Source organism: Pseudomonas sivasensis (assembly GCF_052938085.1).
Window position 1 is genome coordinate 1,247,092 of sequence record NZ_CP176442.1, and the last position, 54,718, is coordinate 1,301,809.

A 54,718-nucleotide genomic window follows, 5' to 3' on the forward strand; every position below is an offset into this window, starting at 1 on the left:
CCAGCCGGTGGTGCGCGAACGCTTGCATTGGACCCACGCCGAAGCCTGCGCCGCAGCCCAAGCCTTGCTTAAACGCACTGGCGAACTGCATTACGAAACCTGGTATCGGCGCTTCTGGGAGTTCTGCGAAACCCACTTTATCGACCGCATCCACGGCAGTTGGCACCACGAACTCAACCCGCATAACCAGCCCAGCAGCACTATCTGGGGTGGCAAGCCGGACCTGTACCATGCCTGGCAAGCGGTGGTGCTGCCTGCACTGCCCTTGGCACCGAGCATGACCAGCGCATTAAGCGCTGGGCGCTATGTCACCAACTGGTGACATTTGTGCGTCCCTTTGTTACCCGCGCTCGAAAAAACCATGTTTAAACTCCGTGCAGCGCAAGCTCTAGACTTGCATGCATAACAACAAGAAAAGGTATTCAGATGAACGCGATTAATCGCCTCGCCGTAGCTATTTCCGTTGCCTCGTTGTTTCCCCTCAGTGCATTTGCCGCCGACTCCAAAGGTACGGTTGAAGTTGTGCATTGGTGGACCTCGGGTGGCGAAAAAGCGGCTGTAGATGTCCTGAAGGCCCAAGTCGAGAAAGACGGCTTCACCTGGAAAGACGGTGCCGTTGCAGGCGGCGGTGGCGCCACTGCCATGACCGTGCTCAAAAGCCGCGCGGTCGCCGGTAACCCTCCCGGCGTTGCCCAGATCAAAGGCCCCGATATCCAGGAATGGGCGTCCACTGGCCTGCTCGACACTGACGTGCTCAAAGACGTCGCCAAAGAAGAAAAATGGGACTCCCTGCTCGACAAGAAAGTCTCCGACACTGTGAAGTACGACGGTGACTACGTCGCCGTGCCGGTCAACATTCACCGTGTGAACTGGCTGTGGATCAACCCGGAAGTCTTCAAGAAAGCCGGTATCACCAAGAACCCAACCACCCTCGAAGAATTCTACGCAGCCGGCGACAAGCTCAAGGCTGCGGGCTTTATTCCGCTCGCCCACGGTGGCCAGCCTTGGCAGGACAGCACCGTGTTCGAAGCGGTCGTGCTCTCGGTGATGGGTGCCGATGGCTACAAGAAAGCCCTGGTTGACCTGGATAACGCCGCGCTGACCGGCCCGGAAATGGTCAAGTCCCTCACCGAGCTTAAGAAAGTCGCGACCTACATGGACGTCGATGGCAAAGGCCAGGACTGGAACCTCGAAGCCGGCAAAGTCATCAACGGCAAGGCCGGTATGCAGATCATGGGTGACTGGGCCAAGTCCGAATGGACTGCCGCCAAGAAAGTCGCCGGTAAAGACTACGAGTGCGTAGCCTTCCCGGGCACCGACAAAGCCTTCACTTACAACATCGACTCCCTGGCGGTGTTCAAGCAGAAAGACAAAGGCACCGCTGCCGGTCAGCAGGACATCGCCAAAGTCGTGCTGGGTGAAAACTTCCAGAAAGTGTTCAGCATCAACAAGGGTTCGATCCCTGTTCGTACTGACATGCTCAATGAAATGGACAAACTCGGCTTCGACTCCTGCGCCCAGACCGCTGCCAAAGACTTCCTGGCAGACGCCAAGTCTGGCGGCCTGCAGCCAAGCATGGCGCACAACATGGCCACCACACTGGCCGTGCAAGGCGCGTTCTTTGATGTCGTGACCAACTTCATCAACGACCCGAAAGCAGACCCGGCCGACACCGCCAAGAAACTCGGCGCTGCGATCAAGTCAGCCAAGTAAAAGCTGACCTTGTGAGGGGGACCCCTAACCCCTCACAAGGCCTGTTCCTGTAGTCCTTTTTCCCTGTATTGGATTTCCCCATGAGTTCTGTTGCTGTGTTCAGCAAAGCCTCGCCGTTCGATGCACTGCAGCGCTGGCTACCCAAACTGGTGCTGGCGCCCAGCATGTTCATCGTCTTGGTGGGCTTCTACGGCTACATCCTGTGGACGTTTGTGCTGTCGTTCACCACATCCACGTTCCTGCCAAGCTACAAATGGGCGGGTCTGGCGCAGTACGAGCGTTTATTCGACAACGATCGCTGGTGGGTGGCGAGCAAGAACCTGGCGCTGTTTGGCGGCATGTTTATCGGCATCACCTTGGTGATCGGCGTGACGCTGGCGATTTTCCTTGACCAGAAAATCCGCCGCGAAGGCTTCATTCGCACCATTTACCTGTACCCGATGGCGCTCTCGATGATCGTCACCGGTACCGCCTGGAAATGGCTGCTCAACCCGGGCATGGGCCTGGACAAACTCCTGCGTGACTGGGGCTGGGAAGGCTTCCGTCTCGATTGGCTGATCGACCCGGATCGTGTGGTCTATTGCCTGGTAATCGCTGCTGTGTGGCAAGCCTCCGGATTCATCATGGCGATGTTCCTCGCCGGTTTGCGTGGCGTTGATCAATCGATCATCCGCGCCGCGCAGATCGACGGCGCGAGCCTGCCGCGCATCTACTGGAGCGTGGTGCTGCCGAGCCTGCGTCCAGTGTTCTTCAGTGCAGTGATGATCCTGGCGCACATTGCCATCAAGAGCTTCGACCTGGTGGCGGCGATGACCGCGGGAGGTCCGGGCTACTCGTCCGACCTGCCGGCGATGTTCATGTATTCGTTCACCTTCAGCCGTGGCCAGATGGGCATGGGGTCGGCGAGTGCAATCCTGATGCTCGGTGCGATCCTCGCGATCATCGTGCCTTACCTCTACTCCGAGCTGAGGACCAAACGTAATGACTAGTCTCGCCTCTAAACCGCCCATCAGCCTGAGCCGCATCGCGATTTACGCAGTGCTGATCCTCGCCGTGCTGCTGTACTTGGTGCCGCTGGTGGTGATGCTGCTCACCAGCTTCAAGACCCCGGAAGACATCACCAACGGCAACCTGCTGAGCTGGCCCACCGTGGTCACCGGCATCGGCTGGGTCAAGGCCTGGGACACCGTCGATGGTTACTTCTGGAACTCGATCAAGATCACCGTTCCGGCTGTACTCATTTCCACCGCCATCGGCGCATTGAACGGTTATGTGCTGTCGTTCTGGCGCTTCCGTGGCTCGCAGCTGTTCTTCGGTCTGCTGTTGTTCGGCTGCTTCCTGCCGTTCCAGACCGTGCTGCTGCCCGCGTCGTTCACCCTCGGCAAGATGGGCCTGGCCAGCACCACCACAGGCTTGGTGTTCATCCATGTGGTCTACGGCCTGGCGTTCACCACGCTGTTCTTCCGTAACTACTACGTGAGCATTCCGGATGCGCTGATCAAGGCTGCGCGCCTGGACGGTGCAGGATTCTTCACCATCTTCCGTCAGATCATTCTGCCGATGTCGACGCCGATCATCATGGTCTGCCTGATCTGGCAGTTCACTCAGATCTGGAACGACTTCCTGTTCGGCGTGGTGTTCTCCAGTGGCGACTCCCAGCCCATCACGGTGGCGCTGAACAACCTGGTCAACACGAGCACCGGGGCCAAGGAATATAACGTGGATATGGCGGCGGCGATGATCGCCGGGCTGCCGACCCTGCTGGTCTATGTGATCGCAGGCAAGTATTTCGTGCGCGGCCTGACGGCCGGCGCGGTCAAGGGGTAATCATGGCTACGCTTGAACTTCGCAATGTAAACAAGACCTATGGCGCCGGCCTGCCCGACACCTTGAAGAACATCGAACTGTCGATCAAGGAAGGTGAATTCCTGATCCTGGTCGGCCCTTCGGGTTGCGGTAAATCCACGCTGATGAACTGCATCGCCGGTCTTGAGACCATCACCGGCGGCGCGATCATGATCGGTGACCAGGATGTGAGCGGCATGAGCCCCAAGGATCGCGACATCGCCATGGTGTTCCAGTCCTACGCGCTGTACCCGACCATGAGCGTGCGCGAGAACATCGAGTTTGGCCTGAAGATCCGCAAGATGCCGCAAGCCGACATCGACGCCGAAGTGGCGCGCGTGGCCAAGCTGCTGCAAATCGAACACCTGCTTAACCGCAAGCCGGGCCAACTCTCCGGCGGCCAGCAACAGCGCGTGGCCATGGGCCGTGCCCTGGCGCGTCGGCCGAAGATTTACCTGTTCGACGAACCGCTGTCCAACCTCGACGCCAAGCTGCGCGTCGAGATGCGCACCGAAATGAAACTGATGCACCAGCGTCTGAAAACCACCACCGTCTACGTGACCCACGACCAGATCGAAGCCATGACCCTGGGCGACAAAGTGGCGGTGATGAAGGACGGCATCATCCAGCAGTTCGGCACGCCGAAAGAGATCTACAACAACCCGGCCAACCAGTTCGTGGCGAGCTTCATTGGTTCGCCACCGATGAACTTCGTACCTCTGCGCCTGCAACGCAAGGACGGTCGCTTGGTGGCACTGCTCGACAGTGGCCAGGCCCGTTGTGAGCTGGCGCTGAACGTGACGGATGCGGGTCTTGAAGACCGCGACGTGATCCTGGGCCTGCGCCCGGAGCAGATCATGTTGGCGACGGGCGAGGGCGACAGCGCATCGAGCATTCGTGCCGAAGTTCAGGTCACCGAGCCAACCGGACCGGACACCCTGGTGTTCGTGCAACTCAATGACACCAAGGTCTGCTGCCGCCTGGCGCCCGACGTGGCACCCCAGGTGGGCGAGACCCTGACCCTGCAATTCGATCCGGCCAAGGTGTTGCTGTTCGACGCCAAGACGGGGGAGCGTCTGGGCACTGCTGCCTCAGTGCCGACACAGGGACATGCCGATAACGTGGCTCAGTTCAAGGGTCGCTGAACGATATAAGTCGTTGTTTTAGTTAAAAAATGTAACCCGCGTTAGATAAAAACAGTTTAATAACAATAAAGACGAGGATGTAGGGATGAAAAAGCAACACAACAACACTCGGCTGATCTGCCAACTGTCAGCAGCAGCAGCCCTGGTATTGTCCGCCAATGCGATGGCGGCCGATGCATTCAGCGCCGATTCCAAGTGGATGACCGGCGATTGGGGCGGCGAGCGTACCAAGCTGATCGAGCAAGGTATCGATATCAAGGCCGACTACGTTGGGGAGATGGGCGCCAACCTGCATGGTGGCTACAACGACGACAAGACTGGTCGTTACTCCGACCAGTTTGGTTTGGGCGTAGCACTGGATCTGCAAAAGCTGTGGGGCTGGGATAACACTCAGGCCAAGATCCAGTTGACCAACCGTAATGGCCAGAACATCTCCAACGACCGCATTGGCGATCCGCGTGCCGGCACGCTGAGCTCGTCGATGGAAGTCTACGGTCGTGGCCACATGGTGCGTCTGACCCAGTTCTGGATTCAACACCAGATGTTCGACAACAAGCTGGATGTGAAGCTCGGCTACTTCGGTGAGGGCGAAGACTTCAACACCTTCCCGTGCGACTTCCAGAACCTGTCGTTCTGCGGCTCGCAAGTCGGTAACTACGTGAACACTTGGTACAACTGGCCTGTCAGCCAGGCGGCCATTCGCGTGAAGTACAACATCACGCCTGAGTTGTACGCGCAGATCGGTGCCTACAACCAGAACCCATCGCAGCTTGAGCACGGCAATGGCTTCAAGCTCAGCGGCAGTGGCACCAAGGGCACCGTGATTCCGGTGGAATTGGTCTGGTCGCCGAAAGTTAACAACCTGCCGGGCGAATACCGTGTGGGTTACTACAAGAGCGCGGCTGATGCACCGGACGTGCGTGAAGACGTCAACGGTGGCAATGCGGTCCTCACTGGCGCAGACTTCCGTACCCGCAGCAGCAAGAAAGGCTACTGGTTCGTTGCACAACAGCAGCTCACCACGCACAACGGCGATGCTTCGCGCGGCCTGAACATCGCAGCGAACGCCACCTTCCACGACAAGGAAACCAACCTGGTCGACAACTACCAGTCCTTGATGCTGGTGTACAAAGGTCCATTCGACGCGCGTCCAAAAGATGACGTCGGCATTGGTGCTGCTCGTCTGCACGTCAACAATGATGTGAAGAAGAACGCTGAGCTGCTGAACGCCGATAATGGCGTAAGTGACTATGACAGTGCGCTGTACACGCCGATTCGCGAGACCGAGTACAACTTCGAAATCAACTACGGCTTCCACGTCACCAACTGGCTGACCGTGCGTCCCAACCTGCAATACGTTGTCCAACCGGGCGGCGTGGATAAAGTCGACAACGCGTTGGTGGCTGGCCTGAAAATTCAGTCTACGTTCTAACGTTGTTGCGATAAGCTCCTTCTCTCTGTGCGCATTTGCGGGTAGCCATGGCTATCCGCTTTTTTTTGGGTGGCACTGTGATATTCGGGACCGTGGCACATGCATGAGCATCCGCTGCAACGCTTTTTCAAATCCTTGCGCCAGCGTCCAGTGTTCGCCTGGGAGCGCTTTCAGATGCGCGATGTGTTGGTGATTGACCATCCGCTGTGTCAGGCGGTGTTCAGCCGGCAGGGCGCGCAACTGTTGCATTTCCAACCCCGTGGCCAGAAACCCTGGCTGTGGTGCGCGGCCAAGTGGCCGCAAGTCGGCGCCATCCGTGGTGGCGTGCCGGTGTGCTGGCCGTGGTACGGCCGTCACCCGAGCGAGAACGCGTGGCCATCCCATGGCTGGGCGCGATTGATCGACTGGAAACTGCTCGACAGCAGCACCGACGACGACGGCGTACGCCTGCACTGGCAATTGCAGTTGTGCGACTGGCAGGTCGACCTGCACGCGCACCTGGGCGAAACCCTGGAACTGCGCCTGAGCACCGAGCATCAAGACGAACTCCCATGCCAGTTGAGCCATGCTTTGCACGCTTACTGGCGTATTGGTCACGTCGACGAGATAGCGCTGTCTGGGCTCGACGGCGCCCAAGGTTATGACCAGCTCAATCGTCAGGCTTGCCAGCAGGAAGGCGAGTTGCGGGTGGACGGTGGGTGCCAGCGGGTGTTCCAGCACGAGGGTGAACTGCAGCTCAAGGATCACGCCTGGCAGCGTGAACTGTGTATCGACACTGGCGACAGTGCGGACACCGTGGTGTGGCATCCAGGCAGCCGGCCGTTGCTGGGGGTCAGTTTTAACGAGGCGTCGGGGTTTGTGTGCGTGGAGTCGGCGATGGCTGGCGCAAGTCTGGCGCCGGGGGAGCGGGCGCATCTCAGCTTGCAGGCGCGGGCTGGGGTTTAGCGGTGTGGCTGATGGCCCTATCGGGGTAAAGCCCCCTCCCACAGTTTGATTTGTGAATACATTTCAAACGTGGGAGGGGGCTTGCCCCCGATGAGGCCAGTGAAACCAATACTCAGCCTGGCTTAGTTGAACTCATCCCCAACCGGATAGCGGCTGTCATTCAAACTCTCTTTGATCTTGCGCAGATGCGGCTGGAAATCCACGCCGCGGCGCAAAGTCATGCCGGTGGCCAGCACATCCAGCACCGTCAGCTGAATGATCCGCGAGGTCATCGGCATATAGATGTCGGTGTCTTCCGGCAGCGGAATGTTCAGGCTCACGGTACTGGCCTTTGCCAGCGGTGAATTCTCGGCAGTCACGCCCAGCACCGACGCGCCGTTTTCCCGTGCGATACGCGCTACTTCCACCAACTCGCGGGTACGCCCGGTGTAGGAAATAATCACGAACAGCTCGCCGGTGTGCGCCACTGAGGCGATCATGCGTTGCATCAGCACGTCGGCGTGGGCGGTCACCGACAGGTTGAAGCGGAAAAACTTGTGCAGCGCATCCATGGCCACCGGCGCAGACGCGCCCAGGCCGAAGAAGTGGATCTGCCGCGCCTGGATCAACAAGTCCACGGCCTTGCTGATCAGGTTCGGGTCCAAGGCCTGGCAGGCGCTGTCCAGGGACGCAATGGCGCTGCCAAAGATCTTCTGGGTGTAGGCCTCGGGGTTATCATCGGCCTCCACGGCACGGCTGACATAAGCTGCGCCACTGGCCAGGCTTTGCGCCAACTGCAATTTGAGTTCAGGGTAACCGCTGACGCCGAACGAACGGCAGAAACGGTTGACCGTCGGTTCACTGACCGAAGCGGCCTGGGCAAGGGCGGCAATAGAGAAGCGGGTCGCCTGCTGCGGGTTGAGCAGGATGACCTCGGCGACTTTTTTCTCAGCCTTGTTCAATTCTTCGAGGCGGTTCCGGATCTGTTCCAGAAGATTTCGCACGCGGTCCATTCAGTCTTTCCTTCGGGCGACGATGCAAATAAAGGGCGGCAGCCAATCGACGAGTGGCTTTTCGCGGTGGCCTATCCTACTGAGGGTAGCTGAACACCACCACTCGGAATGCGTATTTCGGGAAAATGTTGTGGTTATTACTACATTTTTCCTTGAGTGATGCCTTGAAAAAAGGTATTTGTAGCTTAACTTGATAAAAGAACAAACATCATGCCTTCGATAACCGTAGAACCCTGCACCTTTGCCCTGTTTGGCGCCTTGGGTGATCTGGCGCTGCGCAAGTTATTTCCTGCCCTCTATCAACTTGATGGCGCTGGGCTGCTGCACGACGACACGCGCATCCTGGCCCTGGCCCGTGAAGCCGGTTCCGAGCAGCAGCACCTGGCTCATATCGAAAAAGAACTGCGTAAATATGTCGGCAACGAACTGGACGAAAGCATCGCCCAGCGTTTCCTGGCGCGCCTGACTTATGTCCACGTCGACTTCATGAAGGCCGACGACTACGTGGCCCTGGCTGAACTGGCGGGTACCGAGCAACGCCTGATCGCTTATTTCGCCACCCCGGCCGCGGTGTACGGCGCGATCTGCGAGAACCTGTCCAAGGTCGGCCTGGCGGAAAACACCCGCGTGGTGTTGGAAAAACCCATCGGTTCGGACCTGGAGTCCTCGCGCAAGGTCAACGATGCCGTGGCGCAGTTTTTCCCGGAAAACCGCACCTACCGTATCGACCACTACCTGGGCAAAGAGACCGTCCAGAACCTGATCGCCCTGCGTTTCGCCAACAGCCTGTTCGAAACCCAGTGGAACCAGAACTACATCTCCCACGTGGAAATCACCGTGGCCGAGCAAGTCGGTATCGAAGGCCGTTGGGGCTACTTCGATAAGGCAGGCCAGTTGCGGGACATGATTCAGAACCACCTGTTGCAACTGCTTTGCCTGATCGCCATGGACCCGCCGGCCGACCTGTCCGCCGACAGCATCCGTGACGAGAAGGTCAAGGTGCTCAAGGCCCTGGCGCCGATCAGCCCGGATGGCCTGACCACTCAGGTCGTACGTGGCCAGTACATCGCCGGCTACAGCGCCGGTAAAGCGGTGCCGGGTTACCTGGAAGAAGAGAATTCCAACACCCAGAGCGACACCGAAACGTTCGTCGCACTGCGGGCCGATATTCGTAACTGGCGTTGGGCCGGGGTGCCGTTCTATCTGCGCACCGGCAAGCGCATGCCGCAGAAGCTGTCGCAGATCGTCATCCATTTCAAGGAACCGTCTCACTACATCTTCGCCCCCGAGCAGCGCTTGCAGATCAGCAACAAACTGATCATTCGCTTGCAGCCGGACGAAGGGATTTCCCTGCGTGTGATGACCAAGGAGCAGGGCCTGGACAAGGGCATGCAACTGCGTAGCGGGCCTCTACAACTGAATTTTTCCGACACCTATCGCAGCGCGCGCATCCCCGATGCCTACGAGCGTTTGCTGTTGGAAGTGATGCGCGGCAATCAGAACCTGTTTGTCCGTAAAGATGAAATCGAAGCCGCGTGGAAGTGGTGTGACCAGTTGATCGCCGGGTGGAAAAAATCCGGTGATGCGCCGAAGCCGTATGCGGCGGGTTCCTGGGGGCCGATGAGCTCCATTGCACTGATCACGCGGGATGGGAGGTCTTGGTATGGCGATATCTGAATTGAAACTGCCTCGTGGCGTAACTGCCCATGAGTACCGCACGCCAGTGCAACTGGCGGACGGCCTGGCCAATGACGTGGCAGAGCAACTGCGCACGGCCATCAGTGCCCGTGGCGAAGCGACCCTGGTTGTATCCGGTGGCCGCAGCCCTGTGGCGTTTTTCCAGAACTTGGCCAAGCAAGGCCTGGACTGGTCCAAGGTCACGATTACCCTGGCCGACGAGCGCTGGGTGCCGGTGGAACATGCCGACAGCAATGCTGGCTTGTTGAAACAGCATCTGTTGCAAGGCCCGGCCGCCAAGGCCAAGTTTTTGAGTCTGTACAGCGCCGCCGCCAATCTAGAAGACGCTGCCGAGCAGGCCGATCGCCTGCTGGCCGAGTTGCCAGCCATTGATGTGCTGGTACTGGGCATGGGCGATGACGGTCACACCGCATCGCTGTTTCCCAACAGTCCGAATCTCGCCGAAGCGTTGCAGGCCGACGGTACCCGCCGTTGCTGGCCGATGCTGGCGCCGACCGTGCCGCACCAGCGCCTGACCATGAGTCGCGCGTTGCTGGCCACGGCCAACTACACCGTGCTGTCGATTTCCGGCAGTTCGAAATTGACCACCTTGAGCGCCGCCCTGGCCAGTGACGACGTTGCTGCCATGCCGATTCGCGCGTTTTTGCAACCTACTTTAGAGATTTACTGGTGCCCATGAGCCAAGGATCAGCCGCTATGAAAAGCCCCCAACCGACCGTGTCCATGGCGGATAAAGTTGCTTTGATCGACAGCCTCTGCGCCAAGGCGCGGATCCTGCCGGTGATTACCATCGCCCGCGAACAGGACATCCTGCCGCTGGCCGATGCCCTGGCAGCCGGTGGTTTGACCGCATTGGAAGTGACCCTGCGTTCCGAGTTCGGTCTCAAGGCCATTCAGGTACTGCGCGAGCAGCGTCCGGAACTGTGCACTGGTGCCGGCACCGTGCTCGACCGTCACATGCTCGAAGCGGCCGAAGTGGCTGGCTCGCAATTTATTGTCACCCCCGGGATTACCCGCGACCTGCTGGAAGCCTCGGTGCACAGCCCGATTCCTTTGCTGCCAGGCATCAGCAACGCCTCCGGCATCATGGAAGGCTATGGCCTGGGCTACCGCCGCTTCAAGCTGTTCCCGGCCGAAGTCAGCGGCGGCGTGGCGGCGATCAAGGCTCTAGGTGGCCCGTTCGGCGAAGTGAAATTCTGCCCGACCGGCGGCGTTGGCCCGGCCAACATCAAGAGCTACATGGCGTTGAAAAATGTGATGTGCGTAGGTGGTAGCTGGATGCTTGACCCTGAGTGGATCAAGAACGGCGACTGGGCCCGTATTCAGGAAGTCACCGCCGAGGCGCTGGCGCTGCTGGATTGATCTGATTTACCGAATCGTTGTTGCTGTGCTTAACGGCATTTTTGCGGTGCACTTGGTCGGTGTACCGCTTTTTTTTGCCTGTAGAAAAGCGCTTATTCGGCGCTCAACTCGGTAATAGCGTTGATCAGCGCATGAATGTCCTGCGCGGAGGTCACCAGCCCTGGCGTCACTCGAATACACGTGCCAAACGCTGCTCCGGTTCGCGTGGTGGCAAACAGGTCGTACTCTTTGAGTAGCCGATCGACCATGCCTTGCTGATCGCGGCCGACGAATTTGAACGCGGTAATCCCGCAATACAGCCGTGGATCATCCGAGGTCAGGACCTCAATGCCTTTCAGTGATCGCACCTGACTTACCCATAAATCGCGCAGGTAATTCACCCGAGCACCTTTGGCTGCTGCGCCACCCAATGCCCGATGTTCTTCAAATACCAATGGCAGTGTCATCAGCGCTGGAAAGTTCGGCGTGCTGTAAGACGTGCGTGCGCGAACATCCGTGATGGGGTAGTGGAATTCGCCCATGTCCGGATCGATGTCTGCCAGGCGTTCCGGAGCGATATACAGAAAGCCCAGGGTCAGCGGTGCACCGATCCATTTATGCAGGTTGAAGCCGGCGAACTGGATACCCAGCTCGGCGAGGTTGAAGTCGATCTGGCCCAGGGCATGGGCGCCATCGAGGATCACGTCGACGTCATGTTCACGCGCCGCCTTGGCGATGGCTGCGACGGGCATCACCAGGCCGGTGCGGTGGGTGACGTGAGTCAGCGCCATCAGCTTTAAACGCGGGTACTCAGCGAAGGCACTGCGATAGGTCTGCAACAGACTGTCGAAACTGGCCGGGTGCGTGTGGGAAAGCTTGATCACCTCTACACCGCGAACCCCGGCCAGCCAACGCATGGCGCCCTTGACGGTGTCGTACTCCAAATCACTGATCAACACTTGGTCGCCCGGTTGCAGACGGTTGTAGTTGCGGATCAGCGACTGCAACGCTTCGGTGGCATTGCGGGTAAAGGCCACCGACTCAGGATCTACATCGATTAGTTCGGCCAATTGGCGGCGGATCTCGACGTTCTCGCCCTGTTCAAAGCGCTGGCGCACGTGCAGCGAATTGCTGCGGTTGATAAACGCCACATGGTCCAGATACTGCGCCTGTACTGCGCGGCTCATACGCCCGAAGTAGCCGTTTTCCAGATTGATCGGACCCGGTTCCAGGTCATACCGCTGGGCGATGGCGTGCCAGTGACGTTCGTTGTTTGCATTCCCTTGCATGGCGCAGTTCCTGATTAATGGCGCGGGGCGGGCTTGCCGTGTTTAGTGCGCAAGGGTTCGAGCAGTTCCGACAAACCGTTGTGGTCGATTTCCTGCATCAAGGCCAGCAAACCGCCCAGCTCGCCGTGGGGAAAGCCTTCGCGGGCAAACCAGTTCAGGTAAGGACCCGGCAGGTCGGCGATGATCCGGCCCTTGTATTTGCCGAAGGGCATTTCGCGGGTGATCAGCAGTTCGAGTTTTTCGGGGTTCATGGGGGATTCAATGGCGTGAGTCGAGACGTTCGAAAATACAGGCATTCTGCATGAAGGCCAAATGACAGATCATGCAAATAACGTACATACAGATCGTTCAAATATTTTTAAGTTGTTGAAATTAAACATAAAAGTTGTTTTTCAAAACCTGGCACGAGCGCTGCAATCATTAAGACAACCCTTCGTAACCTGCCTAAGGAATTGAAAAATGACTGACATCAATAAAGAATCGATCTCCGTACTCAATGACCTGATCGAGACCAGCATCGACGGCCAGAAAGGTTTCAAAGAATGCGCCGAAGACATCAAACACCCAGAACTCAAGGCGCTGTTTGCCAAGCGTTCCGCTGACTGTGCAACCGCCGCCGCCGAGCTGAAAACCGCCGTGCGTGCCCTGGGTGGTGATCCGGAAGATTCGGGTAGTGTGGCCGGCGCCCTGCACCGTGGCTGGGTCGACGTAAAGTCGATGGTTACCGGTAAAGATGAAGAGGCTGTTCTGAACGAAGCCGAGCGCGGCGAAGACCACGCACTCAAGGCTTATAAAGAAGCGATCGAGAAGATCAACAAGCACAACCTGCTGGGCATTCGTGACTTGGTTGAGCGTCAGTACCACGGCGTACAGCGCAACCACGACCAGGTGAAAGCCCTGCGTAACCAGGCTCGCGCTCAGTCGTAAGCCCTGCTGTGTAACAACTGTGGGAGGGGGCTTGCCCCCGATAGCGGTGGATCAGTCGATATTTCAATGACTGACACACCGCAATCGGGAGCAAGCCCCCTCCCACATTTGTATGGCGTTGGCCTTGAAACCAGACTCAGCCGATGCTGATCGGCGGCAGCTCGGTCAAGGTCACGACCTGCTGTTTGCGTGGCGCGAGGATTTCCGCCTCGCCATCCACTACCAACTCATCGCGCTGATTGAACACGCGAGTGGCGATACGTACGCGAAACTTCGGCAGCTTCTCGAGGATTTCCAGACGCACGGTCAGGGTATCGCCGATTTTGACCGGCTTCTGGAAGGTCATCTGCTGGCCGATATAGATAGTGCCCGGCCCAGGAAGCTCGCAGGCAACGGCCGCGCTGATCAAGGCGCCGCTGAACATACCGTGGGCGATACGCTCCTTGAACATGGTCGCCTTGGCGTATTCGGCATCCAGGTGCACCGGGTTGTGGTCGCCGGACATGGCGGCGAACAACTGGATGTCGCGCTCTTCGACCGTCTTGCTATAGCTGGCGGTCTGGCCGACTTCGAGGGCTTCGTACGGGGTGTTGGTTACCTGAGTCATCTAAAGGTGCATCCTGTGGCTAAACGGTAATTATCGGCCGATTTTAAACGGCTGATTTTAAAAGAAAAGTTATTCGCAGCGTGCTGGTCTGCGCAACGTCAGGGCCTGGTCGAGCCACGTCAGCACATCGGCGGTGACTTCATCGCGGTTGGTTTCGTTGAACACTTCGTGACGCGCCTGCGGGTACACATTCAATTGCAGATGCTGGCAGCCGGCCTCGCGCAGGGCGTGGGCCAGGTTTTTGAGACGCTTGCCCTCACTCACCGGATCACATTCGCCGCCCATCACGAGGATCGGCAGGCCCGGATCAATCTGGGCGAGATTGGACGCTTTGCTGATTTGCTGCAAGCCGCCAAGCAGGTCGATCCACAGCTGGTTGGTACACCGGAAGCCGCAGAGTGGATCGCTGATGTATTTGTCCACTTCATCCGGGTCACGGCTGAGCCAGTCGAACGCCGTGCGGTTGGGCTTGAAGGCCTTGTTGAACGAGCCGAACGACAGGAACTCGATCAGCGCACTTCGCCCCCGTACACCCTGGCGCAGACGTTCGGCCCGAGCGATCACCCGCGCTGCGCGGTACAGCGCTACCGGTTGGAAATTCGAGCCACTGAGAATTGCCCCGTGCAGGCTGGCGCTGTGGTGCAGCAGGTAGGCCTGGGCGATGTAGCTGCCCATGCTGTGGCCCAGCAGGATGATCGGCAGCCCTGGTTGCTGCTGGCCGATGTGTTGATTGAGGCTTGCCAGGTCGCCTACCACTTTATTCCAGCCATCCTTCTCGGCGTACAACCCCAGCGTACCTTCGTCGGCGGTACGTCCATGGCCACGCTGGTCCGGTGCATACACGCCATAGCCTGCGCTGCATAACGCTTCGGCCAAGCGTCCATAACGCCCGCTGTGCTCGGCCATGCCGTGGGACAGCATGACTACGGCGTGAACCGGGCCGTCGGGCATCCATTGATTGACGTACAGGCGGCTGCGGTCATTCGCGGTCAGCCAGAAGGTGCTGTGGTTCATGGCGCTTCCTTTGCTATGGGTCGTTGCAGTGTATAGCTGATCTGCCGAGGGGCGGGGTATCTGCCTACGCATCAGCGGCAAGATTCATACAATCAATGACACGATTTAGCGTATTTGCCTGTTTGGTCATAGCTGCTAACGTCCCCAAAGCTCCGCTTGTTATAAGCGGCCGGACATACTCAGGTAAGGGGACAAGAATAATGCAACCTGGTTTCTGGAATGACAAACGCGCGGCGGGCGTTCCCAACGATATCGACCTCACGGCCTACAAGTCGGTGATCGAAGTCTTCGAGCGCTCGTGCAAGGCCTTTGCCGACCGTCCGGCATTCAGCAACATGGGCATCACCCTGACTTACGCCGAGCTTGAGCGCCAGAGTGCGGCGTTCGCCGGTTACCTGCAACAGCACACCGACCTCAAGCCCGGCGAGCGCATCGCAGTGCAGATGCCCAACGTGCTGCATTATCCGATTGCCGTGTTCGGCGCCTTGCGCGCGGGGCTGATCGTGGTCAACACCAACCCGCTGTACACCCCGCGCGAGATGCGCCACCAGTTCAAGGACGCCGGCGTGCGTGCGCTGGTCTACCTGAACCTGTTTGGTTCGCGGGTACAGGAAGTGTGCAACGACACCGAGATCGACTACCTGATCGAAGCCAAGATGGGCGACTTTCTGCCCGCCGCCAAAGGCTGGCTGGTCAACACCGTGGTCGACAAGGTCAAGAAGATGGTCCCGGCCTATAGCCTGCCGCGCGCGGTGTCATTCAAGCGTGCCCTGCGCATGGGCTCGGGCCTGGCGGTGACCCGTCACCCCGTGACCCTGGATGACATCGCCGTGCTGCAATACACCGGCGGCACGACCGGCCTGGCCAAGGGCGCGATGCTCACCCATGGCAACCTGGTGGCAAACATGCAGCAGGCGCGTGCGTGCATGTCTCAGGTCGGCGACGACGGCCATCCTTTGATCAAGGAAGGGCAGGAGGTGATGATCGCGCCGCTGCCGCTTTACCACATCTATGCCTTCACCGCGAACTGCATGTGCATGATGGTCACGGGTAACCACAACGTACTCATCACCAACCCGCGGGACATCGGCGGGTTTATCAAGGAGCTGAAAAAGTGGCGCTTTACCGGGCTGCTGGGGCTTAACACGCTGTTTGTGGCGTTGATGGACCATCCGGAATTCAAGACCCTGGATTTCTCCCACCTCAAACTCACCAACTCCGGTGGCACGGCACTGATCAAGGCCACGGCCGAACGCTGGCAGCAAGTCACCGGCTGCACGATTGGCGAGGGCTACGGCCTGACAGAAACCTCACCGGTGGCGTGCACCAACCCCTATGGCAACAAATCGCGCCTCGGTACCGTGGGCATTCCCGTGCCGGCTACCGCGATGAAGGTGATTGATGACGAAGGCGTGGAGTTGCCTCTGGGCGAACGCGGCGAGCTGTGCATCAAGGGCCCGCAGGTGATGAAGGGCTACTGGCAGCAACCGGCCGCCACGGCCGAGAGCCTGGACGCTGAGGGTTGGCTCAAGACCGGCGACATCGCGGTGATCGATGAGGATGGCTTTGTACGCATTGTCGATCGCAAGAAAGACCTGATCATCGTCTCGGGTTTCAACGTGTACCCCAACGAGATCGAAGACGTGGTGATGGCCCACCCGGCCGTGGCCAACTGCGCGGTGATCGGCGTGCCGGACGAGCGCACGGGGGAGGCGGTTAAGTTGTTTGTGGTGGCGCGTGCCGAAGGCGTGAGCCTTGAGGAGTTGAAGACCTACTGCAAGGCCAACTTCACGGGGTACAAGGTGCCCAAGCAGATTGTGTTACGAGACTCGTTGCCGATGACGCCAGTGGGCAAGATTCTGCGCAGGGAGCTACGCGACATCGCCTGACCATGAATTGAAATGCAATCAAATGAGGGAGGGGGCTTGCTCCCGATAGCGGTGTATCAGTCACTGAATGTATTGACTGAACCACGGCAATCGGGAGCAAGCCCCCTCCCTCATTTGGTTTTGATTGTTCTGAAGACCCCATTCCAGAGCCTTGAAGTGGGTAATTCGAGCGCCAAAATAATTGTGACTAAATATTGTCCTACAGTCGAGTTTATGACTGTAAGGCCCGCTTTTGGCTCTAGTCGGCCCTTGGCAAAGCTGCTACTCTCGGCGCGCTTTGTGACGTCTAGGCCTGCTTGAAAGCGCCAGATTCACCTAAAAAAACATACACCAATAATAATCGCATCAAATGCGATGATGAATTCGCGTCGCTGAGGAGTGGGCTTCCATGAACGAAGACTTTTGGAAGGATAAGTACCCCGCCGGGATTGCTGCAGAAATCAATCCAGACGAGTATCCAAATATTCAGGCGGTACTGAAACAGTCCTGCCAGCGCTTCGCTAACAAACCGGCTTTCAGCAACCTGGGCAAGACAATCACCTACGGTGAACTGTACGAATTGTCCGGCGCCTTCGCCGCGTACCTGCAACAACATACCGACTTGAAACCCGGCGATCGCATCGCCGTGCAACTGCCCAACGTCCTGCAATACCCGGTCGCGGTATTCGGCGCCATCCGTGCCGGCCTGATCGTGGTCAACACCAACCCGCTGTACACCGCGCGGGAAATGGAACACCAATTCAACGACTCCGGTGCCAAGGCCCTGGTCTGCCTTGCCAACATGGCCCACTTGGCGGAAAAGGTCGTGCCCAAGACCGCCGTCAAGCATGTGATCGTCACCGAAGTCGCCGACCTGTTGCCGCCGCTCAAGCGCCTGCTGATCAACAGCGTCATCAAGTACGTTAAGAAAATGGTCCCGGCCTACCACTTGCCACAGGCGATCAAGTTCAACGACGTACTCGCCAAGGGCAACGGCCAACCAGTCAACGACGTCAACCCGGCGAGCAGTGACGTGGCCGTTTTGCAATACACCGGCGGCACCACCGGCGTAGCGAAGGGCGCGATGCTCACCCATCGCAACCTCGTTGCCAATATGTTGCAGTGCAAGGCGCTGATGGGCTCCAACCTCAATGAAGGCTGCGAGATCCTGATCACGCCGCTGCCGCTGTACCACATCTATGCGTTCACCTTTCATTGCATGGCGATGATGCTGATCGGCAACCACAACATCCTGATCAGCAATCCGCGTGACTTGCCGGCAATGGTCAAGGAACTGTCGAAGTGGAAGTTCAGCGGCTTTGTCGGTCTCAACACCTTGTTCGTGGCGCTGTGCAATAACGAAGGCTTCCGCAAGCTGGACTTCTCTGCACTCAAGGTCACCCTGTCGGGCGGCATGGCCCTGCAACTGGCGGCCGCCGAGCGTTGGAAGGCCGTGACCGGGTGTGGCATCTGCGAAGGTTACGGCATGACCGAAACCAGCCCGGTGGCCACTGTGAACCCGATCCAGCACATCCAGATCGGCACCATCGGCATTCCGGTGCCGTCCACGGTGTGCAAAGTCATTGCCGATGACGGCACCGAGCTGGCGCTGGGCGAAACTGGCGAGCTGTGCGTCAAGGGCCCGCAGGTGATGAAGGGCTATTGGCAGCGCCAGGACGCGACCGACGAGATGCTCGACAGCGAAGGCTGGCTGAAGACCGGCGACATCGCGATCATCCAGCCGGACGGCTACATGCGTATTGTCGACCGCAAGAAAGACATGATCCTGGTCTCAGGTTTCAACGTGTACCCCAATGAGCTGGAAGACGTACTGGCAGGGCTGCCGGGCGTGCTGCAATGTGCGGCCATCGGCGTGCCGGACGAGAAATCGGGGGAGATCATCAAGCTTTTCATCGTGGTCAAGCCGGGCGCCACCCTCACCAAGGATCAGGTGATGGAGCATATGCGCGCCAACGTCACCGCCTACAAGGTGCCCAAGGCTGTCGAGTTCCGCGACGCATTGCCGACCACCAACGTAGGCAAGATCCTGCGTCGTGAATTGCGTGATGAAGAGTTGAAGAAGCTGGGCCTGAAAAAGTAAGCCGATAAAAAACCCGCCGATGCGGGTTTTTTAATGACTGGATTGGAATGCAATCCAATCCAGTGTGGGATGGGCGGTACGACGATTCGACTTGCCTCCGATAGGGGGGATCAGTCACCAGATTCAGTGACTGACACTCTGCTATCGAGAGCAAGTCATATCGTCGCACCGCGCCTTCCACCTTTAAATCCGGTGCTTATAGGGCGAAATGCGCGAAGCTCACGTTAGCGCCTGCTGGGCGTACGTCTTTAAGGAACGAATCCTTGTCCGCGCTCAATTCCAACGTAATCTCGGGCTTGCGCTTGCCCGAATTGCGCACTACCAGACCTTCGATATGCTCGCGCAGGAACGCCGTCGGCACCTTCAGGTGCAGCAACTGGTCCGTCTCGGCGTTGTGCATCAACAAGTGAATCCACTCGTAATGGCCCACCGCAATACGGCCCAGTGGCAGGTCGAACCACCAGATATTGCGCTTGCGGTCCAGGTCGGTGAAATGGCAGTTGTTGACGCCGAGTACGGCACCGCCCAGTTCCTGGTTTCTACGGGCGATGGCCTGTGCTTTATTGAGTTTCATAACCTTCCTACGGGATCTGTTATTCAGCGTTATAGCCTGAATGTGCCGCGCATTCTCGTGGGTTGGCCGCCAAACATAAAGTCAAACCTGCCGTTTTGGACGAAATGCCCGCTGAAAATAATTGAAACTCTGCCGAACGGCCTCTGGTCAATCTTTGTGTAATCACCAAAACCCTTGATTGTTCTTTCGGAGAAATACCATGAGCAGCACATCGGACAAGGCAAAAGGCTTGGCAAACGAAGCGATCGGCAACATCAAGCAAGGCGTCGGCAAAGTGACCGGCAACGACAAGCTTCAAGCTGAAGGTGTGATTCAGGAAAAGAAAGGCGAAGTGCAGAAAGCAGTCGGCGATACCAAAGATGCGATCAAAAAAGCGACCAAGTAAGTCTGTATCACTGGCTGTATTCGTACAGCCCGGCGGCCATCCACGGATGGCCGTTTTTGTATCCCTTATTGCAACTAAATTTTCGAAATTGTTTCAAAGTCGCCATATGGGCTACTTTGATGTAGAAAACGGCCCCTGAGTCGCCCACGATCTCACCCTCTTTGCGGCGAAAGGAGACGCTATGATCTTTCCGGTTCTCGATGGTCTCAAGCTGCACAAGGTGCTGGTACGCACCGTCAAGGAATTCGTCGACGACGAGATGTCCACCTACGCGTCTGCATTGGCCTACCAGATGCTGTTCTCGCTGTTTCCCTTCCTGCTGTTCCTGATTGCCCTGATCGGTTTCCTGCACCTGCCGGACTTCTTTACCTGGCTGCGCCTGCAGTCGGAACTGGTGTTGCCGCCCCAGGCTTTGGAGCAGGTCAACCCGGTGATCGACCAGTTGCAGCAATCCAAGGGTGGCCTGCTGTCGGTGGGTATCGTGATTGCGCTGTGGACCGCGTCGGCTGGTGTACGGTTGATGATGAGCGCCATGAACGCAGCCTACGACGTGGTGGAAGGCCGGCCGATTTGGAAGCGTTTTCCGCTGTCGATTTTCTACACCATTGGTATCGCCGGCATGCTGCTGGCCGCTGCGGCGTTGATGGTGCTTGGCCCCCAAGTGATGGAATGGGTGGCGGGGCAGATCGGCATGCAGGAGTTCGTGGTCACCTTGTGGACCATCCTGCGCTGGCCGCTGATTGTGATTTTGCTGATGTTTGCCGTGGCCTTGATGTACTACGTGATGCCTGACGTCGAGCAGAAATTCCGCTTTATCACCCCAGGCTCGGTGCTCGCAGTGGTGGTGTGGATCGTGGCCTCCCTGGGATTTGGCTACTACGTCAAAACCTTCGCCGACTACAACGCCATGTATGGCAGTATCGGTGCGATCATCGTCCTGCTTTTGTACTTCTATATTTCCGCTGCCGTGCTGCTGCTCGGCGCGGAGATGAATGCCGTGATCGAACACATGTCGGCCGAGGGTAAAGATCCCGGTGAAAAAGAGTTCGATGAACCCGGCCACACCGATGAAAAACAGCACGTCTCAGGCCTAGGCCGTGACCACTCCAAGCCCACCCCCGTTGAGCCTGATCAATGATTCGTGAAATCCTGAAAATGGGCGATGAGCGCCTGCTGCGTATCGCGCCACCGGTTCCGCCGGAGATGTTCGACAGCCCCGAGCTGTGGCAATTGATCGACGACATGTTCCAGACCATGGAGCACGTCGGCGGCGTAGGTCTGGCGGCGCCGCAGATTGGCGTCGACCTGCAACTGGTGATCTTTGGATTTGAAGCCAGCGAGCGCTACCCGGACGCGCCGCCGGTGCCGCAGACTATCCTGATCAATCCGTTGATCACGCCGCTCAGCCCAGTGCTGGAAGAAGGCTACGAAGGTTGCCTGTCGGTACCCGGTCTGCGCGGCGCAGTGGACCGTTACCAGCAGATCCGCTACGAAGGTTTCGACCCCAAGGGTGAGCCGATCGTCCGCACTGCCGACGGCTTTCATGCGCGGGTGGTGCAGCACGAGTGCGATCACCTGATTGGCCGGTTGTATCCGTCGCGGATCACCGACTTCAGCAAGTTCGGGTTTATCGAAGTGATGTTCCCCGACATGGACCCAACGGCTGACGAGTAACCCCAGACACACTGAAAAAATATGGGAGGCCAAGTGCCTCCCATATTTGAATCGCGCTTCACATCGGGTTATCGGGTCGGCTTCACGAACTTCAACGTCATCCGATCCGATTCGCCAATCGCCACATACTTGGCCTTGTCCTGCTCTCCCAGCTTCAATGCCGGCGGCAATGTCCACACGCCCTCCGGGTAGTCTTTGGTGTCTTTCGGGTTGGCATTCACCTCGCTTTGCCCCTCCAGTTTGAAGCCCGCGTCGGTGGCCAGTTTCACCACATACGCTGTGGTCAGATAGCCGCTGTGCTTGATGTCTTCCAGCGACGCTCCGTCTTTGGCGCGGTGATCCACCACACCTAGCACGCCACCGGGTTTAAGCACCTTGTAGAACGCGTTGAAAGTGGCCCTGTCGGTATCAGCCAGCACCCAGTTGTGCACATTGCGGAATGTCAGCACCGTATCGACCGAGGCCGGTTTGCCGAATACCGGTGCCTTGGGGTCGAACTCGATCACCTCGGCCTTGGCATAACGCGTAGGGTCGGCGGCAAATTTTTTCTTGAGGTTTTCTTCGGACGTACGCGCGTAAGCGCTGCTGCTCGCGGCCTGCACCGCAGCGATGTAGTGCCCTTGATCCTTGAGCAATGGCGCCAGCACCTCGCTGTACCAGCCGCCGCCGGGGGTGATTTCGATCACGCTCTGTTTGGCGCCCAGGCCAAAGAATTCCAAGGTCTGCTGTGGATGCCGATACCCATCGCGGGCGCTGTTTGCCGGGTCGCGCCAACTGCCGGCGAGCACGCTGGCGTATTGCTGGGCACTGATGGGAGCGTCGGCTGCCTGGCTCAAGGCCGGGGCGAGGAGGGCGGTGAGGGCGAGGGCTGCAAGCGTCGGTTTCATGATCATCCTGGTAAAGGCCACGGTGCTGCCGAGGCTAGCATGGGCGCTTTACCGGCCGATCACACATTATCTGAGGTCGACCTCACCAACGGTTCTAAGCCCATGGCGATCATCGGTTTGTTGCGCTTGTAACGCACCAGCCGTTCGCTGAGGGATTGGGGCAGGATCGTATCCTGGGTGAATCCCATGCGCTGATACAGGCTTTCTAGGTCTGGATGGCACAGCAGCCATACCGTGCCTTGCACATCAGCTATTGCCTGAAGAATCAAGCGCGCCGCCAACCCTTGGCGGCGATACGCCGGAGCCACAAACACTCCGGTCAGCCATTGCCCGCCTACCACCGGCGACAGGCACAGCCCGGCGACAATTTCACCATTGCGCGCCACCCATAAACGCCCGCCTTTGAGGGCCTTCATCGACGAGTCGTGGCTGCGGTAGAACTTGTTCAGCAGCGGCCACAGAGGCTCTGCCAGCAGATCAATGGACAACTCAGTCATGGTGTTCAGACAGGCTTTATAAAGGGGCGCGGATTATAAACCCCTTCTGGCGGGTGATCGGTGTTATACCCAGTGTTACATCCCCTTTCAGTGGAGCACGCATCATGGCCAAAGGTATGGATTCAAAGAAAGCAGCGAAGAAGAAACCGGCAAAGACCGCCGATGAAAAACGCGCCGACAAAAAAACCAAAAAATCCGAGAGCGGCCTGTTCGGTCACTGATCACCGTTCAACTGAAGGATTTTAAGCGGCCAACGCAACCCTCTCTGTTGGCCGTTCCCTGCCCCGCGCTCAACCTCCCTTCCTGCCCCGCCTTGCCATAACTAATGGCTGACTGGTGGCCTTGCATAGCGCCAAGCCCTGTCTATGCTCACCCAGAACCGTTGATGACGCTCGGCGTGTAAAGCGTTTCGGATGGTTATCCCATAAAGGTCTGCCAGCACTATCCAACTGATGAATGGAATGCGCCTAGCCAGGCGCGGGTTACTTAAGGGTGTCCGACATGTTCAACCTCCATCACAAGTCTGACCTGCTTGAAATCCAGCGTTTCTCCTGTGCACTCACCGAATCCAACGCCAAACTCGCCGCTATCAGCCGTTCCATGGCCATGATCGAATTTGATCGCGATGGGGTGATACTCGATGCCAATGACAACTTTTGCAAAACCATGGGCTACAGCGCCGAGGAAATTCGCGGCCAGCATCATCGGATCTTTTGTGACGAGGCCTACACCCATACCGACGCCTACGCCAAGCTTTGGCGCGACCTGGCGCGGGGCGAGGCCCTCAGCGGCACGTTCGTACGCTTGAACAGGCACGGCCAGGAGGTGTGGCTCGAAGCCAGCTATATGCCTGTGCTGGACAGCGACAACCACGTACAGAGTGTGATCAAAGTCGCGTCCGATATTTCCGCGCGGGTCCACCATGAACATGAAAACCAGAGCCTGATCGACGCCATCAGCCGCTCCATGGCGATGATCGAGTTCACCCCTCAAGGCCAGATTCTCAAGGCCAATAACAACTTTCTGAAGACCGTGCAGTACTCACTGGATGAAATCGTCGGCCAGCACCACAGCCTGTTTTGCCATCGCAGCGAAGTGGAGTCGCCGGCGTACAAAGCGTTCTGGGCGTCCCTCAATCGCGGCGAATACCACTCGCACCGCTTCGAGCGCAAAAACAAATACGGCAAAACCCTGTTTTTGGAAGCGTCCTACAACCCGATTTTCGACACCAACGGGCGCCTGTACAAAGTGGTGAAATTCGCCAGCGACATCACCGACCAAGTGACCACCCTGCGCACCGCCGCCGATTCGGCTCACGCCACCTCGGTACAAAACGACGCCTGCGCGCGCAAAGGATCGGAGGTGGTGCAGCAAACCGTGCAGATCATCGAAGAGATTTCTCACAATTTGAACCAGGCGGCACAGAGCATCGACGCGGTGAGCAAGCAGTCGGACATCATTGGCGCCATTGTGCAGACCATCCGCAGCATTGCCGAGCAAACCAATATGCTGGCGCTCAACGCCGCGATTGAAGCGGCACGAGCCGGTGAGCACGGACGCGGGTTTGCGGTGGTGGCCGACGAAGTGCGCAGCCTCGCCGCACGTACCAGCCACGCGACGGTGGAGATTGTGGAGGTGGTGCGCAAGAACCACGATCTGTCGTTGAGCGCAGTGTCGAGCATGCAGTCGAGCTTGAGCCGTACGGGGTTGGGGGTGGAACTGGCGAATGAGGCGGGGCAGGTTATCCTGGAGATTCAGGAAGGGTCACGGCATGTGGTGGATGCGATCGGGCAGTTCAATTCGACCCTTCAACTGCAATAGCCGACCTATCCATTTCCAATTTGGAAAGCCAATCCCTGTGGGAGGGCGCAAGCACTCCCACAGGTTGATCCGAAGTGTGGCTTAGATTGCCGCCAGGGTTTCTTTCACCGAGTGCGCAGGATCAGTGGCTTTCGCCGCTACTTGCTGCTCTTGTTGCTGCTTCAACCGGTCGGCCACTTGCTTGGAAATCGCGTCCTGTTTTTCCAGGGACATGTTCTGTACATCCGCCTCAGTCAAACCCTGCTCCTTGAGCAACTGCTCACGGATGCGTTCGGCCGGGGTTTTGCTCATGTACTCCGTGAATTCCGAGCGCGCGCCAGAGGTGGATGTGGTGGCAGGCGTCTCGGTCGAGGAGGTGGTTGCCGTGGTGGAGGCTTGCAACTGCACGCGGGTCTTCGCGAAGGCTTCGTCGATACGGTCGGTGGCTTTGTCCAGGTCCTTCTGCGCGACCGGTACGGTCACACTTTGCTGCGCGGCTTGAACTGCGCCGCTGTACAGCGCACTGGCGGCAGCGTTGGCTGGATCCATATCGGGGCGTTTGAGCTGTTGGACGGTCGATACGGCTTGGGTGTTGTTGTTAACCAGCATGATCGGGCACCTGGAGGAAATGTACGGTGCTACAGCTGGAGCAAATAGCGTGCCGGGCGCAAAAGCCCAGGTTTTGCTGGGAGCGGCTCGGCTGTTGCGGCAAGTGCTGGCCCATCGACGGCCAGCCATTGCCGCCTGCAACTCAGTAGGTGATGGGAATCTCGAATGTCTGAAACGCATCATCCACCGGTTGATAGCCCAGCACACGCGTGGTTTCGCTCAAGTCCAGACGCTTGAAACGGTTATTGGAAATGCCGTGGGCGATCAAGTGCTTTACGTCTTTAGTTTCAACCGAACGTTGCAGCAATTGCACCGTATCCCGTGGGCTGAGCCAAGCGCTGAGGTCGCGGGCGTTGTTCAGGTCGTGGCTTTCGGGGAATTCAAAGGCGCCAATGCGCAGTGCGATGGTCGACAGTGGCGTTTTCGCCGCGTAGTAGCCGCACAGCGCCTCGCCATAGCATTTGCTCACGCCATACAGATTGGCGGGCAGCACTGGCATGCCAGGCGTGATCTGCCGATCCACCGGGTAGCCTTCGATGGTCTGGGCGCTGCTGGCGAAAACCAGACGCTTTACCCCGGCGGCCACGGCAGCTTCGAACAGGTAGGTGGTGGCGAGGATGTTGTTTGGCAGCAGTTCGTCGAACGAGGCGCTGGCATGGGGGATGCCCGACAGGTGCACGATCACGTCGATGCCATCGAGCAGCGCGACGAGCGCGGATTTATCGCTCAAGTCGGCGTGTACGAAGCGATGGTCGCCCAGTTCAAAATCCGGCGTGACGCGGTCTGTAAGCGTGAAGCGGTAGCGGTCTTTCGAGGCTTCGAAAAACGTCTTGCCGATTCTGCCGCAGGCGCCGGTGAGCAGTATGTTGAGTCCTTTCACGTGCATGTCCTTAGTTGTGGCCGTCGAGGGCGAAGGTCTGGAAGCCCGGATGCTGGCTGAGGCGTTCGTAATACGCTGCGATGGCGGGGTAGGGCGGATGTTCCATGGGCGTCATGCGCCAGCGGTGCACCGAAAGGCCGATAAGGACGTCGGCGAGGGTGAATTCGTCGCCGGTGACGTAAGCGTTGGTTTTGGTCAACTGTTGTTCCAGCAGGCCCATCTTGTCATTCCAGCCCTGTACGCCGGCTGCGATTCGTTGCGGGTCCTGATGCTCAGGACTCTGACGCACCAGCGCTTGGAACGCGTAACCCCAGGAAGGGTTGAGCTCGGTGGCTTGCCAGTCCATCCACTGCTCCACCCTGGCCCGTGGCGCGGGTTCGGCGGGCAAGAGGTCGTGGCGTTGGTAGAGGCTGACCAGGTAGCGGCAGATGGTGTTGGATTCCCACAGCACGCCGTGGTCGTCGATGAGCACAGGTATTTGCGCGTTAGGGTTCAGGGCCAGGAATTCGGGGGATTGGGTGGGGGTGTAGCCGATGCCCCAATCTTCGCGTACGTATTCGATGCCCAGTTCGTGGCATGTCCACAGGACTTTGCGTACGTTGATGGAAGAGGTGCGGCCCAAGATTTTCAGTGAGTGTCCCATGGTGCTTCCCTGGCAGTGGAGAAGGGACAATCTAGCAGGGGCCGGGGAGGTTAAGCGAGCGCGGTCAAATTGAGGGAGCCGGCAGGCTAGCTCCCTCGATGGATCACGTTCGGCTTGAAGGTCAGGTGCTTTCCCGCACCTGCAACGCAAAGCCCATGTCCACTACCGGCTTGGCGACCTTGTTGCCCGCCATGATCGTGAGCAGATGCTCCGCCGCACGGCGGCCAATGGCTTCGCGTGGCGTGCTGATGCTGCTCAGGCGCGGCACCATAAAGGACGACGCGGGCAAGTCGTTGAAACCCAGCACCGCCACGCGCTCTGGCACCTTTATGCCATGGCGCAGGGCTTCCAGCAGCGCGCCTTGGGCCAGGTCGTCGTTGCCGAAGAAGATCGCATCCACGTCCGGATGGGCGGCCAGCAACTGCAGGAACAACTCACCGCCCAGGCCCACGGAAGAAGGACGCGGTGTCAGCAGCTCCAGCGCCGGGTCGTACATTCCGGCCTGTTGCAGGGCGCGGCGGAAACCCTCGCCACGTAGCAAGGTACGTTGGTCCAATTGCGCACCGATATAGGCCAGGCGCTTGCGGCCACGGGACAGTAAATGCGCCGCGGCTGTTTCACCGGCGGCCAATTGCGAGAAGCCCACGCAATTCACGCCAGCGTTAGGGTCCAGGTCCATCATGTAAACGCAAGGCACATTGCTGGCCTCGACCATTCGTCGGGCGCTTTCGGTGCGATCGAAGCCCGTCAACAGCAAGCCCCGTGGCTGATAGGCCATGTAGTTGCGCAGCAGGTTTTCTTCTTCATCGCGGGAGTAGTGAGAGTTGCCGATCAGCACTTCAAAGCCTTTAGGCCGTAGCACCTGATGGATGGCTTCGAGGGTTTCGATAAATAGCAGGTTGGACAACGACGGTACCAACACCACCACCGAATGGCTTTGAGCCGAGGCCAGGGCGCGGGCTGCGGGGTTGACCACGTAGTTGAGCTCGGCAGCTGCCTGTTGGACTTTTTCTACCAGTTCGATGGCCACAGTGCTGATGCCGCGCAGGGCGCGTGAAGCGGTGATCGGACTGACGCCAGCCAGGCGGGCAACTTCGTTGAGGGTCGGGCGACCCGTGGTGCGCGTATTTTTATCGTTCTTAGAGGTCATCAGGCGGCTTGCCAAACAAAAATCGAGGCACTAAGGTAGCGCTGTCTCCAAATGGCTGCAAATTATTGAACTTTGGGTTGCCTGATCCGGTTCAAATGATTGGAGCGGATGCACGCGTCACTCCATAAAAATGACAAGACGGCGCGGGAAAAGCCTGTTTTTGCACGTGCCTTACAGCGTGTGAAGGTAGCGCTATCTGCGTCTTGAGGTGTTTCATGAGTCAACCTGTTACCGCTCTGGTTATCATGGGTGTTGCCGGCTGTGGCAAGACCAGTGTCAGCGAGGCCTTGTGCCGGCTGAACGGCGCCACCGCCATTGAAGGCGACAGCTTTCACCCTGCCGCGAACATCGAAAAGATGAGCGCCGGCCACCCCCTCAACGACGACGACCGCGCCGGCTGGCTCGACATCCTGTGCGATGAACTGCGCCGCTCGCTTAAAGCGAGTGAACATCCGGTGCTCACCTGTTCGGCTCTCAAGAAGAAATACCGTGACCACCTGCGCGAAGCCGCGCCAGGTCTGGGTTTCGTATTCCTGGAACTGACCCGTGAAGTCGCCTCGGACCGCGTGTCCCATCGCCCCGGCCATTTCATGCCGGCAAGCCTGATCGACAGCCAGTTCGCCACCCTTGAATCGCCCAAAGGCGAGCCATTGACCCTGGCCCTCAACGCCAGTGAAGACAGTGTCGAGGCGTTGGCCGAGCAGACCAACGCTTGGTGGCTGCAACACGGCTTTGAACGAACTCATTAATTTTTTGCCGGAAAAGATAGCGCTATCCCCGGCAAGAAATTCAACACCCGCTTTAATAACAACAACAAACAGGAGAGACCCCCCATGTTTGGCATGTCCCACGAGTCGTACCTGCTGCTAGACGCAGTCGTCACTATCATCGGGTTGATCGTTCTGATCACCAAGTTCAAGGTCCACCCGTTCATTGCACTGATCATCGCGGCCGGCTTCCTCGGCCTGACCTCGGGCATGCCCGTGGACAAGATCATCAAAGCCTTCCAAGACGGTTTCGGCGGGGTGCTCGGCTTTGTCGGCATCATCCTCGCGCTGGGCACCATGCTCGGCAAGATGATGGCCGAATCCGGCGGTGCCGATCAGATTGCCCAGACCCTGATCCGCGCCTTCGGCAAAGAGAAGGTCCAGTGGGCCATGATGTTCGCCGCGTTCCTGGTGGGCATCCCGCTGTTCTTCGAGATCGGCTTTGTGCTGCTGATCCCGCTGGTGTTTATCGTCGCGCGCCGCACCGGTGTGTCGCTGATCAAGATCGGCATCCCGCTGCTCGCAGGCCTCTCGGCAGTGCACGGCCTGGTGCCACCGCACCCGGGCCCGCTGCTGGCTATCGGCGTGTTTGGCGCGGACATCGGCAAGACCATCCTGTATGGCCTGATCGTCGCACTGCCGACCGCCATCATCGCCGGCCCGATCTTCGGTACGTTCATCGCCAAGTACATCCCCGGTAATCCCTCCCAGGAACTGGTGGATCAACTGGCCCGCGAGACCGATAACAAGTCGCTGCCAAGCTTCGGCATCACATTGGTCACCGTGCTGCTGCCGGTGTTTCTGATGCTGCTCAAAACCTTCGCCGACATCGCCTTTGCCGAAGGCAACGTGGTGCGCAACTGGATGGACATGATCGGTCACCCGATCACCGCCTTGCTGCTGGCGCTTCTGCTGTCGCTGTACACCTTTGGTAGTCGCCAGGGCATTCACTCCAAGCAAATCCTCAAGCTGCTCGACGCCAGCCTTGCGCCGACGGCCGCGATCATCCTGATCATCGGTGCCGGTGGTGGCTTCAAGCAGATGCTGGTGACCAGCGGCGTGGGTGACGTGATTGGCCATATGGCGGTGAATGCGCAGATCAACCCGATCCTGCTGGCCTGGCTGGTAGCGGCGGTGATTCGTATTGCGACCGGTTCGGCGACCGTGGCGACCATTACCGGCGCTGGCATCGTAGTGCCGGTGGTGGGGATGATTCCGGGGGTTAACCGTGAGCTGCTGGTATTGGCGACGGGGGCGGGTTCGTTGATCCTGTCTCACGTCAACGATGCGGGGTTCTGGCTGGTGAAGCAGTACTTCAACATGACCGTGGCCGAGACCTTCAAGACCTGGACGGCGATGGAAACCATTCTGTCTGTGGTGGCGTTGATCTTCATCATGCTGCTGTCGTTGGTGGTCTAACAGACACACCAGCAGCAAGGGTGAAAACCCAATGCAAATGTGGGAGGGGGCTTGCCCCCGATGGCGGTGGGTCAGTCACCAGATGCAGTGATTGAACCTCTGCTATCGGGGGCAAGCCCCCTCCCACATGTTGACCACATTTGTTCAGGTGGATCGGGTCAGGCTTTAGCGACCAGCCCATCCGCCCGGAACATCCCGCGAATCCCGCGCACCGCCTGGCGAATCCGGTCCTGGTTTTCGATCAGCGCAAAGCGCACATGATCATCCCCATACTCGCCAAATCCAATCCCCGGCGACACACAGACCTTCGCTTCCAGCAGCAGCTTCTTGGCAAACTCCAGCGAACCCATGGCGGCATACGCCTCCGGGATCTTCGCCCAGACGTACATCGAAGCCTTGGGATTCTCCACCATCCAGCCCAACTCATGCAGGCCCTTGACCAGCACATTGCGGCGCTGGCGGTATTGCTCGGCGATGTCTTTCACGCACTGTTGATCGCCTTCCAACGCAGCAATCGCGGCGACTTGCAGCGGGGTGAAGGTACCGTAATCGTGGTAACTCTTGATCCGTGCCAGGGCGTTGACCAGTTCCGGGTTGCCCACCATGAAACCGATGCGCCAGCCGGCCATGTTGTAGCTCTTGGACAGGGTGAAAAACTCCACCGCAATGTCCTTGGCCCCCGGCACTTGCATGATCGATGGGGCTTTCCAGCCGTCGTAGACGATGTCGGCGTAGGCCAGGTCATGCACCACCAGCACGTCGTACTGCTTGGCCAGGGCGATCACCCGTTCGAAGAAATCCAGCTCCACGCACTGCGCGGTCGGGTTGGACGGGAAGCCGAGGATCATCATCTTCGGCTTCGGGATCGACCCACGAATCGCCCGTTCCAGCTCGGCGAAGAAGTCCACGCCCGGAATCAGCGGCACCGAACGCACCTGGGCGCCGGCAATCACGGCACCGTAGATATGAATCGGGTAGCTCGGGTTGGGCACCAGCACCGTGTCGCCCTGGTCCAGGGTGGCCAGCATCAAATGCGCCAGGCCTTCCTTGGAACCGATGGTGACGATGGCTTCCGTCTCGGGGTCGATGTCCACCTCGTAGCGGTCTTTGTACCAGCGCGAAATCGCCCGGCGCAGACGCGGAATGCCTTTGGAGGTGGAGTAACCGTGGGTGTCTTCACGCTGGGCGACGGTAACCATTTTCTCCACGATATGGGGAGGCGTGGCGCCGTCGGGGTTACCCATGCTCAAGTCGATGATGTCTTCGCCGCGCCGACGCGCAGCCATCTTCAGCTCGGCAGTGATATTGAAAACGTAAGGGGGGAGTCGATCTATGCGCGCAAAGCGGCGCGGCGAACCTTGGTCGGCCATTGTTGCCTCGAGAGTACGTAAGCGCCCGGAACCGTCCGAGCGACGTCGGCCACTGCGGTGGCCTGCGGAGCAGACAATACGGTCGATGATGGCCAGTTGTCCATATGCGTAGGAAAATTTTCTGCATGGAGTACGGCACGGATATGCCCCTATACTCGATGCGGGTTTGTTCCCTCATAAGAAGGAGACTGTTCGTATGGATCAGCAGACAAAACAACCGTTAGAGCCACGCATGGAAGCAGGCAAGGCCTTGGTGATTGCTGGGGTACAAGGGCGTTATTCCAAGGCGACGGTGGGCGATATTCCCAAGTTGTGGGAGTTGTTCGACACCTGCATCAAGGACATCAAGAAGCGCATCGGCGGTGTGACCTATGGCGTTTGCCATAACCCCAATCACGGCGAATTCGATTACATGGCGGGGGTGGAAGTCCCGAGCAAAAGCGACGTCCCGAGTAACTTCGAAGCCATTGAAATTCCACCGCTCAACTATGCGGTGTTCCCGCATTACGGACCGGTGCAGGCATTGGAACAGACGTACGAGCGCATCATGTTCGAGTGGTTGCCACATTCGGGCTACAAAGTGGCAGGGCCGGATTTTGAACGCTACAGCGCTGATTTTGACGTGAGGAAAGGCACGGGGACGGTGGAGATCTGGTTGCCGGTAGTCAAGGCCTGATGTCACACGACTGAGCTGCGTTGGCAGCTCAGTCGTGGGTATCACTGGCTGAGCAGGCGGCCGATGAAGGAGTGGACACCTTCCAGCACACCGCTGGTTTGCAGTGTTTCACCCGCATTTACCCATTCAAGCTTGTTGATGTTGGAGATTTGGGGTCTTGATTGCGGGTCGCGCCATGCATCGGCCACACCCTGATCGCCAAAGGTGAGGTCCAACTGCCCAGTCGCGGTGTACCTGGTCAGTTCGACGAGGCTGCCGTTTGTATTGCGCCACAAGACGACGATTTTCCCATCGGGTTGAACCGTCACGCTGTCATAACTTCCATGACGAGCATCGTTCTCCTTGGGGATTCCGCCATTGAACTGCGGATCAGGTTGGCCGTTGGCAAGCAGGCTCGTCACGAAGTTCTGCTTGCGCGGCAACCGGTGCTCACCGCCGACGACAACTATCCGGCCATCGGGTCCTTTGGCCAGCGCTGAGGCCTGTTTTTCCCCAGTACCTGAAAGCTCCAATTGGACGTAACCTGCGTTACCAAAAGCCGTGTCCGCTTCTCCAGCATGTGTGAATCCTTTAATAAGGGCCTTGCCGTTTATAGAGCCCGCAATCAAAAAACCCCTCTCAGTGGTCAATACTGGGCCCATAAGGGCGCCGCGCTCTTCAAGCGGATCTAAAAAGCCGAAGTTGAGTTCCTGGCCGGAACTGCTGAGTTGATAGATAAAACTGCTTGTACCGTCATTAAATACACAAATGATCTTGTCATCGGACTGTAAAGCTAAACCGGCTTTGCTGTTTAAGTTCAACTGAATCCGCTTATTCAGCACCACCTCGCCATTATTGCCGAACCTGAAGTCTGAATTGCCGTTTGCTTCGTTGAATCGACTGATAGAGACCGCCACATTGTTGATATGGGTGGCCAGTAACAGTTGCCTGCCATTAGGCTGAATGAGCATGTCGATGAAGGTTTGGCGTTGCTGCATCGCCGTCAGCCCTCGCCCGAATCGAGCGTCGTTCTCTCCCGTAGGCGTTTGTTTGGTGATGCCAATGAAGGGGCCATCCGGCTCGCTATACGGGCCTGCTGTGATGGTTGAACCGTCTTCGAGGACTCGGGAGATCCCTGCGGTGCGGGTGTTTATAACGGTACCGTCTTTGAGTGGAGGGGTGCCAAAGGAAAGATCCGGGCTCCCTGCAGTGTTAAGCGTATTGTTGCTCGGTGGAGTATTCATGGAGGGTCTCCGTGCTGGGCGTTGAGCGTTTCCACGCCTGCTCGTTGCACCGCTTGAGCGACTACCTTGGCATTCCAGTACAGAGCAATCGGCAACGCCTGTATAGCTGTGAACTTTGACAGTGGACAGCCAGGGAGGGTGGGCCAGAGTGGTCGATTTATCGGCGTTGGGATATTTAAAGCAGGCTGGGGTCGTCTCGTCCAAACACCCACTTTAACTTTCGCTCATACCCAACTCGCCCCTTATACGCCTCCCCGCTGTCTACCCATCCCGCGCCCAGATACAACCCCATCGCCGCCACATTGTCGGTGTCCACCGACAACTCCAGCGCCTTGATCTGTGGCCACGTCTCTATCGCTGCCGCCGGCAATGCCTGCAAACACGCCTTGCCGAACCCACTGCCTTGTTGCCGCCGATCCACCTGGAACGCATGCAGCGTGGCGCTGTGTGCATCGGCCCAATGGGGCAGGCAAGGTGGGCGTTTGAGCAAGAGGAAGGCCACCGGAATGTCATCGGCCAGCAGGACGAACCCTTTGACGCCTGGGCTTGGTTTGGCCAGCAGCGAATTGAGCGCGCAATACATATCGCCGCAAAACGGCAGTTGTTCGGGATGAACTTCGATGGCGCTGGCTTGCTGTCGTTGCACAGCAGTGAGCGCCTCGTAGGCGACAAGGCGGGTTTGCATCGGAACGTCCGAACGGCTGCAAGGAAGCGCGCAGTCTAGCGGGTTTGAGGGCGACACAGTGCTTAGTGATGAGCGCGCTGGCCCTGAGCGAGGCGCGCCAATTCACCACATACTCTGAGCCTGATCACTCATCCAGCATCTGCGCCAGCATCCAGCTGCCCGCCGGTCCCGGTGGATACTGCCGCGACCACAGCGCATCCACCGCTACCAGTCGCGGCCAACCGCGCACTGGGAGTTCCACCAGCCCAGTGTTGCCAAAGCGTTCCACCAGCCAACGCGGCAGCTCGGCCCAACCGAAACCGAGCTGGGCCATTTCCATCAGCATCAGAAAACTCGGCGCCGACCAAACGCGGCCGCTGGGGCGGGTTTCATTCGGGTTGATGATGCTCGCCAGCCGAAGTTCGCGGTGTTGCTGCAAGCGCTGCGCGTCGACGTTCGGCAGCGTGGCCAACGGATGCTCGGGCGCGACGAACAGCGCGATTTCCGTGCGTTCAGCCACGGGCGCGCGGCTGAGGTCGGGTGGGTAATGCGCCTGGGCTTCGACAAACGCGATCTGCGCACGACCGCTCTGCACCAGCGCGATCAAGTCTTCGCACTCGGCGATCAGCCATTCCAGTTCAAGGTCCGGGTAACGCTGCTCGAAGGCCTTGAGCGCGAGTTCGAAGCGCTCAGATTGATAGGTATCGGACATGGCAATCGTGACTTTCGGCTCCAATCCCATGGCCAACTGACTCGCGGCCAGCGACAGGCGACTGCTGGCTTCCAGGACTTGCTCGGCGCGTTGCAGCAACACCAGGCCGGCGGGCGTGAGCGTCGGCTTCCGGCTGCTGCGATCAAACAGCACCACATCCAAATCAATCTCCAGGCTGGCTACCGCCGCGCTGACGGTGGACTGGCTCTTGCCCAGTTTGCGCGCCGCCGCCGAAAACGAGCCTTGGGTGGCCGCCTGCACAAACGCCTGCAGCACTTCATTAGAGGCCATGACTATCGCCTTGATCGATGGTTATTGGTTATGAAGTATCGATTCAAAGGGTAATGATGGCAACCGTCGTCACTCTCGGAGACGGGTCATGAACCCTACCAAATCCATCACTGAACGCGTTTGCCAGGCTGTTGGTTTCGAAGCCCTGGCGTTGTTGATCTGCACCCCTTTGTTGGCGTGGATCATGGACAAACCCGCCCTGGAAATGGGCATGGTCACCCTGGCGATCAGCCTGATGGCGCTGACCTGGAACGTGATCTTTAACGGCCTGTTCGACCGACTCAAGGCACGCCTGCAACTGGCCAACAATGGCTGGACCCGCGTGTTGCACGCGCTCATGTTTGAAGGTGGCTTGATTTTGGTGTGCGTACCGCTGATTGCGGCGTGGCTGAATATCAGCCTGATGCAGGCATTTATCCTCGACATAGGTGTATTGCTGTTCTTCCTGCCGTACACCTATGTGTATCACTGGGGCTATGACGTACTGCGCGACAAGCTCCTACAGAAACATGCCGCCCGACGCCTCGATGCGCTGGCCGGTGATCCAGTGGCTGCCGTCGGCCAGCAGGCTGGCAATCGCTCCACCGATATCGTCCGGTAAGCCGGCGCGGCCCAGGGCGGTGTTGCTCGCGACCATGGCATTGAGGTTGGCGTTGTCGCGTACAGCGCCGCCGCCGAAGTCAGTTTCGATCGCGCCAGGGGCCAGGATGTTGACGCTGATCCCGCGCCCACCCAGCTCTTTGGCCTGGTAGCGGGTCAGCACTTCCATGGCGCCTTTCATCGCCGCGTAGGCGGCATAGCCCGGCAGGCTGAAACGCGCCAGGCCGCTGGAGACGTTGAGGATGCGGCCGCCGTCGCGGATCAACGGCAACAGCTTCTGCGTCAGGAAAAACGGGCCCTTGAATTGGATCGCCACCAGTTGGTCGAACTGGGCTTCGGTGGTCTCGGCAAAACTGGCGTGAATGCCGATCCCGGCGTTGTTGATCAGAAAGTCGATGTGATCCTGTGCGAAAACATCCTTGAGCACGCCGGCCACGTCGCCGACAAAACCTTCGAATGTTGCGCTTTGGCTCACATCCAATTGCAGCATGGCGGCGCGGCCACCCAATTGTTCGATCTCGGCCACCAATGCCTGCGCCTCGTCGGCCTTGCTGTGATAGGTGCCGATGATGTCTACGCCTTGCGCCGCCAGGTGCAACGCAGCGTTTTTACCCAAGCCACGGCTGGCGCCGGTGATCAATGCGATTTTGCGGGTCATGGTGCAGTCCTCTTCAGATGTGAACGTGGGACTGAGTGTATTTGTCCGCTGCTAACGTGATAAACAGGGCTACACCGGAATCACTGGCCGGATAAGGCGAACAATCCCATGAACAAACTTGAGTTGCTGCGCACCTTCGTGCGGGTCACCGAACTGTCGAGTTTTACCCAGGCGGGCGAGAGTCTGGGGCTGCCGCGTTCCACGGTGTCCGAGCATGTGCAGGCGTTGGAAGAACTGCTCGGCGCGCGTCTGTTGCAGCGCACCACACGCAAAGTGCAGGCGACCCAGGACGGGCGCGTGTTGTACGAGCGCAGCAAGGACCTGCTCGCGCATATGGAGGAACTCGAAGGGCTGTTTCGCCAGGACGAAGCGCAACTGAGCGGGCGCATCCGAGTCGACATGCCCAACGTGATGGCGCGGGAACTGATCCTGCCGCGCTTGTCGCAGTTCATGGACGCGCACCCGTTGATCGAGTTGGAGATCAGTTGCACCGACCGCCAGGTCGACCTGCTCGCCGAAGGCTTCGACTGCGTACTGCGCGTCGGCGCCCAGCCGGACCACAGCGTGGTCGCACGCGTGCTGTGCCGCATGCCGATGATCAACTGCGCGAGCGCGGGTTACGTGCAACGTTACGGCGTGCCCGCGACCTTGGCCGATCTGGCGCAGCATCAATTGGTGCATTACGTGCGGCCGTTGGGTTCACGCTCGGCCGGTTTCGAGTATCAGCAAGGCAACAAGGTGCAGCGCATCCCCATGGCCGGGCGGGTGACGGTCAACAGCACGGATGCTTATCGCGTGGCGTGCCTGGGCGGTTTTGGCATTACTCAGGTGCCGGCCTTGGGTATTCGTGACTTGCTCGCCAGTGGCGAGTTGGTTGCCCTGCTCCCGGACTACCCGGCGCCGCCGCTGGATGTGTCCTTGCTCTACGCGGGCCAGCGGCATTTGCCGTTGCGGGTGCGCGTGTTCATGGACTGGCTGGCGGCCACCCTGCAAGCCCATCTTTAACGGCGCGCCGACAGTTGCTGCGGCGCCAGGAACGCGTCGTGAAAGTAATCCCGGAACGCCTGCATCGCCGGGGTAAATGCCCGCTCGCGGTGCCAGGCCAGTCCGACGCTCATGGGCGTGACCGGGTCGGTGACGGTCAGGGTTTCGATGCGCTTGCCTTCCAGTGACCACGGGCGGTGCACCAAGTCCGACAGAATCGCCACGCCGCTGCCATTGGCGACCATGCTGCGTACTGCCTCCACCGAACTGGTGCGCAGTCGCACCTTAGGCGTTTGCCCGGCCTGTTCCCAATAGCGCATGGCGCTGTGTTCGGCTTCATCGACGGTCAGCAGGATGTAGGGCTCTTGCGCCACATCCGCCAGGCTCACGGCGCCGCGCTCGCACAATGGGTGATGGCTGGGCAGCCACAGGCGACGTTCCGAGTTGAACAGAATCTCGGAAACGATCGCCGGGTGAGTCAGGTTGGCGGTGAGCACCACGGCCATGTCGAACTGGCCGTCGAGCAGACCTTGTTCGATCGCCTGGCGCTCCTGCTCGAAGACCTCGATGGTCACGTCCGGATGCCAATGCTCCATGCGCTGCAAGTGATGGGGCAGGAAGTAACCAAGCACAGTGTAACTGGCCGCTACCCGCAGCACGCCGCTGGCGCGGTAGTCGGGCAATGGACTGTTCAGCGCATCGTCCACGCTGCGCACAATCACATAGGCGCGGTTGAGAAAGTGCCGCCCGGCATCGGTCAAGTTCATGCCTTGGGCCGAGCGCACAAACAGTTGCACGCCGAGCATCGCCTCCAACTCCTTGATCGCCGTGGTCACCGCCGACTGCGAGATGTTCAGGTGGATCGCCGCCTGAGAAATCTGGCCGATCTCAGCGGTGGCGACGAAGTAGCGGATTTGGCGCAAGGTCAGCGACATGAGCGATATCTGTTTTTCAGAAGATAGGGCATCTGATAATAGATCTTCCCAAGGGGTCAAGGCGCAGCCTACTTTTCCAACATCATTTCTGGCGGAGCGACCCCGATGCAGGCAGTGGATTTCAATTCGGACATGGGCGAAGGTTTCGGCCCCTGGACCATCGGTGATGGCGTCGACGCGGAGCTGATGGCCTACATCAGCTCGGCCAATATCGCCACCGGCTTCCACGCCGGCGACCCCGGCACCATGCGCCGCACCGTCGAACGCGCCAAGCAACTGGGCGTGGCCATCGGCGCCCATCCCGGCTTTCGTGATCTGGTCGGCTTTGGCCGTCGGCATATCAACGCACCGGCCCAGGAACTGGTGGACGATATCCTCTACCAACTCGGTGCCCTGCGGGAAATCGCCCGCGCCCAAGGCATGACGCTGCAACATATCAAGCCTCACGGCGCGCTCTACATGCACTTGGCCCGTGACGAAGAAGCGGCCCGGCTGCTGGTGCAAAACCTGCAACTCATCGAACCGACGCTGTTGCTGTACTGCATGCCCAACTCGGTGATCTGGCGGGTGGCCAAGGAGTTGGGGCAACCGGTGGTCCGGGAATTTTATGCCGATCGTGAGTACGATCTGACGGGCTCCATCGTGTTTACTCGCACTGTTCGCGCGCTTGATCCTGCAACGGTGGCGGCACGAGTCCTGCGGGCTTGTCAGACGGGGTTGGTGCGCACCGTAGAAGGCGAAGACCTGTTTATCGAATTCGATTCCATCTGCCTGCACAGCGACACTCCCGGCGCCCTGGAACTGGTGGAAGCCACCCGCGAAGCCTTGGACCAGGCGGGTATCACGGTCAAAACACCCTAATAAGATCGATCCCTTACTTTTTTGCCTGCCTTTCCATAACCATTCCAAGAGGAAGCGACATGGCTGAAACGACCCCCATCCGCTACAGCTTCGGCGGTGACGAACACCTGTTTGCCGAGGTCAGCGACAGCATGTCGTTGGAGGCCTTTTTCAAGGGCATGGCGGTGACCCGAGCGGTGGAGCGCCTGGCGCTGGAAGGCGTGCTGGATGTGTGCCTGGCCAACGCCTCGTTCCAGATCCGTTTCGACCCCGACCGCATCGCGCCCCATGTGTTGCTCGATGCCGTGCAAAGCGCCGAAGCCCAGGCCGTGGCCGAACGCACCTTGCGCACGCGCATCATCGAAATCCCGGTGCTGTACAACGACCCCTGGACCCATGAAACCCTGATGCGTTTTCGCGATCGCCATCAAGACCCCAGCGGCACCGACCTGGAGTACGCCGCGCGCATCAATGGCCTGGCGGATGTGGACGCGTTTATCGCCGCTCACAGCGGCGCGCCGTGGTTTGTGTCGATGGTCGGGTTTGTCGCGGGTCTACCGTTCATGTTCCAAATGGTCGAGCGTGAGCGGCAGTTGCAGGTGCCCAAATACCTGCGCCCGCGCACCGACACGCCCAAACTCACCCTCGGCCATGGTGGCTGCTTTGGGTGTATCTACTCGGTGCGCGGCGCTGGCGGTTACCAAATGTTCGGGGTGACCCCGGCGCCGATCTACGACCCGGCGCAGCAGTTGGCCTACCTCAAGGAGCACATGGTGTTCTTTCGCCCCGGTGACATCGTGCAGTTCAAGCCCATAGAACGTGATGCCTACGACCTGGCCGTCGCCGAGGTGGACGCAGGACGTTTCGACCTGCGCATCCGCCCAGTGGAATTTTCCCTCGACGCCTTTCTGGCCGACCCGGTGGGCTATCCGAAAACCCTGCAGGAGGCGCTGGCATGATCAAAGTCCTCAAACCCGGCCTCGCCACCTCTGTGCAGGACCTTGGCCGCGAAGGTTATTACCACTTGGGCATTCCGCCGTCGGGGGCGCTGGACCAATACGCGCTGAGCGCGGCCAACCATCTGGTGGGCAATCCGGTCGGTGCGGCGGGCCTGGAATGCACCTTGATCGGGCCTGAATTGGAATTCCAACAGGATGCGTTGGTGGCACTCAGCGGCGCGCTCATGTCGCCGTGCCTTGACGGCGAAGTGGTGCATCAGGACACCGCGTTCCAGGTGCGTGCCGGGCAGGTGCTGCGTTTCGAATTTCCCAAGGCCGGCGCACGGACTTACCTGGCGGTGGCCGGCGGCATTGATGTGCCCGTGGTGCTCGGCAGTCGCTCCACTTACACCCTGGGCGCGCTTGGTGGGTTTAAAGGTCGGCGCTTGCAGGAGGGTGATGAATTGCCCATCGGTGAGCTCTGCGGGCAGGGCCGGGCGGGCAACAGTTTGCCGATGGCCTTGCGCCGGTCGGTAGGGGGCGATATCACCCTGCGTGTGGTGCCTGGCCTGTATTACGAGCGCCTGACCGGTGCCGCCAAAAGCAGTTTTTTCGCCGAACCGTGGACCGTGGGTTCCGAAGCGGACCGTATCGGCTATCGCTTCAAGGGCGGTAGCGCGTTGAGCTTTGAACCACGGGAACAGCCGTTTGGCGCGGGCTCGGATCCGTCGAATATTGTCGACAGCTGCTACCCCATCGGTTCGATCCAGGTACCGGCGGGGCTGGAGCCGATTGTGTTGCATCGAGATGCAGTGTCGGGCGGAGGTTACGCGATGATCGGCACGGTGATCAGTGCCGATCTGGATTTGATCGGGCAAATGCAGCCCAACCAGCGCGCGGGGTTTGTGGCGGTGACGCTGGAGGAGGCCCTTGAGGCGCGGCGGGTGTACAAGAAGCGGCTCAAGGCCATGACGGGTCTCTTCAACAACTGACACAACACACATCCAACTGTGGGAGGGAGCAAACCCCCTCCCACAGTTTCAATCTATGTTGTGTCAGAAAAGTTGGGTGAACAGCCAGTAGAGGCTGCCAGACAGAAGAATCGCCGCCGGCAACGTCAGCACCCACGCCATCAGCAAATTGCGGATCGTCCGCATCTGCAACCCAGCACCATTGGCCACCATGGTCCCCGCCACACCGGATGACAGCACATGGGTTGTCGACACCGGCAACCCATACATATCTGCGGCCCCGATGGTCAGCATCGCCACTGTTTCCGCCGCCCCACCTTGGGCGTAGGTCATGTGGGTCTTGCCGATTTTCTCGCCCACCGTGACCACGATGCGCTTCCAGCCGACCATGGTGCCCAGGCCAAGCGCAATGGCCACCGCGATCTTCACCCAAAGCGGAATGAAGCGCGTGGCGTTGTCGATCTGTTGCTTGAACAGCTGCAGTTTGTCTTGGGTGTCGGCGTCGAAATTGCCGACCTTGCCCTTGTCCATCAGGCGAATGGTTTCGCTGGTCAGGTACATGTCGTTACGCACGTTGCCGACCGCCTCGGCGGGGACTTTGGCCAGGGAACCGTAGCCTTTGACTTCTTCGCCGATATGCCCGGTGAGCGCGGCGAGGGCCGGCACCAGGTCCGGTGTGGCTTGCTTGGTGCGCACGTAGGTCGACAGGACGGGGCGCGGGTCGCCGGGCAATGCCTGCGCCGTGGTTTTCATCAGGGCGGCCTGGGTCACTTCGGCCACCGCCGCGAACTGCAAAGACTGTTCGGCGGGCATGGTGCGGTTCAACGCATAGGCCATGGGCAATGTGCCGACCAGAATCAGCATGATCAGGCCCATGCCTTTCTGCCCATCGTTGGAGCCGTGGGCGAACGACACGCCGGTGCAGGTGGCGATCAACATGCCGCGAATCCACCACGGCGGCGGGGTGTTGCCTTTGGGCGCCTTGTACAGCGATCGGTTCTTCACAAAGGCGCGCATTGCCAGCAGCAACAAGGCTGCAAACGCAAAGCCGATCAAGGGGGACAGTAGCAACGCATAACCAATCTTGGTCGCCTGGGCCCAATCTACCCCGCTGGTACCGTCACGTCCGTGCATCAAGGCATTCGCCACGCCGACGCCGATGATCGAGCCGATCAGCGTATGGGAGGACGAGGCCGGTAAACCCAGCCACCAGGTGCCGAGGTTCCACAGGATCGCAGCGATCAGCAGGGCGAAGATCATCGCGAAACCGGCCGATGAGCCCACCTGCAAAATCAGCTCCACCGGCAGCAGGGCGATGATGCCAAACGCCACCGCGCCGCTGGAGAGCAGCACGCCGAGGAAGTTGAAAAAGCCTGACCACACCACCGCGAAATGCGGTGGCAGCGAGTTGGTGTAGATCACCGTCGCGACGGCGTTGGCGGTGTCGTGGAAACCGTTGACGAACTCGAAGCCCAGAGCGATCAACAACGCGACGCCCAGCAGCAGGAACGGCGTCCAGGTGGTGACCACCGTGCCCAGTTCGTGCATGTCATGCATCAGGCTGTAGGCGGTGAACAACAGTCCCATGGCGAGGACGGCGAAGAAAATGATCACGGTCACCAGGCCAGGTTTCTTGTCCAGGCGCGGTTTTGAATCGACGGAAGATGAGTGCGTGGAGGCAGTCAGGGAAGGGGTGGCCATGCCGGAGCATCCAGGTGATGAAGGATGTCGTTCATAGTCATTGCAGAATGTTACAACGGTGCTGCCGCAGGTCAGTGTTTGGTCAATCAGGCACGCCATTAGTCTGTCTTGCAGCGCACACAGCCGCGAAACTCATAGACACCACCGATCCCTGTGGGAGATGTCGAGCTTCAGCGAGGCTTCGATAGCGGCGGCAGGGCTGGCAGAGGTGTTGGCTGACACACTGTCATCGGGAGCAAGCCCCCTCCCACAGCGGATCTCATTTCAATTTGAAAATCTGCGAAACGCCCAGCGCCCGGCAATCAAGGTAAAGGTCGCGACCAGCGCCACCAAAATCCAGAAGCCTTCCGGGTCTTGTGAAAGCGGCACGCCGCCGACGTTCATGCCAAAAAAACCGGCGATGATGTTGATCGGCAGTGCCAGCACCGTCACTACCGTAAGGGTGAACAGAGTGCGGCTGCTTTGCTCGTTGAGGTTGGCGGCGATCTCTTCCTGCAACAGTTTGATGCGTTCGCCCAGAGCCGTCAGGTCGTTGATGATCAGCGCAAACTCTTCGGTGGATTTGCGCAACTCCTTCACGTCTTCCTTTTGCAGCCATTGCGGCGGTCGGTTGAGCAGGCGCAGCAACGAGCCCGGCTCCAACGCCAGCAAGCGTTGCAGGCGCACCAGTACCCGACGCGCGGCACCCAGTTCGGCGCGGTTGGTGGACAGGCGCGAGGACAGTAATTGGTCTTCGATATGGTCGACGCTGATGCTGGTCTTGCGCACGATCTGCGTCAGCACTTCGCCCTGGTCGCGCAGCAAATGCACCAACAGTTCCAGTGGCGAGCGAAAGTGTTCTCCGGCCTTTACCGACGAGCGCAACTTGTCCACCGAGTGCAACGGTTGCAGCCGCGCGCTGATCAACAGGCGGCTGCGAGCGCATACCCACAGCGTGGAAATATCCGACGAGACCATGCTGCTGAAGTTGAACACCACGTCGTTGACCACCGCCAGCAAGGCCGAGTCGACGTGTTCGATGCGGGTGGAGCGCGAGCCCTCGTGAAGGGCCTCGAAAAACTCTTCAGGCAGCTCCAGGTGCGCCTGCATCCAGCGCTCGCAGGCGGCGTGGGCGAGGTTCAGGTGCAGCCACAAGAACTCCTCCGGGTCCTGCGGTTGCTTCAATGCCGCCAGGGCGGTAGCCGAGTCAATCTGCTCCCCCTTAACACCTGGGCGAAAACGAAAACCGTAAAGCAAGCCAAACAGATCGGAGTCCTGATGGCTGTGATCGATGCTGTGATTCATGGAGGCTCGCAGAGAAAAGGCCTGTAGGACATTTCACAGGTCGCGTGGCGAATAATTACAGGGTTATTTGACAGTTTTATGACAGTCGTTGGTTTATTTCGCATTCGTGACATTTTATTGACCATTTGTCCGAATCCCTTCAAGAAGGCTCTATTCCGGCCGATTCAGCTCATTAACAACCGTTAGGGATGTGCGGTGTCTTTGTCGACAGGGAGGTCAAGGCGTGCACACGCCAGTTACCTGTATCGAGGCTTTCCCCGATGAATGTTTTGCGAACCTCCTTGAGAGCACAAATCCTGTCGCTGCTCGGTGGCAGCTTGCTGGCGATATTGTTGATCGCCCTGGCCTGTTTCAACTTCCTCTCCAACGGGGTGCAGAGTTATCGCAGTTTGATTGACGGGCCGTTGCTCACTTCGCAATTGATCGACGAAGCCAACCTGCAGTTCAAGGTGCAGGTGCAGGAATGGAAAAACGTGCTGCTGCGCGGCAAGCAGCCTCAGGATATGGAGAAATATTGGGGCCAGTTCCAGGACCGGCAGCGCGATGTGCAAAGTATCCTCGCTCGCCTGGTCACCCAGACCAGCAGCGACGCGCCGTTGAGCCGACGCATCGAAACCCTGCGCCTGGAGCACCAGCAACTGGGCGTGGCCTATCAGAAGGGCCGTGATGCCTATATGGCGGCGGGTGGTGATGCAACCGTCGGCGATATGGCAGTCAAAGGCGTAGACCGCGCCGCCAGTGAGCAGATGAGCGCTCTGGTCAGCGACCTGCGTGCCCAAGGCAGCCAGCAATCTCAGGCCATCAGTGCCTACGCCGAGCGCACCGTGCTGGTGGGGCTGGCGATTATGTTGCTCTCTGGTGTGCTGATCGGCCTGTTCAGCCTGTGGCTGATCAACCGCAACCTGATCCTGCCGATTCGTGGCTTGATCGACTACGTCACGCAACTCAGCCACGGCCGCTTTGCCGAGCGCGTAGCCAGCCGTCGCCAGGATGAACTGGGCCACCTGGCCGCCGCCGCGAATACGCTGCGCGACTTCCTCGCTGAAACCTTCAGCCGCTTGCAGCGCAGCGCCACCGACTTGGTCAGCGCCAGCGGCGAGTTGAACTCGATTGCCGGCCTGATGGCTACCGGCACCCAAGAACAATTCAACCGTACCGACCAAGTGGCCACGGCCATGACCGAAATGTCGGCCACCGCCCAGGACGTCGCACGCCACGCTGCCAGTGCCTCGCGCGCGGCCGACGAGGCAGATCACTCGGCCCGCGAAGGCGGTGAAGTGATGAAGGTCACCATCGCTACCATCGGCCAGATGCGCACGGAAATCCTCAACACCGGCACCATCATCCGACGCCTGGAAGCTGACAGCGTACGCATCGGCAAAGTGTTGGAAGTGATTCGCGGCATCGCCGAGCAAACCAACCTGCTGGCGCTCAACGCCGCTATCGAGGCGGCGCGGGCGGGCGAGGCGGGGCGTGGTTTTGCAGTCGTCGCCGATGAAGTCCGCAGCCTGGCGCAACGCACGGCCGCGTCGATCATCGAGATCAACCAGATTATTCAGGCGGTGCAGACCGGCGCGATAGATGCGGCCGAGGCGATCGTCAGCGGCCAGTCGTGCAGCGATGACAGCGTGGAAAAAGTCAGCCAGGCCGGCGCCATGCTCGACCACATCACTCAGGCGGTGGAAGCGATCCGCGACATGAACCGCCAGATCGCCACGGCGGCCGAGGAGCAGACGTCGGTCGCCGAGGACATCTCGCGCAATATCACCCAGATCACCACGGTGGCCACGGCCAACCTCGACAACGTGCAACGCACCGAAGCCGCGAGCCACAATCTGCGCGGTTTGTCCGGTGAGTTGAATGAGGTGACGGCGCGCCTGGGCGCCTGATCAGCCGGTTGGCAGGCTGAAGCTAAACATCGTGCCGTGCTCCGCGGTGGTGGACACTTTGAGTTCACCGCCATGAGCTTCGGCAATCTGCTTGACGATATACAACCCCAGGCCCAGGCCGGCCTGGGGCGTGTTCGTCGCTGGGCGTGAGTAAGGCTCAAAGAGCCGGGGCAAGGCTTGCGCGCTTATCTGGCCGGCGTTTTTCACTGACAGGTGGAAATGGTCGTCCTCAACCTGCGCGCGCACCTCCACCGGGCCGTCATGGCTGCCATGGTGAATGGCATTGGCCACCAGATTAGACAGCAACTGCGCCAAGCGGTCGCGGTCGCCACTGACCCCTTGCAGATCACCGATATCCGCACGAATCTCGCGCTGCGGGTGCACGCTCTGCACTTCCGATACCACATGCTGCAACGCCGCCTGTAACCCTTGGCAGTCGCCGATGTTGAGTGGGATGCCGCTGCCCATGCGGCCCCTGGCGAAATCCAGCACGTCTTCCACTAACTGCGCGGCGCGTCGGCCGCTGGTGAGAATGTGCCGCACGAGGGTATCGGTGGCGGGGTCCGGGTATTTACGCAGCAGTCGTTCGGCACCGAAGTTAATTGCAAACAACGGGTTGCGCAGGTCATGGCCGAGCACGGCGATAAATTGCTCGCGCAGTTCGGCGGTACTGCGTTCTTCCTGCAATTGCGCTTGTGTTTGCTGGGCGGCTTCTTCGGCTTCGATCTGCAATGACAACACCCGCGCAAACGATTCCATGGTCGATCGGATCGTGCTGCTGCGCAGCATGGCGGGATTGGGGTCCAAGGCGCAGATCGTGCCGAAGAAGCGCCCGTCGGTGCGAAATACCGGCACCGAAATGTAGCTTTCGAAGTGGTACAGGCGCGGTGTGTGGTGGTCGTGGTAGATCGGGTCTTCGCTGGCCTTGTCGATCACCACGGAGATATGGGAACCGCGAATCTCGTGGCAAATGGTGGTGGTCAGGTCCAACTCGCCTCCGACGCCGAGGCCGAATCCCAGGCGGTCGAGTACAGCGCAGGCGGTCCAGGTTTCGTCGGTCACCCGCGCAACGGCGGCAAAGCGCAGGCCAGTCATGTCGCTGATCACTTGGAGCATTGCGGGAACGGCACTGATTCGGCCAATGGTGGCAATGTCGACGGCTTTTTGCTCCATGACGTGTTCTCGGTGTGCTGTGCGATGGCGTAATGCCCTGGCTGATGCGGGGAAGTCTAACGACCTTGAATTGAGTCGGGGGAATTTGATTCATCGCGACGGCGCTTTTTCCAGGCATTGCTGACGAGCGCCCATAAAAAAACCGCGCCACCCGAAGGTGGCGCGGTTTTGAGGATTCAACTCAGGTGTCTTGCTTGTTTTCCAGCACGGCACCGGTCTTGGCGTCGAGCTTGACTTCAAACTTCTTGCCAGCGGTGTCGGTCAGGTCTACTTCGTAGACATATTGATCGGCTACACCGTGTTTGTTGTCCAGTTCGGTGTCGGTAATTGTCGCGCCAGGGTGAGTGGCTACTGCCGCGGCGTTGAGTTTGTCAAAAGGCATCACTGCGCCGGATTTGACCAGGCCTTCAATATGATCCGGACGAACATCCGCTTGGGCCAGGCCGGCAGTCAGCGTCAGGGCAGTTGCGGCGAACAAAGTGGTCAAAGTTTTCATGGTGTATGTCCTTCTTTGGTGAGCTGTTTAAGTGGCGCCAGATTAACTGGCGCAACTTAATTCATCCTTAATGGCGCACTGACACCAACGATGCCTCAGTACTTATAGTCGTTGAGCAAATCCTGCACGCTGGACGACGGCCAGCGCTTGTAGAACTTCAGCAGCTCGGCGGCGCGGTTGGTGAAGATGCCGTCGACGCCGGCTTTCATCACTTTCTCGAAATCCACTGGCTCATCCACGGTGTAGACATGCACCAGCAGACCTTTGTCGTGGGTCAGCTTGTTCATTTCAGGCTTCACCAGGTCCGAATAGCTCTGGTCGCCGTGGTCGGTCAGCTCAGCGGATGGGCCGGTGCCGATGGCGCCGAGGCTCTTGGCTTCGTCGACCCATTTTTCGAACTCGGCGGCGTCTTTCGGTTCTTGCTTGGCGTAGTAGGCGGCCTTGGTCGGCTCGCCGGATTCGGCGAAGGTCTGCTTGGATTTCGGCTCGATGCTGCCTTCACCCACCCACAACAGCAGGATCTTCGGGGTGTTCGGCATTTCTTTCTGCAGCTCTTTGAGGCTGGCGGTCTCGAAGGTTTGCAGCACTACGCGGCCCTTGCCCTGGCCGACGCCGGTGTTGCTCTTGCCCAGCTTGGAGCCGGCGGAGCTCAACCAGCCTTTATCCAACAGCTTGTTTTTGAGGTCGGCTTCGATGCCCGGGAACTGCTTGGGCTCCTTGGTCTCGATGTACAGGCCGGGTTTGTGCTGCGGATTGCCTTCGGCGATCTTGATGATGTCGTCCAGGCTCAGGATCTTCAGACCGACGAAGCCTGGACGCGCGCGGTCCGGGTAGGCGGCGTTGAACCAACTGCCGGCATCGAGGCTTTGCAGTTCCTTCCAAGTGAATTCGTTGGCCGGCGCGTCTTTGCGCTCGGGAAACTTGGTGGCCACATCGGTGTTGCGCTGCAGGTTGTTGTCGTGCAGGGCGAACAACACGCCGTCCTTGCTGCGCTGCAGGTCCAGTTCCAGGTAGTCGGCACCCAGGTCGCGCGCAACTTTGTAGGCGGCGGCGGTGGATTCCGGAGCGTCGTAGGAGGCGCCTCGGTGAGCGATCACGGCAGGGTGGGGAATGCCTTCGTTGGTTGCCAATTCAGCCGGGCTGATCGGGTCGGCCGCCTGCGCCTGGCCAAGGCCGAGCATCAGGGCCAGCAGCAGGGCGCTCTTGGTAAACGTGACAGGCATATGCGAAGTCCTTTCGTGGAGGTAGCTTTTAGAAGGCCTCCTTTTTAACAATTGATTGCGAAAGGCGCTATCACCAAACCGACATTAACGTGCGCACCCGTCAATTTTCTCGGTTTTTTTGCCAGGCATTGCAGTACTCTTGACCGCAGCCGCCCCGCTAGAGGGCAGTACTTTCCGCCACGCGTGTAAACCATCTTTCCAGTCCCTGTGGGACTTTTCAGTGAGGTTTACCATGCGCATCACTTCCGAGCTTATCTGCCAGGCCGCCGACCAACTCCACGGATTTGTGGGCCTTAATCGCAAGACTGGCCAGTACATCGTACGTTTCAGCGAAGACTCCTTCGGCATGGACGTGGCCGATGACGGGATCATTCCTACCGCCGAATTTGTCTGGCTGCCCGCCCCCGAGCAGACCATGACCCTATCGCGTGAACGCATTCAGTTGCTGCTGGACCAAAACATCGATGACCGCATCAACATTACTGAGCCGCTGCGCGTGTATATGCGTCGGGTTGAGATTCCACAGATCAGTGCGTTGCGCAGTCTTGTGAGCTAGTTCGCTTCAAAACCGTAGGCCCGCTCCACCTTGCACACCCGTGTCTGAAATGCCGAGTACCAGGTGGCGCGGCCCTGCTCACGCACGTTCCGGTGCTCGGCCTGCTGCTTCCACGCCAGGATTGCCGCCTCGCTGCTCCAGTACGACACGGTAATCCCCAGGCCATCTTCCCGCGCCGATTCCACGCCCAGAAAACCAGGTTGCTGCCGTGCCAGTTCCAGCATGTGTGCGGCGGCCTCGCCGTAGCCGTGATCGCCCTCGGTGCGCAGTGAGCTGAAAATCACTGCGTAGTAGGGCGGGGTGGGTGTCTTGGCGATCATGCCGATTGCTCCTGGCACGCCTTGAGCAGGGCGATCGCCAGGGGCGGCGCGATGCCCTTGAGCGCCGCGCGTTCGGGCTGGAACAGAGTGGCGACGAAGAAAGGATGGCCGAGCAATTCCACTGCTCGCAGGTCCCCTGCGCAGTCGTGGCCGGTGGCGATCAGATCGCCCTCCAGCAACGCGCTGGCGAATTCGGGGTTCACCCCGTAACGGCAACGATAACCTTCTTCAAGATCAAGGGTGCCGTAGGCCTCGGCGATGCGCGTGTAGGGCATTAAACGTACGGTGTCGGTCGCCTCCACCAGCGCGCAGGTCAAGGGTGTGATCACGGCGCGTTTTGCGTCAGGAGCCACTTCACCGTGTTCGGCGTCGGCCCAGCCCAGCGCGTTACGGGCATATTCCAGCAATGCATGTTGAAAACCACCGCAGGTGCCGAGCAATGGTCGGCGCTGCTCGCGGGCAAAGCGGATCGCCCGGAGTGCGCCATCGGTATCCCGGTAAGGGGTGGCGGGTACACACCAGAAACCGTCGAAGTCGTGCAGGGATTCCGGCAGGGTGTCGGTGTCGAGCCAGTGCACATCAACAGTCATGCCCAGGGTGTCGGCCGCCTGTTGCAGGGCCACGGGAATGGCTTGGTGCGCGGTGACATGCGGGTTGTAATCGCCAATCAGCGCGAGGCGTAAGGGGGTGGCTTTCATCGTGTGCGTTCCATGGCTTGTTGTGGGCTGAGGCGCACTATAGATTGGCGTTCACGCAATCAATATTGGCGTTTGCCCATATGCTCAATGCACCGACGCACTATTCAATTGACTACCCTGACCTTTCGCTGATCCTTGCACTTGTGCGCGGCGGCTCCCTGTCGCGGGCGGCAGCGTTGTTGCGGGTGGATGTGTCCACGGTGTTTCGCGCGATACGACGCTTGGAGGCGGCACTGGGCCAGACACTGTTTGAAAAAAGCCGCGCCGGCTACCTGCCCACCAGCCTGGCCAACAACTTGGCGCAGCAGGCTGAACGCGCCGAACTGGCCCTCGAAGCGGCGCGCATCGGGGTGGAGCAGGGGGGCGAGGTGATCAGCGGCACAGTGCGCCTGACCTGTACCGACTCGGTGCTGCAAGGTCTGTTGCTGCCAGCATTGGCGCAGTTCATGCCGGACTACCCTGCGCTGATCCTGGAACTGAGCACCTCCAATGATTTCGCCAACCTCAGCCGCCGCGATGCAGATATCGCCCTACGCCTGACCAAGACTCCGCCTGAGCATCTCGTAGGACGTTGCCTCGGCACCGTGTCGTACCAAGTCTACGCAAGCGCCGACTATGCCCGCCGTCATGCAGGCCGTGAACTGGCCGACCTGACCTGGATCGCGCCGGATGACTTCCTGCCCGATCATCCCACCGTCGCCTGGCGCCGCGAACACTTGCCGGGAATTCGGCCCAGCTATCGCTGCAACAGCATGTTGTCGGTGACCGAATTGGTGCGGGCGGGAATGGGTGTGGCGGCGTTGCCGGACTTTCTGCTTGATGAGGGTCTGCAACCACTGGGCCCTGCATTGGCAGGGTATGACACGGCGCTGTGGTTGCTCACACGTCCCGATTGCCGGGCATTGCGCTCGGTGGTCACGTTGTTTGATGAGTTGGGACAGCATGTACGGTTGCCGGATCGTTAGGTTTTTCGTACGAAGTGCTCATGCATTTCGCACGTCAGGCTTTCGATATGCTCGGTCAGTTGCTTGGTCATCTCAGTCAGTCGGGTGTTTTGCTCCAGCAATTCCAGCAGCTGTTTGGTAGTCTGCGCGGCCTGGGCTTGGCGTTCGGTATTGGCAGTGGCCAAGGCTTCGCGATGCTGTGCGTCGGCGTCTGACTGCGCCTTGTCTCGCGCAGCCTGGCGAGTCTGGGCCAACAGGATCAGCGGCGCGGCATATGCCGATTGCAGGCTGAACGCCAGGTTGAGCAGGATGAACGGGTACACGTCGAAGTGAGTGATGCCGGTCGCATTCAGAACCACCCACAGCACCACAATCGCGGTTTGCGCCCCGAGGAAGGTCGGGGTGCCGAAGAAACGGGCGAAGGCTTCGGCCTTCAGCGCGAAGGTATCGTTACCGAAAGTCGGCGCCAGGTGAGCGTGGGGGCGGTGGAAACGCATGTGGTCAATAGCTGCGGTTTCAGGCTTCTCTGGGGTCATGGCGGGCTCGGGTCATCACGGTTAAGACGTTGGTTCACTATAGTCCTGGCGACCTGTCTTACACATGAATAACCCAAATCCTACTTAGTGGCGGACACGGTCATTGGCAAACGCACTCACCGCCTGTAATGCCTCGTTAGTGCCTTGGCGTATTTGCAGGATCACGGTCCCGGCGCGGTTGGCCAAGTCCACGCCCTGGGCTGCACGGTCGCGGGTACCGTCCATACTGTCGATGGCTTGGCGCGTTTCGTTCTGGATCATTGCGATCATGCTGGAAATTTCCGCCGTCGAACGGCTTGTGCGTGCGGCCAGTTGCCGAACTTCATCGGCCACCACGGCAAACCCACGCCCCTGCTCACCCGCGCGCGCCGCCTCGATGGCCGCGTTGAGCGCCAACAGGTTGGTCTGGTCGGCGATGCCGCCAATGGTGTTGACGATGGCGGTGATCTGCTGCGAACGCTCACCCAGCTTGGCGATCAGTTGCGAAGAACCGTCGATGTCTGAGGCAATTTCGCGCATGCCGTTGGCACTTTGCTGAATCACTTCGGCGCCTTTTTCCGCGATGTCCTGGGTGTTCAGGGAAATGTGATACGCCTGAGACGCGCTCGCCGCATCGGCGGCATGTTGCTCCACCTTGGCGGTCACGTCTGAGGCAAATTTCACCACTTTGCACAGGCGCCCGCTGGCGTCATATACCGGGTTGTAGTTGGCTTCAAGCCACACCGTCCGGCCGTTCTTATCCACGCGCTCGAATTGGCCGCTGAACAGCTCACCTTGGTTGAGGCGCTTCCAGAACTCGGTGTAGGCCGAACTGTTGGCCAGCTCCGCAGAACAGAACAGGCGATGGTGCTTGCCCTGGATTTGCGCGAGGCTATAGCCCATGCGCTGCAGGAAGTTAGCGTTGGCCGTGATGATGGTGCCGTCGAGGTTGAACTCGATCACCGCCATGGCCCGGTCGATCGCCTCCAATTTGGCGCTGGCTTCGCTCTCGGCTTGCAGGCGCGGGGTCACGTCCAAGGCGAACTTAACCACCTTTATCACGTGCCCTGCCTCATCACGGACTGGGTTGTAGCTGGCTTCCAGCCACACCGATTCCCCATTGCTCGCCTGGCGTTCGAACGTTCCGGATTGAAATTGGCCATTGCGCAGGTTCGACCACAACTGGTCATACTCGGCGCTGCGGGCGAACGCCGGTGTGCAGAACATTCGATGGGGCTTGCCCACAACTTGCTCTGCGCGATAGCTCATGGTGTTGAGGAAATTGTCATTGGCCCGCAATACATTGCCTTGCGGATCGAATTCGATCACCGCCATGGAGCGCTCGATGGCATCCAGCATGCTGGCTTGGTGGGAAACCGTGTGCTGCAGGGCGTTGATGGTTTTTTTATGGGTGTTGAATAGCATGGTGGCGGCTCGGGCAGGCAGAGTCTGAGTTTTCCATGTATAGGCGCCTGCCCCGTACGGCGCTCGGCCTACGGTTGACGTGCTCATTGTCGGCTTCCTGCTGCCGACAGAGGGAGGTGGAACAAGGGATTCAGAGTGATCAGATTGCCAAGAAGTTCGCCCCAAGGGCAGGACCTTTTTTGGGTAGGCGACAGATGGTGGCTCTGTGCTATCTCCGCGGGTGCGCTGGAGGCTGCATCAGGCCGAATAGGCGACTCTTTCGTCGCTGACATTCACCCGGTTGCGGCCGTTATCTTTCGCTGCATATAGCGCTCGATCTGCCGCATTCAGCCACATAGCGGCGCTGGTGAAGGAGGGCTGGAAGTCCGCCAAGCCAATGCTCAGGCTCACGCGCAGCTCAGGGATGTGTGGGGCGCGGTAGTTGCTGAAGGTTTCGCGCATGCGCTCCATAACCTGTGCGGCTTCTTCTTGGTTCATTCGCGGAAGAATCACACAGAACTCGTCGCCCCCGTAACGTCCAGCCAAGTCGTTTTCCCGCAAGTGGAGCCTTAATTCCAAGCTCAACTGGCGCAGCACGGCGTCGCCGGCGATATGGCCATGAGTGTCGTTAATCTGTTTGAAGTGATCGATATCGATCAGCGCAATGGTACCGTGGGTTTGTTGTTGCTGGCACTTGTGGAACTTGAGGTGCAACAAGTCTTTCCAGGACCCGTGATTGAGTAATCCCGTGAGGCTGTCGATGCGGCTCAAGGCACGGAGGGCGCGTTTGTGGTCCGAGAGTTTGATCGCCAATTGATAGCAGATCATGCCGATGGCCATGGGGTAGAAGGTCAGCATCGGCAGGCACGCGTAGACCTGGACCACGCTGATGCCAGGGTTGAAGTGCAGGCCAAACAGCAAAATCGCGACGCCGGCGCCGAGCAGTTGCGCCAGTGCTCCGCGTAACAGCAGGTATCTGCCGCCAGCGGCGACGTTGTTCATGGACACCATGGACAGCAAGGTCACGGTGGTTAACGGCGCGAACTGCAACGTCGCGACCCAAAAGCCGCTGAATAACGCGTCGTACACCAGATTGCGTCGCTCGGCGTCATAGGGGACTTTGGCGCGGGTCGCCAGTTGATACGCGAGGTGCGGCCAGACAAAACCATTGGCCAACAGCGCTGCCCAGACCCACCCCGGCATCGCCAACGGATACAGGGCGGCTATTACACTGATGCTGCACATGGCAGAGCCGATGATTCTGGGCCTGTAGATGCGCCTGGCAAACGAGAGTCCTTTGCCTTGTCTGTTTTCCATAAAGTCCTGATTGAGCTGCTTTTCTACCTATATGAAGGCGCACGTTCGCTGGATGAACCGTTGATCGGATAAGGCCGATGAATATTGTCAGTTATTCCCGTGGGAATAATCAGTGTCCTTCCAGGCCATTTACG

At 59.2% G+C, this 54,718-nt stretch carries 55 protein-coding genes and 3 pseudogenes (1 of these 58 cut by a window edge); 29 read left to right on the forward strand and 29 right to left on the reverse strand.

Going from position 1 to position 54,718, the window contains the following annotated elements; genetic code table 11:
- The 7 genes from ACKZ62_RS05885 to ACKZ62_RS05915 form a co-directional block, all read left to right on the forward strand.
- A protein-coding gene (locus tag ACKZ62_RS05885; protein WP_286819041.1) for a D-mannose isomerase crosses the window boundary here: on the forward strand, window positions 1-322 show its final stretch. Its footprint begins 938 nt before the window's first position; only the last 322 of its 1,260 coding nucleotides appear in the window; the start codon falls outside the window, past its left edge; its stop codon occupies window positions 320-322.
- Between the two features lie 104 nt (window positions 323-426).
- Window positions 427-1,713, forward strand: coding sequence for an ABC transporter substrate-binding protein (locus ACKZ62_RS05890; protein WP_032891000.1), 1,287 nt, complete (start codon window positions 427-429; stop codon window positions 1,711-1,713).
- Window positions 1,714-1,793: 80 nt separating this feature from the next.
- Window positions 1,794-2,702: a carbohydrate ABC transporter permease gene (locus ACKZ62_RS05895; protein WP_003175732.1), complete on the forward strand. Its 909-nt coding sequence runs from the start codon at window positions 1,794-1,796 to the stop codon at window positions 2,700-2,702.
- Window positions 2,695-3,540, forward strand: coding sequence for a carbohydrate ABC transporter permease (locus ACKZ62_RS05900; protein WP_442116822.1), 846 nt, complete (start codon window positions 2,695-2,697; stop codon window positions 3,538-3,540). The genes ACKZ62_RS05895 and ACKZ62_RS05900 overlap by 8 nt, the downstream gene beginning before the upstream one ends.
- 2 nt (window positions 3,541-3,542) lie before the next feature.
- Window positions 3,543-4,703, forward strand: coding sequence for an ABC transporter ATP-binding protein (locus tag ACKZ62_RS05905; RefSeq protein WP_032891003.1), 1,161 nt, complete (start codon window positions 3,543-3,545; stop codon window positions 4,701-4,703).
- A gap of 85 nt (window positions 4,704-4,788) precedes the next feature.
- Entirely contained in the window at window positions 4,789-6,135 is a 1,347-nt protein-coding gene (locus ACKZ62_RS05910) for a carbohydrate porin (protein ID WP_032891004.1), read from the forward strand.
- A 99-nt stretch (window positions 6,136-6,234) separates the two neighbouring features.
- The gene (locus tag ACKZ62_RS05915) at window positions 6,235-7,080 is read left to right on the forward strand and encodes a D-hexose-6-phosphate mutarotase (protein ID WP_447096427.1); all 846 of its coding nucleotides are present in this window, start codon (window positions 6,235-6,237) and stop codon (window positions 7,078-7,080) included.
- 122 nt (window positions 7,081-7,202) lie between these two features.
- Here the strand turns inward: ACKZ62_RS05915 and ACKZ62_RS05920 are convergent, their stop codons facing one another.
- Window positions 7,203-8,063: a MurR/RpiR family transcriptional regulator gene (locus tag ACKZ62_RS05920; protein WP_169851198.1), complete on the reverse strand. Its 861-nt coding sequence runs from the start codon at window positions 8,061-8,063 to the stop codon at window positions 7,203-7,205.
- Window positions 8,064-8,282: 219 nt separating this feature from the next.
- Between ACKZ62_RS05920 and zwf the strand changes: the two genes are divergently transcribed.
- The 3 genes from zwf to ACKZ62_RS05935 are packed head-to-tail and all read left to right on the forward strand — an operon-like array spanning window position 8,283 to window position 11,132.
- Window positions 8,283-9,749: a glucose-6-phosphate dehydrogenase gene (zwf, locus tag ACKZ62_RS05925; RefSeq protein WP_032891006.1), complete on the forward strand. Its 1,467-nt coding sequence runs from the start codon at window positions 8,283-8,285 to the stop codon at window positions 9,747-9,749.
- Window positions 9,736-10,449 carry a 6-phosphogluconolactonase gene (gene pgl / locus ACKZ62_RS05930; RefSeq protein ID WP_032891007.1) on the forward strand — a complete coding sequence of 238 codons (714 nt, stop codon included), beginning with the start codon at window positions 9,736-9,738 and terminating at the stop codon, window positions 10,447-10,449. Before zwf ends, pgl begins: the two co-directional genes overlap by 14 nt.
- A 17-nt stretch (window positions 10,450-10,466) precedes the next feature.
- Window positions 10,467-11,132 (forward strand): bifunctional 4-hydroxy-2-oxoglutarate aldolase/2-dehydro-3-deoxy-phosphogluconate aldolase, encoded by a 666-nt coding sequence (locus ACKZ62_RS05935; RefSeq protein ID WP_017735662.1) that lies wholly within the window; start codon window positions 10,467-10,469, stop codon window positions 11,130-11,132.
- Between the two features lie 92 nt (window positions 11,133-11,224).
- Here the strand turns inward: ACKZ62_RS05935 and ACKZ62_RS05940 are convergent, their stop codons facing one another.
- Both ACKZ62_RS05940 and ACKZ62_RS05945 read right to left on the reverse strand, forming a co-directional pair.
- Window positions 11,225-12,400, reverse strand: coding sequence for an aminotransferase class V-fold PLP-dependent enzyme (locus ACKZ62_RS05940; RefSeq protein ID WP_447096428.1), 1,176 nt, complete (start codon window positions 12,398-12,400; stop codon window positions 11,225-11,227).
- A gap of 14 nt (window positions 12,401-12,414) precedes the next feature.
- A complete protein-coding gene (locus ACKZ62_RS05945; protein WP_032891009.1) occupies window positions 12,415-12,651 on the reverse strand; it encodes a DUF3820 family protein in 237 nt (78 codons plus the stop codon).
- A 208-nt stretch (window positions 12,652-12,859) separates the two neighbouring features.
- Here ACKZ62_RS05945 and ACKZ62_RS05950 point away from each other — a divergent pair, with 208 nt between their 5' ends.
- The gene (locus ACKZ62_RS05950; RefSeq protein WP_032891010.1) at window positions 12,860-13,327 is read left to right on the forward strand and encodes a ferritin-like domain-containing protein; all 468 of its coding nucleotides are present in this window, start codon (window positions 12,860-12,862) and stop codon (window positions 13,325-13,327) included.
- Between the two features lie 136 nt (window positions 13,328-13,463).
- On the opposite strand, the gene ACKZ62_RS05955 is transcribed toward ACKZ62_RS05950, so the two are convergent.
- Both ACKZ62_RS05955 and ACKZ62_RS05960 read right to left on the reverse strand, forming a co-directional pair.
- The gene (locus tag ACKZ62_RS05955) at window positions 13,464-13,934 is read right to left on the reverse strand and encodes a MaoC family dehydratase (protein ID WP_024077080.1); all 471 of its coding nucleotides are present in this window, start codon (window positions 13,932-13,934) and stop codon (window positions 13,464-13,466) included.
- Window positions 13,935-14,003: 69 nt separating this feature from the next.
- Window positions 14,004-14,948: an alpha/beta hydrolase gene (locus ACKZ62_RS05960; protein WP_122680749.1), complete on the reverse strand. Its 945-nt coding sequence runs from the start codon at window positions 14,946-14,948 to the stop codon at window positions 14,004-14,006.
- 200 nt (window positions 14,949-15,148) lie between these two features.
- On the opposite strand from ACKZ62_RS05960, the gene fadD2 reads away from it, so the two are divergent.
- Both fadD2 and fadD1 read left to right on the forward strand, forming a co-directional pair.
- Window positions 15,149-16,837, forward strand: a complete 1,689-nt coding sequence (fadD2, locus tag ACKZ62_RS05965) for a long-chain-fatty-acid--CoA ligase FadD2 (RefSeq protein ID WP_032891013.1) — start codon at window positions 15,149-15,151, stop codon at window positions 16,835-16,837.
- Between the two features lie 388 nt (window positions 16,838-17,225).
- Window positions 17,226-18,917 carry a long-chain-fatty-acid--CoA ligase FadD1 gene (gene fadD1, locus ACKZ62_RS05970; RefSeq protein ID WP_032891014.1) on the forward strand — a complete coding sequence of 564 codons (1,692 nt, stop codon included), beginning with the start codon at window positions 17,226-17,228 and terminating at the stop codon, window positions 18,915-18,917.
- 196 nt (window positions 18,918-19,113) lie between these two features.
- On the opposite strand, the gene ACKZ62_RS05975 is transcribed toward fadD1, so the two are convergent.
- Window positions 19,114-19,491, reverse strand: coding sequence for a hypothetical protein (locus ACKZ62_RS05975; RefSeq protein WP_032891015.1), 378 nt, complete (start codon window positions 19,489-19,491; stop codon window positions 19,114-19,116).
- A gap of 199 nt (window positions 19,492-19,690) precedes the next feature.
- Between ACKZ62_RS05975 and ACKZ62_RS05980 the strand changes: the two genes are divergently transcribed.
- From ACKZ62_RS05980 to def, 3 genes are all read left to right on the forward strand, one after another.
- Entirely contained in the window at window positions 19,691-19,876 is a 186-nt protein-coding gene (locus ACKZ62_RS05980) for a CsbD family protein (RefSeq protein ID WP_447096429.1), read from the forward strand.
- A 181-nt stretch (window positions 19,877-20,057) separates the two neighbouring features.
- Window positions 20,058-21,014 (forward strand): YihY/virulence factor BrkB family protein, encoded by a 957-nt coding sequence (locus ACKZ62_RS05985; protein WP_032891018.1) that lies wholly within the window; start codon window positions 20,058-20,060, stop codon window positions 21,012-21,014.
- The gene (gene def, locus ACKZ62_RS05990; RefSeq protein ID WP_032891019.1) at window positions 21,011-21,550 is read left to right on the forward strand and encodes a peptide deformylase; all 540 of its coding nucleotides are present in this window, start codon (window positions 21,011-21,013) and stop codon (window positions 21,548-21,550) included. Before ACKZ62_RS05985 ends, def begins: the two co-directional genes overlap by 4 nt.
- A gap of 68 nt (window positions 21,551-21,618) precedes the next feature.
- Here def and ACKZ62_RS05995 read toward each other — a convergent pair whose 3' ends face one another.
- A complete protein-coding gene (locus ACKZ62_RS05995; protein ID WP_122680747.1) occupies window positions 21,619-22,437 on the reverse strand; it encodes a class I SAM-dependent methyltransferase in 819 nt (272 codons plus the stop codon).
- A 59-nt stretch (window positions 22,438-22,496) separates the two neighbouring features.
- Window positions 22,497-22,934 (reverse strand): GNAT family N-acetyltransferase, encoded by a 438-nt coding sequence (locus tag ACKZ62_RS06000; RefSeq protein WP_447096430.1) that lies wholly within the window; start codon window positions 22,932-22,934, stop codon window positions 22,497-22,499.
- 501 nt (window positions 22,935-23,435) lie between these two features.
- Here ACKZ62_RS06000 and ACKZ62_RS06005 point away from each other — a divergent pair.
- Window positions 23,436-24,212 (forward strand): annotated as a pseudogene (locus ACKZ62_RS06005) (PAS domain-containing protein); the annotation flags it as partial.
- A 138-nt stretch (window positions 24,213-24,350) separates the two neighbouring features.
- Window positions 24,351-24,755 (forward strand): annotated as a pseudogene (locus ACKZ62_RS06010) (methyl-accepting chemotaxis protein); the annotation flags it as partial.
- Between the two features lie 81 nt (window positions 24,756-24,836).
- Here ACKZ62_RS06010 and ACKZ62_RS06015 read toward each other — a convergent pair.
- The 4 genes from ACKZ62_RS06015 to ACKZ62_RS06030 all read right to left on the reverse strand — a co-directional run bounded on the left by ACKZ62_RS06015 (window position 24,837) and on the right by ACKZ62_RS06030 (window position 28,019).
- Window positions 24,837-25,343, reverse strand: a complete 507-nt coding sequence (locus tag ACKZ62_RS06015; protein WP_095185729.1) for a hypothetical protein — start codon at window positions 25,341-25,343, stop codon at window positions 24,837-24,839.
- A 142-nt stretch (window positions 25,344-25,485) separates the two neighbouring features.
- Window positions 25,486-26,223: an NAD-dependent epimerase/dehydratase family protein gene (locus ACKZ62_RS06020; RefSeq protein ID WP_447096431.1), complete on the reverse strand. Its 738-nt coding sequence runs from the start codon at window positions 26,221-26,223 to the stop codon at window positions 25,486-25,488.
- A 10-nt stretch (window positions 26,224-26,233) separates the two neighbouring features.
- Window positions 26,234-26,866 carry a glutathione S-transferase family protein gene (locus ACKZ62_RS06025; RefSeq protein ID WP_032891026.1) on the reverse strand — a complete coding sequence of 211 codons (633 nt, stop codon included), beginning with the start codon at window positions 26,864-26,866 and terminating at the stop codon, window positions 26,234-26,236.
- Between the two features lie 121 nt (window positions 26,867-26,987).
- Window positions 26,988-28,019, reverse strand: a complete 1,032-nt coding sequence (locus ACKZ62_RS06030; RefSeq protein WP_163034923.1) for an HTH-type transcriptional regulator GntR — start codon at window positions 28,017-28,019, stop codon at window positions 26,988-26,990.
- 212 nt (window positions 28,020-28,231) lie between these two features.
- Here ACKZ62_RS06030 and ACKZ62_RS06035 point away from each other — a divergent pair, with 212 nt between their 5' ends.
- The gene (locus tag ACKZ62_RS06035; protein ID WP_447096432.1) at window positions 28,232-28,765 is read left to right on the forward strand and encodes a gluconokinase; all 534 of its coding nucleotides are present in this window, start codon (window positions 28,232-28,234) and stop codon (window positions 28,763-28,765) included.
- A gap of 84 nt (window positions 28,766-28,849) precedes the next feature.
- Entirely contained in the window at window positions 28,850-30,202 is a 1,353-nt protein-coding gene (locus ACKZ62_RS06040) for a GntP family permease (protein ID WP_032891030.1), read from the forward strand.
- A 158-nt stretch (window positions 30,203-30,360) separates the two neighbouring features.
- On the opposite strand, the gene alaC is transcribed toward ACKZ62_RS06040, so the two are convergent.
- Window positions 30,361-31,572 (reverse strand): alanine transaminase, encoded by a 1,212-nt coding sequence (gene alaC, locus ACKZ62_RS06045; RefSeq protein WP_032891031.1) that lies wholly within the window; start codon window positions 31,570-31,572, stop codon window positions 30,361-30,363.
- A 196-nt stretch (window positions 31,573-31,768) separates the two neighbouring features.
- Here alaC and ACKZ62_RS06050 point away from each other — a divergent pair, with 196 nt between their 5' ends.
- Window positions 31,769-32,248, forward strand: coding sequence for a GyrI-like domain-containing protein (locus ACKZ62_RS06050; protein WP_032891033.1), 480 nt, complete (start codon window positions 31,769-31,771; stop codon window positions 32,246-32,248).
- A gap of 41 nt (window positions 32,249-32,289) precedes the next feature.
- On the opposite strand, the gene ACKZ62_RS06055 is transcribed toward ACKZ62_RS06050, so the two are convergent.
- The 3 genes from ACKZ62_RS06055 to ACKZ62_RS06065 all read right to left on the reverse strand — a co-directional run bounded on the left by ACKZ62_RS06055 (window position 32,290) and on the right by ACKZ62_RS06065 (window position 35,138).
- The gene (locus ACKZ62_RS06055) at window positions 32,290-33,471 is read right to left on the reverse strand and encodes an NHL repeat-containing protein (RefSeq protein WP_447096433.1); all 1,182 of its coding nucleotides are present in this window, start codon (window positions 33,469-33,471) and stop codon (window positions 32,290-32,292) included.
- A 175-nt stretch (window positions 33,472-33,646) separates the two neighbouring features.
- Window positions 33,647-34,156 (reverse strand): GNAT family N-acetyltransferase, encoded by a 510-nt coding sequence (locus ACKZ62_RS06060; RefSeq protein WP_179179956.1) that lies wholly within the window; start codon window positions 34,154-34,156, stop codon window positions 33,647-33,649.
- Window positions 34,157-34,280: 124 nt separating this feature from the next.
- Window positions 34,281-35,138 (reverse strand): LysR family transcriptional regulator, encoded by an 858-nt coding sequence (locus ACKZ62_RS06065; RefSeq protein WP_032891038.1) that lies wholly within the window; start codon window positions 35,136-35,138, stop codon window positions 34,281-34,283.
- An 88-nt stretch (window positions 35,139-35,226) separates the two neighbouring features.
- Here ACKZ62_RS06065 and ACKZ62_RS06070 point away from each other — a divergent pair, with 88 nt between their 5' ends.
- Window positions 35,227-35,739: a multidrug/biocide efflux PACE transporter gene (locus tag ACKZ62_RS06070; RefSeq protein ID WP_122680741.1), complete on the forward strand. Its 513-nt coding sequence runs from the start codon at window positions 35,227-35,229 to the stop codon at window positions 35,737-35,739.
- Here ACKZ62_RS06070 and ACKZ62_RS06075 read toward each other — a convergent pair.
- Window positions 35,638-36,396, reverse strand: a complete 759-nt coding sequence (locus tag ACKZ62_RS06075; protein WP_032891041.1) for an SDR family NAD(P)-dependent oxidoreductase — start codon at window positions 36,394-36,396, stop codon at window positions 35,638-35,640. The two genes, ACKZ62_RS06070 and ACKZ62_RS06075, sit on opposite strands and share 102 nt — an antisense overlap.
- A gap of 108 nt (window positions 36,397-36,504) precedes the next feature.
- Between ACKZ62_RS06075 and ACKZ62_RS06080 the strand changes: the two genes are divergently transcribed.
- Complete coding sequence (locus ACKZ62_RS06080) at window positions 36,505-37,401, forward strand: LysR family transcriptional regulator (protein ID WP_032891043.1); 897 nt, start codon at window positions 36,505-36,507, stop codon at window positions 37,399-37,401.
- On the opposite strand, the gene ACKZ62_RS06085 is transcribed toward ACKZ62_RS06080, so the two are convergent.
- On the reverse strand, window positions 37,398-38,315 hold the full coding sequence (locus tag ACKZ62_RS06085) for a LysR family transcriptional regulator (RefSeq protein WP_032891044.1): 918 nt from the start codon (window positions 38,313-38,315) through the stop codon (window positions 37,398-37,400). The genes ACKZ62_RS06080 and ACKZ62_RS06085 overlap by 4 nt on opposite strands.
- Window positions 38,316-38,420: 105 nt before the next feature.
- On the opposite strand from ACKZ62_RS06085, the gene ACKZ62_RS06090 reads away from it, so the two are divergent.
- Genes ACKZ62_RS06090 through ACKZ62_RS06100 form a run of 3 tightly spaced genes read left to right on the forward strand, consistent with a single transcriptional unit; the run spans window position 38,421 to window position 41,085 of the window.
- Window positions 38,421-39,176 carry a 5-oxoprolinase subunit PxpA gene (locus tag ACKZ62_RS06090; protein WP_447096434.1) on the forward strand — a complete coding sequence of 252 codons (756 nt, stop codon included), beginning with the start codon at window positions 38,421-38,423 and terminating at the stop codon, window positions 39,174-39,176.
- A 59-nt stretch (window positions 39,177-39,235) separates the two neighbouring features.
- Window positions 39,236-40,114: a 5-oxoprolinase subunit B family protein gene (locus tag ACKZ62_RS06095; RefSeq protein WP_122753097.1), complete on the forward strand. Its 879-nt coding sequence runs from the start codon at window positions 39,236-39,238 to the stop codon at window positions 40,112-40,114.
- Complete coding sequence (locus ACKZ62_RS06100; RefSeq protein ID WP_447096435.1) at window positions 40,111-41,085, forward strand: 5-oxoprolinase subunit C family protein; 975 nt, start codon at window positions 40,111-40,113, stop codon at window positions 41,083-41,085. Before ACKZ62_RS06095 ends, ACKZ62_RS06100 begins: the two co-directional genes overlap by 4 nt.
- Before the next feature lie 63 nt (window positions 41,086-41,148).
- Here the strand turns inward: ACKZ62_RS06100 and ACKZ62_RS06105 are convergent, their stop codons facing one another.
- Window positions 41,149-42,765 carry an inorganic phosphate transporter gene (locus ACKZ62_RS06105; protein WP_032891052.1) on the reverse strand — a complete coding sequence of 539 codons (1,617 nt, stop codon included), beginning with the start codon at window positions 42,763-42,765 and terminating at the stop codon, window positions 41,149-41,151.
- Window positions 42,766-43,029: 264 nt separating this feature from the next.
- Window positions 43,030-44,049: a transporter gene (locus ACKZ62_RS06110; RefSeq protein WP_032891053.1), complete on the reverse strand. Its 1,020-nt coding sequence runs from the start codon at window positions 44,047-44,049 to the stop codon at window positions 43,030-43,032.
- Window positions 44,050-44,309: 260 nt separating this feature from the next.
- Between ACKZ62_RS06110 and ACKZ62_RS06115 the strand changes: the two genes are divergently transcribed.
- Window positions 44,310-45,938, forward strand: a complete 1,629-nt coding sequence (locus ACKZ62_RS06115) for a methyl-accepting chemotaxis protein (protein ID WP_447096436.1) — start codon at window positions 44,310-44,312, stop codon at window positions 45,936-45,938.
- On the opposite strand, the gene ACKZ62_RS06120 is transcribed toward ACKZ62_RS06115, so the two are convergent.
- From ACKZ62_RS06120 to ACKZ62_RS06130, 3 genes are all read right to left on the reverse strand, one after another.
- A complete protein-coding gene (locus tag ACKZ62_RS06120) occupies window positions 45,939-47,111 on the reverse strand; it encodes a GAF domain-containing sensor histidine kinase (RefSeq protein WP_032891057.1) in 1,173 nt (390 codons plus the stop codon). It lies immediately after the preceding gene.
- Between the two features lie 181 nt (window positions 47,112-47,292).
- Window positions 47,293-47,607, reverse strand: coding sequence for a PepSY domain-containing protein (locus ACKZ62_RS06125; RefSeq protein ID WP_122753094.1), 315 nt, complete (start codon window positions 47,605-47,607; stop codon window positions 47,293-47,295).
- A gap of 95 nt (window positions 47,608-47,702) precedes the next feature.
- The gene (locus ACKZ62_RS06130; RefSeq protein WP_447096437.1) at window positions 47,703-48,830 is read right to left on the reverse strand and encodes a glycerophosphodiester phosphodiesterase family protein; all 1,128 of its coding nucleotides are present in this window, start codon (window positions 48,828-48,830) and stop codon (window positions 47,703-47,705) included.
- 232 nt (window positions 48,831-49,062) lie between these two features.
- On the opposite strand from ACKZ62_RS06130, the gene ACKZ62_RS06135 reads away from it, so the two are divergent.
- Window positions 49,063-49,386, forward strand: coding sequence for a DUF2025 family protein (locus ACKZ62_RS06135; protein ID WP_032891062.1), 324 nt, complete (start codon window positions 49,063-49,065; stop codon window positions 49,384-49,386).
- Here the strand turns inward: ACKZ62_RS06135 and ACKZ62_RS06140 are convergent.
- Both ACKZ62_RS06140 and ACKZ62_RS06145 read right to left on the reverse strand, forming a co-directional pair.
- Window positions 49,383-49,706, reverse strand: a complete 324-nt coding sequence (locus tag ACKZ62_RS06140; protein WP_032891064.1) for an antibiotic biosynthesis monooxygenase family protein — start codon at window positions 49,704-49,706, stop codon at window positions 49,383-49,385. The two genes, ACKZ62_RS06135 and ACKZ62_RS06140, sit on opposite strands and share 4 nt — an antisense overlap.
- On the reverse strand, window positions 49,703-50,404 hold the full coding sequence (locus ACKZ62_RS06145) for a CTP synthase C-terminal region-related (seleno)protein (protein WP_260367624.1): 702 nt from the start codon (window positions 50,402-50,404) through the stop codon (window positions 49,703-49,705). Before ACKZ62_RS06145 ends, ACKZ62_RS06140 begins: the two co-directional genes overlap by 4 nt.
- Before the next feature lie 80 nt (window positions 50,405-50,484).
- On the opposite strand from ACKZ62_RS06145, the gene ACKZ62_RS06150 reads away from it, so the two are divergent.
- Window positions 50,485-51,369 (forward strand): LysR family transcriptional regulator, encoded by an 885-nt coding sequence (locus ACKZ62_RS06150; RefSeq protein WP_447096941.1) that lies wholly within the window; start codon window positions 50,485-50,487, stop codon window positions 51,367-51,369.
- On the opposite strand, the gene ACKZ62_RS06155 is transcribed toward ACKZ62_RS06150, so the two are convergent.
- The 4 genes and pseudogenes from ACKZ62_RS06155 to ACKZ62_RS06170 form a co-directional block, all read right to left on the reverse strand.
- Window positions 51,366-51,884, reverse strand: coding sequence for a DUF1003 domain-containing protein (locus ACKZ62_RS06155; protein WP_447096438.1), 519 nt, complete (start codon window positions 51,882-51,884; stop codon window positions 51,366-51,368). The genes ACKZ62_RS06150 and ACKZ62_RS06155 overlap by 4 nt on opposite strands.
- 84 nt (window positions 51,885-51,968) lie before the next feature.
- Entirely contained in the window at window positions 51,969-52,550 is a 582-nt protein-coding gene (locus tag ACKZ62_RS06160) for a methyl-accepting chemotaxis protein (RefSeq protein ID WP_371260759.1), read from the reverse strand.
- Window positions 52,551-52,568: 18 nt separating this feature from the next.
- Window positions 52,569-53,375, reverse strand: a pseudogene (locus ACKZ62_RS06165) (PAS domain-containing protein); the annotation flags it as partial.
- A 150-nt stretch (window positions 53,376-53,525) separates the two neighbouring features.
- A complete protein-coding gene (locus tag ACKZ62_RS06170; RefSeq protein ID WP_401381143.1) occupies window positions 53,526-54,584 on the reverse strand; it encodes a diguanylate cyclase in 1,059 nt (352 codons plus the stop codon).
- Window positions 54,585-54,718 lie beyond the last annotated feature (134 nt).

Bases quoted from the DNA above. Each gene is read 5' to 3' on its own strand.
- ACKZ62_RS05890 (WP_032891000.1), top strand. From the start codon at position 427: ATGAACGCGATTAATCGCCTCGCCGTAGCTATTTCCGTTGCCTCGTTG.
- ACKZ62_RS05895 (WP_003175732.1), top strand. From the start codon at position 1,794: ATGAGTTCTGTTGCTGTGTTCAGCAAAGCCTCGCCGTTCGATGCACTG.
- ACKZ62_RS05900 (WP_442116822.1), top strand. From the start codon at position 2,695: ATGACTAGTCTCGCCTCTAAACCGCCCATCAGCCTGAGCCGCATCGCG.
- ACKZ62_RS05905 (WP_032891003.1), top strand. From the start codon at position 3,543: ATGGCTACGCTTGAACTTCGCAATGTAAACAAGACCTATGGCGCCGGC.
- ACKZ62_RS05910 (WP_032891004.1), top strand. From the start codon at position 4,789: ATGAAAAAGCAACACAACAACACTCGGCTGATCTGCCAACTGTCAGCA.
- ACKZ62_RS05915 (WP_447096427.1), top strand. From the start codon at position 6,235: ATGCATGAGCATCCGCTGCAACGCTTTTTCAAATCCTTGCGCCAGCGT.
- zwf (WP_032891006.1), top strand. From the start codon at position 8,283: ATGCCTTCGATAACCGTAGAACCCTGCACCTTTGCCCTGTTTGGCGCC.
- pgl (WP_032891007.1), top strand. From the start codon at position 9,736: ATGGCGATATCTGAATTGAAACTGCCTCGTGGCGTAACTGCCCATGAG.
- ACKZ62_RS05935 (WP_017735662.1), top strand. From the start codon at position 10,467: ATGAAAAGCCCCCAACCGACCGTGTCCATGGCGGATAAAGTTGCTTTG.
- ACKZ62_RS05940 (WP_447096428.1), bottom strand. From the start codon at position 12,400: ATGCAAGGGAATGCAAACAACGAACGTCACTGGCACGCCATCGCCCAG.
- ACKZ62_RS05945 (WP_032891009.1), bottom strand. From the start codon at position 12,651: ATGAACCCCGAAAAACTCGAACTGCTGATCACCCGCGAAATGCCCTTC.
- ACKZ62_RS05950 (WP_032891010.1), top strand. From the start codon at position 12,860: ATGACTGACATCAATAAAGAATCGATCTCCGTACTCAATGACCTGATC.
- ACKZ62_RS05955 (WP_024077080.1), bottom strand. From the start codon at position 13,934: ATGACTCAGGTAACCAACACCCCGTACGAAGCCCTCGAAGTCGGCCAG.
- ACKZ62_RS05960 (WP_122680749.1), bottom strand. From the start codon at position 14,948: ATGAACCACAGCACCTTCTGGCTGACCGCGAATGACCGCAGCCGCCTG.
- fadD2 (WP_032891013.1), top strand. From the start codon at position 15,149: ATGCAACCTGGTTTCTGGAATGACAAACGCGCGGCGGGCGTTCCCAAC.
- fadD1 (WP_032891014.1), top strand. From the start codon at position 17,226: ATGAACGAAGACTTTTGGAAGGATAAGTACCCCGCCGGGATTGCTGCA.
- ACKZ62_RS05975 (WP_032891015.1), bottom strand. From the start codon at position 19,491: ATGAAACTCAATAAAGCACAGGCCATCGCCCGTAGAAACCAGGAACTG.
- ACKZ62_RS05980 (WP_447096429.1), top strand. From the start codon at position 19,691: ATGAGCAGCACATCGGACAAGGCAAAAGGCTTGGCAAACGAAGCGATC.
- ACKZ62_RS05985 (WP_032891018.1), top strand. From the start codon at position 20,058: ATGATCTTTCCGGTTCTCGATGGTCTCAAGCTGCACAAGGTGCTGGTA.
- def (WP_032891019.1), top strand. From the start codon at position 21,011: ATGATTCGTGAAATCCTGAAAATGGGCGATGAGCGCCTGCTGCGTATC.
- ACKZ62_RS05995 (WP_122680747.1), bottom strand. From the start codon at position 22,437: ATGAAACCGACGCTTGCAGCCCTCGCCCTCACCGCCCTCCTCGCCCCG.
- ACKZ62_RS06000 (WP_447096430.1), bottom strand. From the start codon at position 22,934: ATGACTGAGTTGTCCATTGATCTGCTGGCAGAGCCTCTGTGGCCGCTG.
- ACKZ62_RS06015 (WP_095185729.1), bottom strand. From the start codon at position 25,343: ATGCTGGTTAACAACAACACCCAAGCCGTATCGACCGTCCAACAGCTC.
- ACKZ62_RS06025 (WP_032891026.1), bottom strand. From the start codon at position 26,866: ATGGGACACTCACTGAAAATCTTGGGCCGCACCTCTTCCATCAACGTA.
- ACKZ62_RS06035 (WP_447096432.1), top strand. From the start codon at position 28,232: ATGAGTCAACCTGTTACCGCTCTGGTTATCATGGGTGTTGCCGGCTGT.
- ACKZ62_RS06040 (WP_032891030.1), top strand. From the start codon at position 28,850: ATGTTTGGCATGTCCCACGAGTCGTACCTGCTGCTAGACGCAGTCGTC.
- alaC (WP_032891031.1), bottom strand. From the start codon at position 31,572: ATGGCCGACCAAGGTTCGCCGCGCCGCTTTGCGCGCATAGATCGACTC.
- ACKZ62_RS06050 (WP_032891033.1), top strand. From the start codon at position 31,769: ATGGATCAGCAGACAAAACAACCGTTAGAGCCACGCATGGAAGCAGGC.
- ACKZ62_RS06055 (WP_447096433.1), bottom strand. From the start codon at position 33,471: ATGAATACTCCACCGAGCAACAATACGCTTAACACTGCAGGGAGCCCG.
- ACKZ62_RS06060 (WP_179179956.1), bottom strand. From the start codon at position 34,156: ATGCAAACCCGCCTTGTCGCCTACGAGGCGCTCACTGCTGTGCAACGA.
- ACKZ62_RS06065 (WP_032891038.1), bottom strand. From the start codon at position 35,138: ATGGCCTCTAATGAAGTGCTGCAGGCGTTTGTGCAGGCGGCCACCCAA.
- ACKZ62_RS06070 (WP_122680741.1), top strand. From the start codon at position 35,227: ATGAACCCTACCAAATCCATCACTGAACGCGTTTGCCAGGCTGTTGGT.
- ACKZ62_RS06075 (WP_032891041.1), bottom strand. From the start codon at position 36,396: ATGACCCGCAAAATCGCATTGATCACCGGCGCCAGCCGTGGCTTGGGT.
- ACKZ62_RS06080 (WP_032891043.1), top strand. From the start codon at position 36,505: ATGAACAAACTTGAGTTGCTGCGCACCTTCGTGCGGGTCACCGAACTG.
- ACKZ62_RS06085 (WP_032891044.1), bottom strand. From the start codon at position 38,315: ATGTCGCTGACCTTGCGCCAAATCCGCTACTTCGTCGCCACCGCTGAG.
- ACKZ62_RS06090 (WP_447096434.1), top strand. From the start codon at position 38,421: ATGCAGGCAGTGGATTTCAATTCGGACATGGGCGAAGGTTTCGGCCCC.
- ACKZ62_RS06095 (WP_122753097.1), top strand. From the start codon at position 39,236: ATGGCTGAAACGACCCCCATCCGCTACAGCTTCGGCGGTGACGAACAC.
- ACKZ62_RS06100 (WP_447096435.1), top strand. From the start codon at position 40,111: ATGATCAAAGTCCTCAAACCCGGCCTCGCCACCTCTGTGCAGGACCTT.
- ACKZ62_RS06105 (WP_032891052.1), bottom strand. From the start codon at position 42,765: ATGGCCACCCCTTCCCTGACTGCCTCCACGCACTCATCTTCCGTCGAT.
- ACKZ62_RS06110 (WP_032891053.1), bottom strand. From the start codon at position 44,049: ATGAATCACAGCATCGATCACAGCCATCAGGACTCCGATCTGTTTGGC.
- ACKZ62_RS06115 (WP_447096436.1), top strand. From the start codon at position 44,310: ATGAATGTTTTGCGAACCTCCTTGAGAGCACAAATCCTGTCGCTGCTC.
- ACKZ62_RS06120 (WP_032891057.1), bottom strand. From the start codon at position 47,111: ATGGAGCAAAAAGCCGTCGACATTGCCACCATTGGCCGAATCAGTGCC.
- ACKZ62_RS06125 (WP_122753094.1), bottom strand. From the start codon at position 47,607: ATGAAAACTTTGACCACTTTGTTCGCCGCAACTGCCCTGACGCTGACT.
- ACKZ62_RS06130 (WP_447096437.1), bottom strand. From the start codon at position 48,830: ATGCCTGTCACGTTTACCAAGAGCGCCCTGCTGCTGGCCCTGATGCTC.
- ACKZ62_RS06135 (WP_032891062.1), top strand. From the start codon at position 49,063: ATGCGCATCACTTCCGAGCTTATCTGCCAGGCCGCCGACCAACTCCAC.
- ACKZ62_RS06140 (WP_032891064.1), bottom strand. From the start codon at position 49,706: ATGATCGCCAAGACACCCACCCCGCCCTACTACGCAGTGATTTTCAGC.
- ACKZ62_RS06145 (WP_260367624.1), bottom strand. From the start codon at position 50,404: ATGAAAGCCACCCCCTTACGCCTCGCGCTGATTGGCGATTACAACCCG.
- ACKZ62_RS06150 (WP_447096941.1), top strand. From the start codon at position 50,485: ATGCTCAATGCACCGACGCACTATTCAATTGACTACCCTGACCTTTCG.
- ACKZ62_RS06155 (WP_447096438.1), bottom strand. From the start codon at position 51,884: ATGACCCCAGAGAAGCCTGAAACCGCAGCTATTGACCACATGCGTTTC.
- ACKZ62_RS06170 (WP_401381143.1), bottom strand. From the start codon at position 54,584: ATGGAAAACAGACAAGGCAAAGGACTCTCGTTTGCCAGGCGCATCTAC.